Raw genomic sequence first — 56,464 nt, 5'->3', positions numbered from 1 at the left:
TCATTTTTGTAATCTGCTTTATGGTAAACTACAACTTTTTCGAGGTCTTGCCCCGGAAAGTAGTCGAAAATGCACTTTTTACATAACGCATAAAAAGCTAGGTACTATATAATACAATAATCAGTCTCATAATATAGTTATAAATTTATTAAGGATGTGTTCTATGGAACCAACCACAATGACAGCTACCGCAATTGGTAGCCTACTTTTAGTGAAAATTGGTGAAGGAGCGGCAACAGAAGTTGGGAAACAGGTTTTTGAGAAATTTAAAAAGTTACTATCACCACTACTGCATGAGAAAGCTAAAAAGCTGCTATCGCTACTTCGCATCAAACTTCCAAACGCAGCAAAGGCTATAGAACAAGCCCCTGAACTTCCATTAGATATGAACACAATTGAAGTTGAACTGCAAACGGCTATCCAGAGCGATGACGAACTTGCCAATGCTGTTTGGGAAATAGATAAGGTCGTCAAGGAAGATCCAGAGCTTACTCAGGCAGTCACAGAACTAGTGGACGATATAAAGTCTCAACCTTCGGGCAAACAAAATTTTACAAATTTCATAGAAAAAGTAGTGAACTTGGTTCAAGGAACAGGCGCTAGCATAAACATCGATAAGCAAGATATACACTTTTAGGCAATATTTCAGTTCTTGCCAAGACAACAAAATTTAGTTGTGGACAGCAGTAAATCACTTCCGTCAAGGGATTTTGGCTTGGGTATTGGGAGACCATAGCGCAGAAACATTTAAACCTTTGTGGGAGGAAAGTTTGTTGTTGGCAGTGCTATTTTTACGTCACGGATGGATGGAAAGTTTACCCAAGTTTTATCGATCCAGGAGACCATATTGTCAGTAAAACATATATAACCAGAGTAGAAGGTGAGAATACACATTTACGTCATTATCTAGGACGACTGCATCGAAAAACATTATGCTATTCCAAATCAGTAGATATGCTTAAATATTCGATTCGATTGTTACTCTATTATTTAAAGTATAGAGAAATACCTGTGTTTAGCTGATTCATCCCGCATTTATGCAACGCCATAAATACTTGCTCAGTCTAGGTTTTGAGTAAGCTAACTGTCGAATTCTCTTTTCAAAATGGTATAACTTATTTTTCCTTTGATTTTGACTTCGATTTTGGCTGGGTACCCAGATACTTTTCAATTCGCTGTAACCTCGCATTTGCATTATGTGCATAAGTACAAAAACGTTCCCATAGACACATTCCACTAATACCGTCCGAGGGCTGGTTCTCCACCCAATCTTCAATCCGGGAATGGGGTTCGCTGCGATGGGGACGACTGTTGTAATGCAGTAAAAACTTCATCAACCAAGCGTTAGCCTCGGCTTCGGTCTCCGGTTCGTGCAAGTGGTAAAGGGTTTCGTGCATTTCTTTGACGGTGCGAAATGGTCGTTCCACCTTACCTTTGGAACGAGCCGTCACCCGTCGTCCATCTTTGCCATTGGGTAAATGGGTGCGGACATCAATCCCCAAATCTGCCATCACTTTTTGAAATACCAAGCTCTTGGCAATGGGACCGTTGTCCATATAGAGCATTTTGGGAATGCCTTCAAAGGGAAAGTCGGGTTCTGCCTTTTTCGACATGGCGGCAAACATAAATCGCAGTGCTGCTTCTACGTCTTCACCGTAAACGCCGTGGTATTCCTGGTATGCAAGGCCACTGCGGTCATCGACGACGCTGTAAAGCATTAGCAAGGGATGTCCCCGTCCCGGTTCTACCCAAGCTGGTGCTTTGACGTGTTTGAGGTCGCTGGGGCTGAGGTCAAAATGCCAGCATTGATTGCTGTATTCGGCTTGAAAGCGAACGGCAGGTGGCTGTCGCATTAGGGTATTCCGGTCGTAACCCCATTTTTTCAGGTAACGATTGACGGTGGTTGGTTTTAATAGTCCTATTGGGGCTGTGACATGACCATCATTCGTATTAATCCCGTCGGATTCCAAAAGGCGGATTGCTTGCACGGTAGATAGATGGCGACCTTTGCGGTTTGAGGTACGTATCTTAATGGCAGCAATTATTTCACAGTAGCGTTCCAGTCCGGCTTTGGGAATCACACGGGGGACATCGCGGTCGGCACGACGCACTGACGAAAGTTGCATGTCATCTCGTAACGCTCGATACACCGTATCTGACGAGACACCATACAGGTGAGCTATTTCTCCAACTAGCAGCCGACGTTCTTTACTGCGCGGTGGTAGTTGGTTGAGACGACGGCGTAGGTCTACTACCGTTTCTGATGGTATTTGTTTCTTGGGCATCCTATAATTTCGCCCCAACGGACGAGCGTGAATGGAGATGCTTGCGTTCCAACCAATCGTAGAGGGTAGAGGGGGAACAATCGACCAGTTTAGCGATTGAGCGCTTGCTAATACCTTTGTTTAGATAGCTGCGAATTTCTGCTTCACGAGTGTCTAGTTTTAAATGTGTCGATTGTCGTCCTTTGGGTCGTCCTAAAGTTTTCCCTTCGGCTTTGCGTTTGGCGAGGGCTTCGGTGGTTCTCAGTACAATTAATTCCCGCTCAATTTCTGCTGCCAAACCTAAAACCGTTGCTGTAATTCGGCTTTGCATCGAGCCATCAAGCACCATACCTTGTTTGGCGATATGGACGTTGATTCCTCGACGCACGCAGCACTCCAGCATTTCTAATACTTGTAGGGTGGAGCGTGCCATTCGACTGACTTCTGAGAAAATTATGATGTCTGTTGCGATCGCAGTTTCTGTTAGTAGTAGTCCTATGCCCCGCGACTCCCATTTCTCGCGCCCAGAAACAGTATCCTCTACAAACTGAATGGGACTCAAAGAATGTACGTTGGCATATTCTAAAATGCCATGTCGTTGGTTGTGTAGGTCTTGGTGGTCGGTGGATACTCTCAAATAAGCATAAATAACCATAGCCATATTGGCTGTCGGTTTAAACAGCTTTGGGGATTTAATCGAACGTATATAGTTCAAATTAAACCACGAATAGTGTACATATGTGTCCGGTTAAAAAGTTCGTATTTTCTGGACAGTTTGGGGACTCTTTTTCTAAAAACACCTGAATATAAGGGTTACAGCTTATTTGCAAATAATCTGGTTTGTTTGCAGTTAATGTGGTTTGGTTGCAAATAATGTGGTTTCATTTGCAGATAATGTGGTTTTGAGACCCCCCTTATTTGCAGTTAATGTGGTTTCAAAATCGCCTTGTTTGCAGTTTTATCTCCGGATGTTTGCAGTTCGCTACAGTTACCGTGACAAGGGCTTCATTGTGGTGACGATTTGATTTATTTGGTAAAGTTGTCTTTGACAGTAGCTAAATAGTACCAATGCCCGTGGAAGTTGAGATAGGTAAAATCCTTGCTCCAGATTTGATTGGGTCGAGTTAGGCTTGTGGTTTTGACGAGATTAGGCAGTTAGAGTACTCCAAGTAATAAAATGCCCATTGTCATTGCGTAGCTTGCTTCTCCGTTTCGGAGTATGAAGCGAAGCGGAATGAAGCAATCACGTAATCTCCGAGTTCTTGCGATTGCTTCGTCGTTCCTCCTCGCAATGACAAATTTTGGATCATTTATTTGTTGGAATAGGGGTGAAATAAGCAGTGGTGCAGAAAGTTACGTTAAGGAATTAATCACCAGGAAGAAAAACTGTACCAATTGAAGGTTCTGAAATTTAAGAGTCTGAAACCCTTGCTATACCGTACTCGTTTGATGTACCAAACAGAGTATAGGTTAATTGACACAAGTAGCCTGGTGCTGGACATAATGGTTGAGGTGCAAAAAAAGTGATTTGCAGAACGCTTGTCCTGTAAGACTTTCAGCCTTAGCGTAATTTTCTGTACCGTTGCTCATTTACCCCCGAATACTCTTAACAAAGTTAATAAATGTTGCAATCTAAGAGTTTCTGAAGTAACTCTGGTTCTGAGGACATTGCTTTACTAATACGGGTAATCATGTAAGATGCCGTATTTTTATTGACTTGAATTTTAGCAGCTAGTTCAAGAACAGTAATATTTTTTTGAGACTTGAGAACTAAGCTAATAGCGGTAAACCACTTAGATAAATCCACATGTGTCTTGTGAAACAAGGTATTCACAGTAACACTGTAAGAATTAAAACAGTCATTACAATGATATCTGTTTTCTTTCTTGATATTGGTGGAATTAGTAGAACCGCAATAGGGACATTTTGGCACCCCACCCCAACGAATTTTTTCTAAAAGTTCAAGGCATTGCTTTTGTCTTTTATTTTGTAGCATCAGTCACAACCTGAAATCCGGCTTACGCAATTGCGTGTAACACAGATGACAAGTTTTTGCTTGATAAGAACGAGCGTACAAGACAGAAAAGCCCAAGTAACATAGAACGCGCTCTGTTTATAAAATCCGTAAGTCTTATAAGCGAGTGTTGATGGGGACGCACTTCTGGGTGCTATATTTGCCACTTCGCCCAAGTAAGCATTGCTATTACTTTCTCGACCACGCAAAGCTCGAAAAGCTTGCCAAATAAAGCTTTCAGTAAAATTTATTTTTCTTCCTAGTCTGTGGAAGTGACTTTAATACACGTAAACCATAAAATCATTTTGAAAATAATTTTTGGAGCGCTAATTATTCCTTATCAACTTTTTTAAAATCATGCAAAAGCAAAAAGAAAGGCTTGTCTAATTACACAAATTCAGTTTTATATACTGAGTAGTTAAATAGTGCGGTGAACTATAATCATAAGCGATTAAAACGAAAATAAAGCTATTTTGAAACCACATTAATTGCAAGTTAAGGTGTCTCAAAATCAATAAAAAAAGTCGAAAATACTTTTTAAAAAATAGGCTTCACTGATTAGCAATTACAAATGTGAATTTATATATTTATTATTCACAGTTAAACATTTTAAGCATGATAAATCGCAGTTTGTAATGCTAGTAAATCTGCTTCTTTTAGTTTAGCTACGTTTTACTTTCATAGTCTAAAGTTTATTAAGGTTAAAGAAATGTCAGAATCTATTTATAATCTACAACAATTAGCTAGTCTCTATAGACATGCATCAGTAGTTAATAAACAGAGGGAATATACTAATAGACAAGAAGCTCAAAAATGTGCTGATTCGGCTATAGAAAATCCGCAATATGAAAATGATTGCCGGAATCAAGAGCAAGAATATCTTCGTATGGCAGCAACATGGGAACAAATAGCTGCAATACAACTAGAATATGCATTAATATGTGAGAATCCAGTTAATGAATATCAACATATTCTAAGTGATTTAGAAATTTTACTAAATAAAATAAGGCATTGTCGAGAGGTACAATGTTCTAATGAAGCATGTAGAGAAATATTAGAATTGATACAAACATATTGTTTAAAAGATTCTTTGTTGTATGATAATTATCCACAATACTGTGGCCATATAAATTAAGTGTTTATGAATAATAGCCATAAATATAGGGCTATTGTTCATCTGGTTTTTTCTCAGATTGTGACAGTTTTAATTTTTCCATCAAAATTCTGCCTTTTTCATCTACCCTACGTTGTTCATCGAGCGCATCTTGCTCCCGCTTATCTAGCTCTTGTTTTTTAGAAGGTGCAGAATCTAAAATTTGTTGAGCCTCATAATCTAATTTTTCAATATCAGCTTTAATGGCTACTGCTTGATTTCTTAAGTCTTGTGATTCAGATGTAGTATTTGATTCTCCACCTGATTCGGAAAGAATTTCTATCAAAGCATCCAATAAAACGAATAAATCTGACGAGTTACTTTTATCCTGAAGCGGTACGAAAATTCTATTTTTTATCTGCTGAATTTTTTCATTTCTATTTTTTGTATTTTGTTCTTGTTCTTCATATCCTGTATCAGGTTTCAAATTTTCCTCTGGATAAGCGGAGCGAACATTTTCATCATATTCTGCTTTTTTGTAAGAATTGTCTTTTGCTGTACGAAGTATACCCATATCTAATGGCTTATCCTTTCCACAATCCCGACCTGTTCTAGCACCGCCAAAATAAGCGTCCGAAATATCTACTCCAGTCAAATTGACACTTTGAATATTTGCTCTTCTAAGAAAAGCTGCTTTAAAATTAGTAAATTTACTTTTGATAGTTTTATCAGGTTCAAATTTATTTTTATATTTGCCTTTATATTCACCAAGTATAGCTCCGCATAAATCCGCTTTATTCAAAGTAGTATTACTAAAATTTGTACCTTCTAAATTAGCTTCACATAAATCTACTCCCGTCAAATCTGCACCCCAAAGATTAGCACCCCTTAAATCTGCACCCCTTAAATCAGCACCTTCTAAATTAGCTTCTCTTAAATCAGCACCTTCTAAAATAGCATTTCTTAAATCGGCTTTTTTAAAACTTGCTCTTTCTAAGTCAGCGCCACTTAAACTTATTCCTCTTAAATCTGCACCATCTGCATCAAGTCCTGTAATATCAGATTTTTCTTGATATAAATCCTCAATTGCTTGTTTTCTTGCGCCACTTGTTTCAGAACCTTTGGCACCATCAATTAGCTGCCAAGCTTGACGTTCTAATTGTTTCTTCCTATCAAAAGTATCCCAGAAAAATAAAATCGCTGCGGAAAGCACACCAATATTTTGAACTTGTCCTAATAACTTGGAATCGGACAAGAAGCAAATTAACCCAGATGCATCGAATTTATACTTACATTCATTGTTTTCTTCTTTGATTTTTTCATTTTGATTATATACTTCGATGAATTCACGTATTTGAGGATTTTTAGTCGTGATTTCAGTAAGTTTTTCATCTTTCTGCTGTTTTTCATCTTTCTGCTGTTTTTCCAACCAACCTATTCCGCCAACAATGAAAACGGTTATTAACAGCGTTACTATTATTTGAAACCAGCTTTTTCTAGTGCTAGGGGATGGGAAGTGCTTAGAACTCCTTTGTGATGTAGCCATCAATCCTTGCTCCCTGTCTAAAACTATACTTATATCAAATCAAATAAGAGCTTACCACAAATACGCAGTAAAATTTATTGAATAAAATTGTTATATTAAACTAAAAGTCAATACTATTTTTATGAAATTTAATGAATATAAAATTAAGTTATTTAAAATTTAGTTGACAAGCAAGCACTAATAGTAATTCATCAATAAGCTTCAACCGCACAATGAAGCTGCGAGGCAGAGGCTCTCAGAATGCCTGTTTTATAAGGTTTTAGTAAAACCAAGTGGCTATTGCTTAACTTATTTTCTTACTAGTATATTTTTACTGTTTTTTTGTGTAACAATTATTGTTTTCTGCTTGACTTGATACTTAGATTTGTGAGAAGGTTTGTTGTTTTGGTGAAAATAAGTTGTTTAGCGGCAACAAGCTGAATTTCAAAAAACAATTCCTTGTTGTCCCCGAACCGACCAATCGCACTCAATCACAAAACTCATTTCTCCTTTGATTTCGATTTTGGCTGAGTACCCAGATGCTTTTCAATTCGCTGTAACTTCACGTTTGCATTATTAACCTGCATATATGTATCCCGAACTTGCTTACCCACAATTTCCAGGGACGTGACGGGTTGGTAGTCTGCATTCATCCTCATCACCACAGCTACGGGTACGGCAATAAATGCCAATATCATTGCCACCACCCAGATAAATTGCCAATCCAACCTACAAATCCAAGTCAAAACCGCGAAGCTTGCGCGACGACAGTCGTTCGCTCCCCTTTCCCAAATTCTTGCCAATATCCCTGGAGGGTTTATTCTCCGGTGTTTCTTCTGGGTTAACTGTTCCAACATCCCCATCATCCTTCTCTGGTTCTGGGCTAAATCCAACATCTCTCTCCCCATCGAAGTCAAATTCCGGCTCTCTATCTCCAGGGCTATTTCTCGCTTCAATTCGGCTATTTGCGATCGCGATAATTCCACCGTCAATGTTTGCGAATGGGAGAGGGTTTGGTTCAAGTTCGTCAATAATTTTTTCAGCGTCGGTATCTCCTGTGCGACGTACCTCAAACTCGGTGAGATTTCGCTCAAGGTTGTCAATTGCTGCAACTGTTGCTGCGAGGTTAAATCTAAGGCGTTCAAGGCTATCCCAAGCCTGTTGCAACTTTGAGCCAGGTTGTCGTGAGCTTCGCTTTGGTCTGCTGAATAAGCCAGTTGTTCTGCTGTTAGTTCCGTCCACTCGGATAGTTCTCCCTGGAGTTTTTTGAATAATTGTTTCCATTCGTTGGGTGCGGTTTCGGTGAGTTGGGATAAATAGCCGATATACTGCACCAATCGAAATGCTGGGTCATCTTCCTTCATCTCGGAGTCGAGGGCAAACCTCAGCACTTTGGCTTGAAACTCCGGTGGTTTGTTTTCCAGGAGCTTATCGAGATGGGATGGTTGCGGTTTATCCTGTCTTGAGTTTTTGTTATTGGTTGTTGGCATAGATAGGATGTCAGATAGAGGAATATTTGAACTTGCCCGCTCGAACTGGTATACAAGTAAAAAACCGGATGGAGTTAAAAAACGCGAAATAAAGCTACCCGATTTTTATTGCCTTCTCCCGTAAATAAAGGTTTTGACGCTTACTACTGAGTAATTTAAAAAATCAAACTTTCTCCCACTCCCCCACTCCTGCTCTCAAATATCCAATCCCAGCATCCATGCGGCTGTTTCCAATTGAGTTTCGGCTTTATCAACCCAGTCAAATATGCGCGATCGATTACTTACAGTTAAACCATCATGTTCTAAAGCTTCGCGGAAGGTTAAATCTTTGGAGTCGATAAAGTCGAAAAGGTTATCGTACAAATCGGGTAGTAGCAGTTCTATCCCACGAAGTTCGTTTAATAAAACTTGCCGTACTTTGGAATCGTTGTACCTGATAAATTTTTTATCTTCACCCCAGTAAAGATTTTTAGCCACCACATAATCCACGCGATCGCTACAAAAATCTACTAACCGTTTTAACTGGATGACGCTATCTTTGACTCTCCCTAACACAGATACCATTGTGATGCGATACCCCATAATTTCTGCATTTTTGAAAAGATGAATATCGGATGCTACTGATTCAAAATATTCGGCAGCACCCGCAGGTAAATCCACCAGGGAAACTTTGGGGGAAAAACGCTCTAAATCATCTTGTAGGGAATCTGCACCACCGCGTTGATTTAATTTTAAGGTTTGAACTCCAGGGGAAAGTTTGCTGTAATGTCGGTAAAGTTGGGGGTTGGATTGGTCGCATTCGTAGGCGATGCAGTCGATGTTTCTATGGCGGTAGATATCTAAAAGAAGTCTCGCCATCACGCTTTTACCCGTGCCTCCCTTATCCCCTGTTACTAATACTAATCTTCCATTATATTTTTGTGTTGTTTTGGTTTGTTGGGAAGATTCTTGTGGGGTATTTGGTCTGTTATTCTGTTTATTATTCGTTTGTTTATTATTCGTTTGTTTATTAGTGGTTTGTTTATTAGTGGTTTGTTTGTCGTTTGCTTGCGTATCGGTATTTGGCTTTGCTTTTACAACCATTGATAAATTCTCCTTTATTGCTGGGGGTTTACAAATTTTTGTCCGTTAAGAGGGTTTTACAGGGAGCATTCGGTTTTGGCAGATAGCCTTTTTTAGACAACCTATATAGTGGGGTTTCTGGCACTAGATAATTATGTTTCTTCCATTCATTGGATGCACCCGTTTTACAATTTATTGCCCAGAGCGAATGTTCTAAAAAGAAAGTGCAATTTATGACTCATTAATAATGCCGTACAAATTTCTTCTCATTTACGGTTTCTATAAGCTCTCTCATTTACTATTTATAGAACTTCTCCCGTTACAACACTTCCGGTAGCTATGGGGTACACAGTCAAAGCTGAAAACTCTGACTTGGAAAGGGGCAAGGAGAAAAACTGCATTGTGTAATAGCCGGAAGTGCTGTAATTATTTTGGCAATTTATTCTATTAATTATTCCTGTAACTTCTCCTATTAGTTATTTATACAAACTCTCTCCCTTTTATTGGCTATGCTCTCTCCCTTGTCTATCGATTTATTTTACAAATCCTCGTCATCTATTAATTGAGGCTGGAAGGCGAAGGAATTAGTATTGTTATCACGAGTATTATTTTGATTTTTATTTGACTTTGTGCTTAAAGTTTTCCTATTCGATTCGACGGGAGATGATTTTTGATTGTTTTCTGTAGCCGTTGGTGAGGTAGACGCGACAGATATTTCTCGTACTTCTAAGCTTTTATTAATTTCAGAACTTTCTGATATTTCTGAGCTTTGGAGAGTATCTACCTCAGCCGAATTTGTATCCGAATTTATATCGCAATTTTTATCTATATTTTTCTCCATCCCATCACCATTAGATGATTTTGTTTTTTTACGAGTTTTCTTGCGGATATCGTTCAACAGATATTTAATTCGTTCTCCATTAATATTGATATCCAACCCAGCTAATGTGGTTGACACTTCTTCGTAGGTGTAGCCCAGTCGCAACACCCGTTCGATTTGTCGGCGCATCTTTCTGATAGCATCTCGCGCCGATACGTCATCTAATTCCTTTGCACCCAAAGCCCTCAGCGCATCTAACGCCTCTGGTATTTTGGATTTAGAAATTCTATCCGACATCACCTAAAATACTCCCGGTCAAGATTATTCAATCTCCTTTTTTTGTTCTAACTTAATTAAGTATTTTTGTACTGTCTTGCAATATATTGTTACTTTATTTTTGAATCAATAGAAAAATTTATAACTATAGACGTAGTATTTTTTTTCTGATGAGTAAAACTGAAGTCTCGTAGATCGAGATTAAATGGGATTGAGATTTTTTCAAAAAATATGGCTAAAATATTTGAAAACATCCCACGAATCAAAAAATCATAAAATCAACAATCAACATCCTCAAAAAGATAAAAATCTCCAATGTTTTTCACCCTCAATAGTTATCCTAGTTCTCCCTCGCGTTTTGGGTATTCTCATTTCTCTGGTTCTCCCACAGTCCCGGTTTTTCTGGGCTTTCTCGTTCTCCCGGTGTCTTGGTGGGAAGCCAGCCATGCCCTAAAACTTACGTTTTACCATCGCTTACGCTCGGTACGGGCAGGCTGGCTCAAGGGGGATACCCCCTTAAGAAACCCCCAATGAAAACACAGTTGAGACACGTTGTTTAGATGTAAATCGAGACAGGTACCAAATGGTGTATTGTGTACTGCTCCTATGGATTAATTTAGATAGGTATCGAGGCAGAAATCGAGCGTTAAGCTTTGCACATCGCAAAATCCAAATATTCACAACACATAGACAAACGCACTTTGATTTTTGGTTTAGCTATGTCAAGTCCAATAGTTCGCACCAAAATAATGCAAATTCGAGTGTCCGAGGTGGAATTTGAAATGATTCATTCGCGAGCCTCCCAAGCGGGATTGTCATGCTCGGAATTATTTCGACGCAATGCCCTACTACGTCCTTTGCCCAAACGAACGACAAAAATAGCCGTCCAAACTTACGTCGAACTGGGAAAAATTGGGAATAACATCAACCAATTAACCAAGGCTGCTAATACTGCGATCGCATTAGGGCAAAAACCGCGAGAGTTGGCTGCTGAGTTCAAATTTTCCCGGCAGTTAAACCCGAATGTGGAACGGGCTGTTTATCATGTTTCCCTTTCCCTGGCTCCAGGAGAATATTTATCGGACGAGGAGTGGAACGAAATTAGCGATCGCTATCTTCGGGAGATGAATTTTCATAACAATCAATATGTGGTTTACCGTCACGGTGATAAAGAAAACGACCATATTCATATTGTGGCTAGTCGGATTTCTTTGGATGATGGCAGGTGCGTACACGATGGTTGGGACTACAAACGCAGCGAGGCAATTGTTCGGCAGTTGGAACGGGACTATAATTTGGAGTCGGTTAGGGGGAGTCACGAGAAATTAGAGCGCACCGCAACCACGGGACAACACCGCAGAATCGAGCGGGAACAAGGGGAGTACGATTTGGGGTTGAGGGATAATCCCCCGGAACTGCCAGTTAAGATGCAGTTGCAGGAAATTATCGATGGGCTTTGCCCGGTCTGCGACCATCGCGTCACGGCTTTAAAGGAGGATGGTTCCACAGATAACTATCTGACGATGCCAAGGTTAATCGAACGATTGCAGGGGGAAGGGGTGGAGGTTCGTCACGGGTTTACCCGTAATGGCAAGTCGAAGGGAATTAGTTATAGCTTTTTGGGACAGGCTTTTAGTGGTTCCCATTTGGGGGCAGCGTATACTTTTCCCGGTTTGCAAAAACACAAGGGTGTGAGTTACCAAGCACAAAGGGATGATATGGCGATTAAACAATTGCTGTTGAATCCGGTAAATTATGGTGTTGCAACTGGGTTTGAGCAGAGTGATGGGTTGACTCACGACGGAATTACTGGTAGTACCGATAAAGAGGACACTATTGACGTTACTGATGCTTACGCGAATTATTGTGTTGCCGATGCTAATACTTTAGATGGGGAGAAGGACGGAGCAGTCGAACAAAACGAGCAGTGGCAAGTTATATATCAACAAATTTGTTTAAAAGTTACACCATTTGTAAACGATGACGAACGGGATTATATAATTGTCAAACGGTTGTTGCAATTGGAAAGACCGTTGTCAGAAATTAGAGAAATTATCAATGCCAGTCCAATTGAGTATACGCTTTCAACTGTTAAAGAGTTGATGGTAAGGGCAAATTTGGAGTTACTTTCTGAGCATCAAAAACAAAGAAGTCAACACAAAAAGCAAAGCAAGCTTGAACTGTGATCGCAATTGGTAGAAGCTGGTATCAATTATTGAGCCAGTTTTTCAATTAGAGATAAAAGTATCGGTTCACGACCGGATTGTCGAGACGCATAAGGCATCTGTGCAGGAGCTATTTCTCTCAGCAAATTGATTTCAGATTTAAACCAATTCTTCACAAAAGTTACAACATCTATGTCAGTTTCCTGAAAATTATCTTCTAGATAAGGGCATCCATCAAGCAGTAGTATAATATCTTCCAAATCAGGGCTGCTATAGGGGTTGGTTCTTCCTCTACTGTTAAATGCTTCAATCTTTGATGCCAGAAGATAAGATACTGTAAAAATCAAAATAGATTGTCCGCTTGGAAGCTTGTGTGATATTGCTTTATTAATTCCTGGTAAATACCAACAATTTGAAAAGCCGAGTATTTCTTCATTTGTCGGCATAATATCTATTATTAAGTCTTCATAACACCACCGACAGATTACAGAACTTTTCGTGTCCTCATTAAGCCCAATTTTACGTAATTTATCTGAAAGTTTATAGTATTCAGCACGAGAAGTAATTTCAACCACACAATCAACATCTTTTGTTGTGCGGACATCTTCAACAGAAGCATCGTCAAGATAAAGCGATATTGTCGCACCACCTACAAATACTAAGTGTTCGTCCAAGGCTGACAACAATTTGCCAGCCCTTTCTAACATTTCTATTTGTTGATTCATTACATTGCCAGTCTTTTTTCAAGTTCTTGACAAGCAATTTGTTGTTCACGGGCACGCCCCGCTCTGACTGCATCAACCAAACTAAGCATTTGATACAGTTCTGGGTCATTCTTAGCAGCTTCGGGAACAGATTTATATAGAGGATTAATCGTTTGCCCTCTAGTATTCCCATTAGGAGAAGCCCATACATAAGTATTGCTGGGGTCACTAATAACCAAATCTTTTAAAGGTTCTGAAGAATGCGCTGTGGGCATACCTCTACCTATAGCTCCTGGTTGAGCAGGAAATACATATTTAATACCGTGAATTAAAAATTCCAGCACAGCAGCATTTCTAATTTTTTTTAAGTAAGAATCATACAAACCACTAACCTGACATCTCTTTAAAGCAGCATGTACCTCAGATGCACTGATACAAAGGCTATCAGCCAGCTTATTGTAAGTCCATTCTGAACTACGCAAATTGTGTAATTTAAGTAAAACAACAATATCTTGAGGCTTTAACATATTATTTTCTTCGCGATTATATTGACAGATGTAATTACATTTTATATTCGCAAATCGCAAATAGCAAATAAAAATTAGTGATAGGCATAAACGCATCTTCTGCAACACTTGTAAAATAAGGGTTTTAGCCTAATTCTTTACAAAACTTACAACGTGTCTCAATTTACACGTATCCCGGCTTACCCACTATGGCATCACCGTGCGTTCACGCCGGGGAGTGTCAATCTATTAACTCCAATAGCCAGTCACCACTGCCACCACAGATAAATTTCTCGACTTTTGATTGGGTTTTGGGGTTAAAGTAGCGAACAGTACAGCCGTTGAAATAGCCTTTTTCTTGGCGCAGTTCAACAATTTCGGCTTTCACAGTCCAATCGTTTTGCCAGTGGGTATCCGTAGGATAGCAGCGTACTTTACTACCAACTCGCAGGGGTATATTACAGCCTTTGAGATATTGCGATCGCTCTCGTTCAATTTGTCTGGGTTCCTCGCGCATCGCTCCCGGAGTCGCTTGAGTATTAGGGTGACTCGATTGGTTGGGTTGCCTTTGTTCAATTGGTTGCTGTTGTTCTTGAACTTGTTCAAGTTCTTGCCTTTGTTCAATTGGTTGCTGTTGTTCTTGAACTTGTTCAAGTTCTTGCCTTTGCTCAACTGGTTGCTGTTGTTCTTGCTCGCGCGTTCGATATGGGAACTCGTGATCAAAATTTTCTAGTTGTTTCCTTTCCAAAACCGTCAAACGGGACAATATTTGACTTTTAATACTTCCATCCAAATCACTAAGGTAAGTAGCTAATAAATCGTATTCCCCACACAACAGACATGAACGAATATTTTTCAGGTAGGAAGATACTATTACTACTTCAGTAATTTCACAGTTAACAAGAGTATTTTCATTGACCTTGGTAACATTATTGTCAATCGCAATTTCTTCCTCTTGTTGGGCGACAGCGCTGGGTTGGGCATCCAACCCCACAGATGGTTCCTCTATTAGCTGAGGAGCAACAGGTGGCTGGGTATTCAATTCCACAGATGCTTCCTCTATTAGCTGAGGAGCAACAGGTGGCTGGGTATTCAATTCCACAGATGCTTCCTCCATTGGCTGGGGAACAACAGGTGGCTGGGTATTCAATCCCACAGATGGTTCCTCTGTTGGCTGGGGAGCAACAGGCGGCTGGGGAACAACAGGTGGCTGATCTAACCCATGAGCGATGGTTGTGCCATATTGAGCGTCTGTATCATCCGGGGAAACGGGTTGTTCCGGTTGTTCCCCATCCTCCATCAATTCAGGGGCTAGGGCTGGACGACCATCTGGCAAAAGAATTAGCCCTTCTGTACGCCGCACCCAGAGAGCTATTTCCTGGAGTCGTCTTTTATTGCCTTTGTAGACCTGATCCCAGCGTTCATAAACAAAAGCAATCTTTTTAACTAATTCCGAGCGATCGATAACTGGTGGTTGTGCCGTTCCCGGTAAAACAGGCTTCTCTAAATTCGGCAGAGGCGTTATTTTCCCCCCACTAGCAGCCTCATCAAGGGACATATGCTGGCTGCTACATGGTGAAACATCCCCTGGAATCGCTACGCCTGCTCCTCGCGCTGCTACGGTAGCAATATTTTCGGCTACCTGCTCCTTGTTTTCTTGATTAACTTCTGGGTATTTAACCAAGCAACTAGGCAAAATAGCTTGAATATCTTGATTTTGCTGTTGGTGGGCGTTATTGGCAACTTGGTTAAAGAATTGTAAAAACTCTTGGTAAAGTACGTCGGTACGAACTGGATTCTTATAAAACTCGCTGTAGGCGTAACTTCTAGCTCCAGTTTCCCACTTCCCACCTTGGGGTTTGTAGTGTCGATTAGCCCACCAGTTGAGGAAAATCTCACTGGGGCGATTTAATGCGTCTTCCCATACATAAAGCAAGCGGAAAGTTTCCTCTCCCTTCAATTTTGGTTTGACAATCTCGTCAGAATTCGTTACGTTATGTTGTGCTGTTTCCGTAGTATTTGCAACACCTGTAGTATCGGAGGCTTTCGTAGTATTTGTAGAATCTGTAGCACAAGAAGGCTGAGTATTACTTGTACTGTCTGTAGTAAGATGTCTGCTTGTATTATTTGTATTACTTGTATTACAAGGCGGGGCGGAAAAATGACCTTCAGAACTTTCTTTTGGCGAAGTGGAAGAATTATTTAAATTCTTGGTTTGAATAGGATTATCTTGGGGTACTTCCTTCTTGTCAGCCCATAAGTCTTCTTGGAGATTAACACCAACTTCTTTTTCTGTTACATCTGTCTCTTGTTTTTGATTTTTGACTTCTTGAGTAGAAATAGAGTTTTCTATATATATAGATGAAAATTGCGATTGCAATTTCGCGTAATTACATTCTGAATTACCCGTAGTTCTATTTAGAATATCGTTACTGGGAAAGGATTCTAGCTTCCATACTTCTGGCAATTCAGAAGTAATACCAAAGTCAAACCCGGTCACTTCACGTATGCGTGCCGTGTCAATCGTCATAAAAGAAGTTGTTAAATACGGGTGCCAGTCTTCATGCTTTTTGGCAAGATGTTGGCGCAAAGAGGCGAAATTGGACTTCACGATAAAACCATATGTTTTCAACCACCGCACGACTTTGCCGAATTGGGATTCGGTCAAGCCAGTGATTACTCCAGTCCAATATTTATACGAACCCCAATACCATGTCACACCGTCTCGTGTCCCATATCCAAAATCGGTGTTGGTCAAAATCCAATTCAGCTGGTTTAGAAAAACTCCCGCATCACTTGGGTGAGGGCACTTTAATTTGCGGAGAGACTCGATTAAAGAAGGTTTGTAGAGGCAAATTACAGACATAACCTGATTTGTTGGTAGTCAGGTCGGATAACACCACCACAAAAATGAAACAACCCAACAAAAAAGGTGTACACTAAGACTATATATTTTAATAAACTAAGGTTGGGTGATGTTTTGGGTTGCTTCATCGTCGTCGATTTTACTCGTCGCCGTTGTGTGTAGTCGTGTTATCCTTCCTTTTTTTTAGATACTATCTATCTTAGTACATAAGCAAAAAAAATATTCTTTCTTCTCGCTTAGGTTTATGCACATATCATACATGAAATTAGGATACAACGATTGCTCTCCACTTGGGCAATTTATTTTAAAGTACCTGCGAGAAGAAGATTTAACGCTCAAAGACCTTGCTACAAAGTCTGGACTAACACGACCGGGACTGCGGTCAATGCTCGAAAAGCGCGGAAGCCCAACAGAAACAAGCCTCATCAAGTTAGCAAAGGGGATGGGTGTATCGCCTCGCTTATTGCTCCAACTAAAGCACCAAAACGAAATCGAAAATCCAATAACGCCTGACGCTATTGACTTATTTCTAAAAGCTGTAGAGGAACTTATTAAGGTTTTTACAGAAGTAACAAAAAACCTTCCTGAAGGAAAGCGACTTGACAAAGACGAAATTTTATTATTGGCAGTTAAGTCTGCAAGGTTAATTGACTATTAAAGAAATCAATTCAGGGGTTTTTTGTACAAACCCTCGAAAAGGGGGAATAGGGAAATTAGTGAGACGGGGCTTGGGTTAGCTGCTGAACAATATCATCCAGATTAATCGGGTCAGAAAATTTCCGAAACTCATAACGACCATATAAATTGATGTGCTGCCAAGCGACAGGAGAAATCTGTTTCAACTCCTCAATCCCTTGAACATCATTAGTGTTCTCCGGGGTAAATGAGCAATCGAACAGAAACTTACGCTAAGGCTAGAACCCTTATTGGATAAGGATTCTGCAAATCGACATTTTTCACAATTTTCAATGTGCGAATTAACTTATAAGTTATTTAGGGTCTGCTGAAAAAGGCTGCAAAGCGAATCTAGATGCCACACAGCTTGAATAATGGTGGTTTTGGAGCTCAGATCCAAAATTCACCCCGCGATTTTCCGCCAAAGTGCATGGTTTTTGAGCATCTAAATCCCATAACCTTGCACTTGTTTGCCTTAAAAATACTTGAAACTCATATTTGGTAAAGCTTATAGCTTTATTCAGCAAGCCCTATTTAGCACAGTGTTTTGGAACGTAGCCACAAAGGTTTCAGATCCTAAAAATTAGAGAGGTTCAAATGGTACGGCTAAAAGTAATGAATCTAGTCTGCCAAATTCTAATTTTTAGGCAAAAGTTAGTTTTTTTCTAAAACCCTGTCTGACTAATATTTTCAGACGATGCATGGCGGCAAAATGCGCCTTGGCTACTTTTACCCCAACAAAGACCTAAGAGAAGAAGATTTATGAATCTATACAGTAAAGTTTTCCCAAGTAATACGTTATAAATGCTCGCTGCACAAACAGTATAGTAATTTTTAAAATTTAACAGTTGCACAGAAATAAAGGTTGCACCTGCACTTTGCAACAAGTGAAATTCGCGCACGTCAAATACGCAATCATGAAATACCAGAACTTAAAGCGCAAAGTTTCTTTAACAAAAGAAGTATTACTTGCCATGCAAGATTTCAATCCAGCAATACCACGAATTAATCGTATAAAATCTCATTCTTTTTTCTGCCTCTGCTGATTCGTTTGTTCGACATAACCTTTCATATACTCTTCAATTATTTCGCTCATAGTCTTCCGGTTCAAAGCACAGGCTGCCTTGAACTCGTCTCGCACTGACTCTTCAATTTTCAGTCGAAGCTCAATTTTAGCCATTACTACCTAGTCTTCTCGGTGGAGAAGCATTGCAAGTCATGCAAGCATAATCCCTTAAAAAAAACACGTCGTCTATATCCATTAGTGGATATAATGGATATAATAAAGCTGTGTCTCAGGCAATTCACAAAGATGAAATCCACAGAAGTTCGCTTCTTTTACGAGTCCGTACTAGGTAGACGAATCAGCGATGTGCAGTGGTGGAGAGTTAAAAAATCCTTTACACAACAAGGGTTAGCGCTTACGACTGAAAACCTCAAGTGGGTTGGCGAGTTCAAAAAGGTGCTACCCCATGCAAACTTGTCCCACGGAATCTTAGCTGCTTACACCAACACACAAAAATTAATCGGCTCCAAAGAATTAATCCAGGGAGAATTCTTGACAGAATTATTCAACCAACAAGGTGTAAGAATTCACCCTTCAACCATTAGTCGTTGGTTTCGTCCCTTGGGTGGGTTCAGAAAATCAAAATTTTATCCTGCCGATAAATTGCAACCAATAATTCTTGCCGCATTGATTTACAAAGCAAAGCTATCAAGCAAGCAAATCACTAGAGAACTAGCAGAAAAATCAAAATGACCACCTACACCAAAAGAATCCAATCTCGGCTCAACCGCATGGGAATAAAAAAATCATTAGCAGAAATAAGAGAAGTTTATACTTCTATTGTTGATGATAAAAACAACCCAACAGAAGAAGAAATCACTGCTGTAATAGAAAGTTTTATGAAAGCGATGGCACCAGCCACTTCTGAAGTAAATATTGCAGCAATTGAAACAACAGAAATAGCCTCAGAATTAACCTCAGAATTAACAACAATCCAACCTTCATATGACGCTGTACTAGGACGAACAGATGAACAACAATCACCTATTATTGAAGAGTCTGACGTTGATGAAATACTTCAAAACAAGAGCAATCAAGGATTAGAAGCATCATCCATAGTAGTTAATACCGAACAGAAACAAGACTTAATTACAACCCAAGCATCGGTTTTAGGTATTGAACTATCATCCGTAGAAGTGTTGGATTTAGCCACCAGTATTGGGGATAGATTTGGTGACTATACTGATTTTATTCAGTCAGTAAGTTTAGCAATTAAGTCCCATGCTGACCAGCGTTACGATTCTTTAGAACAACAAATAAAAGATACAAGCGAAGATTTAAAGAATCATTTTGAATACCGAGAAAAGCAACTCAATCAAAAGTTTGCAGAAGGTTTAGGCAACGTAAAAGCAACATTAGTAGAGAGTCGAAAAAGTATCCAAAGCGCAAAAGCAGCAATCCTCTCACAATTCAAAATCAATTCAACATAATGATTATCTAATTCCGTATAAACTTTATCTATTGATATTAGGATTGGGGTTAATCTCCTTACTAATTCAATTATTGGTAGGTTTGAAACCCTTAACTCCCAAACAACAGCGACAGAAATTAGTCGAACAGGGATATATCTGTAATTACCAATGTCAGGATGATTAAAAATGAAAACATCAAAATATGTCCGCGACCACATATCGGGATATGGTAAACAAATCACCAAAGCCACCAACAAAAAATTTGGCATCAACAATTCCTTAATTATCCGTGCTGTCAACGGTGACGATAAAGCTTTAAAGCAAATTGGGGATATGGGTAATACAGGACAGAGATTAATTGCTGTGATGCCCCTTATCCGCGAAAATTTAAAGGACTACATCGAAGGAATTGGAGATTACAACGAAGCACTAGCAGATATTTATAAAACCGGAGGACGAGAAGCAGCCAAAATTGATAAAGCTGGAGGTGATGTTTCCCTAGAAAACACCCGTTACAATCACTTAATTGATGAATACAAAACTAAATTATTCGCCGATTTAGAGAAAGAATATCAGCGTCATGATGATGCAATGGATGTTATCGAATTGCAGGCATGGATCGATACTCAAATGGCGACAGTTGAGGCGAAAACAAGACTAGAAAATATCAGCAACAAGCCATTTATCGCCCAAATGAAAGCGGATAGAGACTATGAAGATAAAAAGATTAAACATTTACTCGAAAATGGCTCAGATAGCGACTTAAGCTTGATTCCTCAAAAACATTTTTCAACCAATCCAGTCGTTAGATTCTGGAACAATATTCGAGACATATTTAGATGAATTAAATACCCCAGGTTTTTACTGGGGATATACAACAGATTTAATCTAAGTGAAGCACAATTAGACAGGCAAGACTTCGGCGTGAGCGCTCAGTCGAACGCTCCCCATACAAGACTTTTAGCTTTTAAGCCTGTACCCCATCTACTTGCAAACTGCTATATCATCAACTATTGGGAGTAATGACTAGCTATGTTACAGGATTTAGAGTCTGTAAGTGAGAAGTTGCCGGGAAGAGAATCTTTCCGGCAAACTTCGGACGAAGAGAATCAAGCGAATTATCCCCGCAGCGAAGATTCATCTTTTACCCCAGATGAAATAGAAATCATCTCAGAATTTAAAGCCAATCATCAAAAAAAGATTAATAAAAATCGTAGCATCCTCAAAGGCTTAGAAGTTAGTTTCTGGGGAATAACCTCCTATTCCTTAGCCCGATTCTTGATTCTGACTAGTGGTACACAGGGTTTAACTTTAGCTATTGCCAGCACATTCTTAATTAATCAGATAACTAACCGTGATTGTTTAGATAACTTTCGAGTTAATAAAAAAGATGACCAATGGGAAATAGATGGTATGGGTAGGTTAATCAAATTCGGTTTATCTACAATAGTTTCAGTCATCGTTTTCTGGGGTGCTATTGGTGATTTTATCCAAATGGTTAATAGTTCCAAACAAACTTATAACACCCTGCAAACAACTGTAGATGAATTTAATCAACTGCCCAATGACGAACAAAACAAACTGATTGTGATTGCAGGAATATCCTTCATTGCGGGAGTGTACACCGTATCTTGTTTGAATAGGAGATGAAAATATTAGCGGGAGTGTACACCATATCTTGTTTGAATAAGAGATGAAAAAAGTAGCCGGATTTACGGTATTAGGTGTGACTATCGCCCTATCTAGTACATTTTATTTAGGGCAATCTTCACGACCATTTAATTTAATTGGAGTGAAATTTTGCCCTAAAACAGCTAATAATACCAATAATCTCAACTACACATCTGCAAGTCAAGCCCAACAACAACTAGATACTAAATATTGCCAGTTTGAACATAAACTCCTCAAGGAAGTCTGGGACAACCAGCAATTTCAAGCATCCAAACCACTCCCCGAATCGAGCTTTTTAAGCCGTGATATCCCAGCTATCCAATCCGGTGTAGCCTGGTTTTTAGTTGCACCCATTTCAATGGGAATCGCCTATTTATCCTGGGCTAAGAAATGCGAAGATGAAGAAACCTATTTTTATCAATTGTTGCAAAGCTTTAAAATCCAAGTTTCCCTAACTGGTGCATCTACAAGAGAAGAAATTGATTTTAAATCCCAGTCAATCAAAAATAATTGGGATAAACAGCGTGTAAAAGTCGGTTTTATTTCTGTTGAGGGAATGCAAGATAAGCTGAGAAGACAGCAGGAACTACAGGATAAAACCCATATTTCCACCATCAAGCAATTTGACTTAGCTGATTCAGACATGGATAAGAAAATCTCCGAGAATTTGCGAGATAAATATAAGGCTGATAAGGAATCAGATAAAATGCTCGATAAGAGAGATAGTAATAATGATCATGATGCTAACTCCAATCTCAGCGATAAGGAATTAGCTAACCAGCTAATAAATGCCCTGAAACAGCATGAGGATGGGTGGTTATGGTATTTAGTGGAGTCATTTACCCCTATTATTATTTGGGGAAAAGCCGGAAGCTATAAATCATATACAGCAGCATGTATAGCGCTTTTGAAACACTTTCTCATCGATGCTAAAATCCAAGCGATCGCCGACATTGATTTTGACCAGAATAAGGAAGATAGCTGGAAATATTTGATACCACTGGAGCCTGTAATTTACGGTACTGGCATCGATTGGGAAGATTATGAAAATGCCTATTTAGATGCGATTGAAAGGTCGAAGGTACGCACTCTCAAGGATAAGCCAATCGTGAGTATTTGGGACGAATTAACCAATGCTAACGGTAAATTTGAGAATGCGAAAAATATAGTTCCGTTTGTAATTGCCACACCTCGGAAGAGAAATGAGCATTGTATATTGTTGTCCCATAATCTTACCCAAGCTTGTTTGGGTGGTTGTGAGAGCATTTCTGAACCAATTAAAACCCAAACCTATCGCCTTAACCTCAAAACTAATCCGCAAGCTAAACCATTGTTTAAGGGTGTATTGGAGGGGCTTGTGGATGATGATGGGAACGAGTTAGAGCAGCATCAAGTATCCTTACCAAAATGGTTTCGTCCTGAGATTATTTGGGATCATTTTCATGGGAAGGAGATTAAGTTTGAAGATTGATTGTCTTTTAAACCTTGTCTATTTTGATAACCGTAGTTTGTAACTCAAGATTGTGAGTAGGCGTTTGCCTTTTGCCTTTGGTATGGCGCAGCCTTAGCCAGCCCTTTGGGCTTATGCTAGAAACGTCTACCTTACGAAGACGCAAGCTACGCAATGACAAAACTCAACTTTTCATGATGGACGAGGTTTATACCGCGAAAACATAGCTTTAAAGATTATTTTTTTTAGATTAAATTGTTTTATAAATGATTTATACTTTTTTCTATTTTTACGTCAAATAATAGGATAATATACTTTGGTTTTATTCAAATATTCGGATTATGAAATCCTGATTTTAAAAAATCAATTACTAATCGCTTGGGTATTACCAAGTAAGAATGCGAGGCTATACAAAATGATTTTAATCATCAGGTCACATGCTACTGCTGAAGAAATAGTAGAAATGTTGAAACAATGGGGAGTATTTATTAAGGTAGTTGTCGATATTGAACGTGAAATACTTGCAGGTGGAAGCGAAAAACATTCTTGTTTGCGAGCAAGAATTATTAAAAGATGGTAGCAGACAGTGCGATTTGTGGGGAGCAGACTGGACTCCTTACACGCAAACAATTGTTTTTGAATCAATAATTAATATTCGCCCCAGCCAGAATAACCGTACAATGGTTGTAGAGTCGCCGGAGTTAAGAGAAAAAATCAGCCAAATTATTGTTAGCCTACTTGGAGAAAAGTAATGCCAAATTGGGATTCCATAGAACAAAGCTTTTTAAGCTTAAGTCGCCAAAAACAGCTAGGTGAGCTTGCGTCATCTTTAGCACGCTTAAAATCTTGGTCGCTTACCGATAAGGCTAATAATCCCGTAGTTTCGGTGGTACTGGGTGAAGCGGTATTGTATACATCTTTAATGGAACGAGAAAGCGGTAGTTCCGAGTTTACCCAACTCCAAAAATTTCTCCAAGATTGGCGTATAAGTTGGTCAAATGCTGCAATTGAGTCAGCTGAATTTCTCAACATGAATACAAGTTTAGCCAAGTGGAGCGATCGCGTTTTGGAAATGTCCGGTTTATTGCAGGTTGCTAACATCCCCGATTAAGTAAGTATTTCGAGCAGGTACTTTCCATTAAGGCTGATTTAATTTCTGGCAGTGGTTTTTGGGTTTGCTTGCATCTCTATTGACTTTGTACACTGTCCATCGCACCCTCCGGTGCGATGGTTGCTGGGAAGTTGTTCACAGAGGAATTAATCGGTGGATACCAAATCGAATTTAGATGAAAAAAAAGCAGGTTTCCAAAACGAAGATATTTCCCATCGCTTGGGACATATAGCTTCTAACTTAGCGCGTGTTCGCTCTTTTTTTAATAGTGCGTTCAAAAAAGGTGTGGAAGTTGTAATAGACGAGACAGAGTGGTTTATTGAGTGGACGGCAGCAGAAATTGAACCAGAACAAGCAGAAGAACTGGTTAACATGCAAGTTCAACTTGCGCGTTGGCAGCTAAATTTAGATAATATTTTGTTAGATGATACTCGCCGAGAAGAAGTAGCAAGGGTTGCAGAAGCATATTCGCAGAAAGTCTTAAATATGTCAGGTTTACTGGATTCGGTTGCGTGATAATTTAGCAATATGCTTTGGTTTGATTATCCCGCAGACAGACCAGATTTATTACTTAATAATTAATTAGCCAAATATACCCATTCTCACGAAAATATAAATTTATTCAGCAATTTTTAAGCCTTATATTTCATGAAATACTTCTACACATTATTTATAAGTTTAGCGCGATATATAATTTGTTCGCGTACCGAACTCACGCCGCAGCGATGGCAATTTTTTCTCGATCAGAATCAGTTAAAAGTAGTTCGAGTAGGGATTGTAAAACTGTGCGATCGCTTATAAATTCTTCACCATACAAATCATCTTGTTTCAATACAGCTTCAAGGTGAGGAATTATTTCCGCCGACGGTGATGCTAACTTTTCTTTAATACAGGTTCTCGCTACCTCTTTTGCTGCATTAGTACCTATTCCTAAATCCCAACTATCAATAGTTAATCTGATTTCCCGGTTAAGCGATATGCGTAGCGTCTTTAATCGCCAATATAAACCAGGATTCAATAATAATTTAGCTTGCGTACTACCCCAATCTAATCCGGCACCAATATTTCCAACCTCTGATTCTTCTTCAATTTGTACATTATTGTCAAGGGTTCCTTTACCAAATAGTAATTCCACAGCTTCCGAACGGCTGATTAGATTATCTGGAAATAATGTATTTAAATTTTGCTGTTCTTTCATTATTTTACCGACCTTAAAGAAAGCGATCGCAAAGCAAGCAAACCTTTGACGAAGAAAACAAGAATTACTTACGACTTAAAATCAGGCAATTGTTTACCCTCAGCTTCCAAATACTCAAAATCAGGATAATCAAAAATAGGAGACTGGGAAACAATACCTTCTTCAGCTAAATCATCTTTGATTTTACCCGTCAAAGCCGCAATTAAAACATTGTGTTGGCGGATAATTCTTGCAAGTTCTTCTATATTGCGATTTTCCCAATAACCAGTTTCATCGCTAACATCGCAAGTAATCCCCAACTCGCAAGCTGCATCGAGCATTTTCACAATCAGCAAATGGCACTTAAGAAAATTCTCCAAACCTCCATATTCGGGATTACTCGCATATTGGGTTTTACAGAAACTCGTCCATGACCAATCATTAATATCTTTAATGGACGAGTGGCTAGCCAAACCAAAAATAGGAGTTTCAGAACCCTCTCCCGGAAGCGAATCAAAACCAATAATATAGGTAGGATTTTCCCAAGAAAAACCATTCATTGCAATTTCTATTGGCTTTAATGCTCGAATTTTAATAAAAGCATGGGGGTCATCAAAATTATTTTTATCAAAATGACAAGCATCCCCTTCAATTTCCACCAATTCATCAACACTTTGAAAAGGAAGCCTTAAAGCTAAATTGCGTAAAGCGACAACTTTTTCCCTTGCCTGGGTAATGGTTGCATTCTTTAAACTAAATTTATAATGAATTGTTAGTCCCATTTTCGATAAAATCTTTCTTGTTTATATACTCCAAGCGGTTAGCTATTAGCCAAAACCTGACTAATCAGCACTAATAGCGATTTGAGAAGTTCAATTTCTAACCGTTGTCAGTAAAGTTTACGTTGTAGTTGTTACATTAACTCCTTTTCTATCCCAATTAAGGATAGTTTGCTTCACATTTTCTATTTCCTCAAAATCTACCCGCACCGTCCCACTTTCAAATTCCACTCCTAAAACTGTACTGACTTCAAGGATTTCAGCAAAACTAGCACATTGGTAATTAGTTTTTTCATACTCATCAACTCGTTCGATGTCAATTCCCAACCTCGAAGCAAGTTCATCAAGACTAATTTTTGCTGCAATCCTAGCTTTAATTAAAGCGAATGGCAGTTCATTTAAACTGTTAACTTTGATTTTAATTGGTTGACTAATATCACAATTAATAAGTCTTTCGTATTCAGCAATTTCTTGGATTAATTTATCTAAATGACATTGTAAAGCGCTTCGGTTTAGTTGCCATCGCTCGTAGTCATTTATTTTTGACTCGAACGAATTATCCATAGCAGCGAGCGATTGTTTAAACTTAATAACCCATTCTTGACTAACTCGATACTCTAATTCATCTTTAATCATGGTTCCCACCTCATTAAATCTATAGCGATAATGCCTTTTTTATTGCCCCGTCTGTCACACTGAAAAAAGTTGAAAGAATTATCTCCATAACTACCTACAGGTTGATTGGATGGAAAAATTTCTCCTTTATATTTAGCTTTTTGTCCAGCACGGTCATAATGATTTAACAGTCGAGGAGCATTAATTCTCAGATTTTCAATATCTACAGTTTCGTCATCATAACAAGCATCAAAATCGCCGGGGTTTGGCTCACTTGTCACAAAGCTACCATTGATGTAAATAACTCTGCAACCTGCTGTTTTTAATTCCTGCATTGCCATTTCTAATCCTGCCATTAACAGCACGCGCCGCCTAGTTTTACCAAATCGCTCCTTAAACTCCTGCCACTCGCAAAAATACACCCCTGGTGGCAAATTGCCATTTGAGTCAAACTCCGGAATCATTAATTCACACCATAACAAATATTTTAATTATCCGCTATTCAGGGTAAAAAAGTCATAATAATATGTTTTATAAAAGTATTTTATATCCCCATTAAAAATTTAATTTCCGCTTATATAGACATGTAATCAAGTTATAAAATAGCAGTTTTTGGGGATAAAAATTATCTATAAATATCTAAATTGATATTGATGTTGAGATTAAATCACTCTTTTTGCTTTCGTTCCTTATTTCTTCCTTAATTTCATTCCAAGACACTGTACCGTTAATACGTATATCTTCCCTAGCTTCTTGAATAGCTTGTAAATCTTCTTCATCCTCCATATCATCGATTCTTTTTAAGAGCGCGTGAATGTTATCTAAAGTGCTGTCATAAGCTTGGTAAAGCAGTACGATAATATCTTGAATTAATTCTTGTCTTTCTTGGTCGGTCTTCATTGTTTTATTTTTATCAAGTAATTGGATGATACAAATTTGTTTTATCATTAAATTCCCAGCCAATACCAGAAGTATCCTTACGCTTAGACCAAGCAAAAAAAAGTGGTGCGGGTTGACTTTCCCTTTCCTTGCGTAAACTTTCTGGAGTTACCCCTAACCTTGAAGCCAAACTTTCTTCTGTAATGGGCTGAAACTTAACAGATTGCCCTTTATAATAGGAATTACTGTTGTACGACTTACTTCGCCTTGGTTGATTATTAATATTACTTTGAAGCAGCATAATTGCCTCAGCAAATTGAGTCAACCGATTATTTATCGAGTCTATTTTTTGCTCTAAATCATTGAGACGTTTAGTCGATGAAACCTCATTGTTATTTGAGGAACCCGAAAACTGGGATTCTAAATTATCCAGCCTAGAGCAAATTTCCAATATAGCTTGAGGGGCAGAATTTTTAGGACTAGCACTGCTAAATTCCAAGGTAAATATCAAATCATCCAAACCAGAAAGCACCTCACTGGTTTTTCCCTGCCGATGCAACCGAGATAATTCCCTCACCGCATCAATTAAAGGAGTGGGTACGCGCAACATTTGGCTGGGTTTGTTCTCGTCGGACATAGTGATATCGCAATTGCTAGCAATGAATCACGCTATCAAATAGATAGCATTGATATCAGAATATCAGAAATAAGAGAGAAAAAGGGTGATTTGATTAATAGTTCTTAACAGAGAGTGGGAATATAGATGAATAGACGACTGCGAATATACGTGAAAGCCACGGAGAGAAGGGCTTAGAGAGCAAACTACCCTGCGGGAACGTCTAGCCGACGGCAGCGCTCCGCTTACGACGTAGCTTGCTTCCACGTAGTGGTACGGGGGATACTCCGCAAATGTGCCGGGACAGAATATAATAGTCCGGCAACTTTGCCCGGAGGTCAAGATTTCACATAAAGTTAAATCTGAAACCAATTTTCAACCATTAAATTATTAAAAAATTCAAAATCAGAAACATTATTAGTTACCAAAATTAAATTATTACTATAAGCAATACTCGCAATTTGACCATCTACAAAAGCAGGAGTTTTACCAATCTGGGATAATCTCGCTCTTTCTTGGGCGTGCCATTGTGCAGCCTTCAAATCATAATCAAAGACTGGTAAATTTAATACAGATTCATGAATATAATTCTAAAGATACTCTCGCCGCTTAGATTCTGGCAACCGTAAACAACCATGTAAAAGTTCATGAACAACAACACTAGAAACAACAACTTCGGATGAATATCTAGTTTGTGTAAAACATTGGCATTAGGAATAGGACGTGCTGGCTCTGAGAGAATATTGGTATCAAGTAAGAATTTAAAGCTCATAAATCAATTTCTCTGCCCACACTAGTATCTCGTAAATCAGCAAAATCCTCATCAGTAAAGATTATCCCCTCATTTTGGATTACCTTTCTAAATTTTTGTAATCCCTGCCAAAAATTATCCCCTCTAGACTCCTCCTTTTTGTTACGTAGAAACTCAAATAAATAGTCTCGTTCCTCTGTGGGCAAACTGTTAATAGAATTAATGATTTCTTGTAAATTCATCATAGAATCTCTTCTCTCACTAAATCCGACTATACGCTAACTGTATTTTAATCTCTAAATGAATCGCGCTATCAACAAGATAGCAATGCTATCAGAATATCAGAAATAAGGGAGAAAAAGGATTATTTGATTAATAGTTCAAGGGCAGAGAGTAGGGAATATAGATGACCGCGAATACACATAAGGGTAGAATCAATTGTATGATTCCTGTAACTGCACTTCCAGGAAGTAATAAATAAACGTTTGAGTAACCGTTTTTTCCACATGGATGCGAACAATATTGAGGTCTTGAAGGTCGAAATTCTCCCGACGAAGGAGCAGTCAGGTGTAATTAATTACCAAAGGGGTAAAGTTACGCCGGAGATGGTGGAGGAGGTAATTCGTGAGTATTATTACGGAACTCCGGCTGTGGGTAGTGATGAGGAGATGATTTTGGCTTGGGCGGGGTCGCAAAATCGGGAGCAGACTAAGCGGAAATACTATCGATTTGGTCAGAAATTACTCGATTGGGTACGGAATCGGGGAATCGGAGATTTGCGTTTGGTGCAGCAACCATTGTTACTGGAGTTTATTCATAGTTGGGGTGAGGTTTCCCCTTATACTAAATCTAACCAGATTTTGATGTTGCGTTCTCTATGGAGTTATGGGACTGCTGAGAGTTGTGGCTATTTTTTAAGGAATATTGCTAGTAGTATCAATTACGATAACTTTAGCGATTTACCGAAGGCAGAGCGCTATCTGGAAGATTGGGAGATGGCGAAGCTGGGTAAGGCTGCGAAGGATATGGGGGGGAAGTATTGGTTGGTGTTTTCACTGCTGTTTTATAGTGGGATGCGGGTGGGGGAGGTTGGTAGGGTGACGGTTCCGGGTGATGAACCGGGGAAACCGAGGGAGGATTATCCGGGGTTATATTGGCACAATTTTCAGTGGTTTCCCGACCCGACGTTGGCGGATAGGAACCGGGGCTACTATACGATTAAGTTCCGGGGGAAGGGGGGAAAGTACCGGGAGATTGGGTTGGACCACGAGACTTCGAGGGCTTTCAAGAAGTACCGGGGGATGGCTGGTGATAGGATGCCTGTGTTTGCGAATGTGTCACGGAACCCGACGAAGAGGGGTTTGCCGTTGAGCGATAGGGCGATTAAAAGGATGATTCAGGATATTTCCGAAGCGGCGAAGGTGAAGTTTTCTTGTCACTGGTTGAGGCATTCCCATGCGACGCGGGCGATTGAGCATAAGAATGTTTTTGAGGTGCAGAATCAATTGGGGCACAGTAAGAGTGATACGACGAAGGCTTATGTGCGAGCGAAGAAGGATGCGGGGACGGGTACGGTGTTGCCCAGGTTTTGATTGGGAGGTTTTTTAATCAAATAGGTATTGAGCCAAGATACGCGACATGAAGTTGTGCGATCGCATTAATTGGACAAAAAACTTCAGTTGAGCTTTAAAAAATGCCCTTTAGCCTCTCTATTTTCCCTCAAACTCACAATTTTTAGCTTGACAGACCACTAGGACATCCAGAACAGGAACGAGAGCGGTGATGTTTTCTTGCTTCTTGTCATGAAACCTTGATTTTTTTGAGTGATATTTTTACGAAATTTTTTCAAATGCTACTGAAGTGATACTTAGTTATTTATTAACTAAGAGGTACGAAGCGATGGATGGACTATGTGCGTTTTGCGGACTCTTGTTAGTGTTGGTTCTTGTGGTTATGGGTTTTGATTTCGTGACAACCCATCAAATCCCAGTCGTTACGATTGCTGTAACCGGAGTAGGGGTGATTATAGCTATTGGAGCAGCTAGCTCTTAAGGGGGAATATTCAAGAAATAAATTGTCTCAGTGAGGGCGGGGTTTCCCGCCTCTAAGGCTGGTATCATTAATGAAGCCATACACTGTGCCATCCAAAATATAAAATAATAAAAATAAAGGGTAAACCATGCTAGAAAATCGGGACTACACACTGATTATTGACAAGAGTGGTAGCATGTCCAAAAAAGACCAAGAAGGTAATAAAAGCCGATGGAATTTAATGGAGGAGTCAACATTTGCTTTAGCTAGTAAATGTGAAGAGTTTGACCCAGATGGCATAACTATATATACTTTTTCTAGAAATTTTAAACGTTACGATAATGTTAATTCTAGTAAAGTTGAGCAGATATTTTCGGAAAATGAACCTAAAGGCAATACAGCACTAGCAGAAGTTTTACAAGATGCTCTTCAAAACTATTTGCAAAGGAAGATAAAACCAGAGAACAAACGTGATGGAGAAACTATTTTAGTTGTTACTGATGGAAAGCCAGATGATCAAGAGAAGGTTGCTAAGGTAATTATTCAAGCAACTCAAGATATAGAGAAAGAAAAAGAGTTAGCTATTTGTTTTATCCAAATTGGAAATGAAAAAGAGGCTGCTGATTTTCTAAATTTTTTAGATGATGAACTTAAGAGTATGGGTGCTAAGTATGACATTGTAACTACAGTGTCATTGTTAGATATAGAGAATGAAGAATTAACATTCAAAGAAGTTTTACTTAGAGCTATTGATCCTAATTCTTGATTATTAATAAAAATCTATTTATTAATTGCAAGAAAATTAATTGAAGCAATAACAAAATCTAGAAGCTGTTATTGCTTCATTTCGATTTTATTTCTAGCTAAATTAGGGGGTGTAAATTATGGAAAACTTGAATGAAATCAAAAATCGTATGATGTCTCAACAATCAGTTGATTCGGAGAAGAATAAGGTTGAGTCTGCAAAACGAGAATACTCGGATAGTAATACATTGAATGTTGAGTATATCGATAACCAAACTACGAATTGGATCGTTATTAGTCAATTTAAAAAGTTTTTTAATGCATACCATGATGTTGAACCTTATATAAAAATTGACGAAACGACAAAATCACACATAGAAAACAAGAATGGTTGGATTAGCAGGTTGGAGCAGGAGGAATTTCCTGTGGCTTTTTTAGGTTCTTTCTCAGCAGGTAAATCAACCATTATTAACGCAATTTTTAAAAGAGAGATTCTTCCTGAAGCCGTTAATTCTACTACAGCATTTCCAACAATTATACGCAAAGGTGAAAAAGATATAGCAAATATATACTATATAGATGAAGATGCTAAAAATCAATTGTGTAATGAACTGTGTACCCAAATAAGAAAAAAAATTGATAAAGATATTTTTAATGAAAATATTGTATTAACATCTCAAGAAATCAGAAATAAATTATTAGAAAAATTAAAAAAAGATATTTCAGAATATGAAAATAAAATTGGCAATAAGATTGAATCAAAGCCTCTTGAAACACTTCAAAAACTATTTGATGGATGGGGAAAATATCAATCGGCAACAAAAATTATTGCAATTGACGCATTAACACATTATGTTGAAGGACATGAAGAAGCTCTTTTTATAGATAGAATTGAAGTAGCAATTAAAAATATAAACATACCAGATCATGTTGTTTTAGTCGATCTTCCTGGATTAGCTGTCGCTAATGAGCGACATATCAAATTTACAAAAGAATATGTACAGCATAAAGCAAAAGCTTTTGTGGTTTGTATGAAGCCTAAGAGTTTACTTGAAGGAGAAGAAATAAAATTTCTTGAAGAAATAAATAGAGTAAATCCTACTATTTTGCAAAGGTCTTTTTGGGTAATTAATCAGTGGGAAACTTTAAACGACCATCAAAAGAAAGAAGAGGATGCAAATTTTTATAAAAAAATTAAAGACTATAGTTTTAATATAACTGACAATCGTTTTTTTAAATTCACTGCTTTGAATTACTTTTATTTAAGTTGCATGGCAGATGAAACTCTCAGTGAAACTAAAAAACTTAAGGAACAAAAAAGTAGCTACTTGAGAAGCTTGACCTCAAATGGTTTAGATGATTTATCCAAAGAAGAGATAAAAAACCTATTAAACTATGACGAAATTAAGTCATTTTTGAATTTTGTTGATTCTTTATTCAATTATCTTGGCACTGTGGCTCAAGATGAATTTATAAAAAATGCTAAAAGTGAACTTTTACAAGAAGTTTTAAGACTTCAGAAACTTTTAATACCTGACTATACGATGTACGGCAAAAAAGATAATTTTGAAATAGAAATTCAATCTGTCGAAGTAGATAAGCAGGTAAATGCTTTTATTGGAAATCTAGAAGGGAAAGTTGAACGTTTTGGAATCCAGATGCGAAATGTTGGCAAAATTGATTTTTGGAAGGAATCTAATACGATTCAGATAGAACAAGAAATTTCTAGAATTATTTTACAACTTAGTCGAGATGTAACTAATAAATTACGTTCTGGATATGATAACGACGGTCTTCTAAGTCGTCTGCCATCAGAAGTAATAGATAAATTAGAACTGACTTTTTTAATGAGAGATAAATTAGTTGTAGCTGTTGAGGAATTTTTCCTTAATAGTCTTGGCAGACTTCTCTTAGAACTTAAAGAGGTAAATAAAGATTACTTGCCTGAATCTTTGTTAAAACTTTTAGAAGATAAGCTAGGTAAACGGGATATCGAAATGCGTTTAAAGGGTTTGGCAGATGCTTTGTTTTTTCAATATGGTGATGAAATAGAGCGTATTAGTTTTAGTTTAAATGAATGCCAAGGAGCTACCTTTGAAGAGCGTGTTGGTTCTGCTTTAGAGAAGTATAAAAATGAATTAAAAAAATTTATAAGAAGCTTAGTTGATGACTTAAATAAATATGTTCGTAGAAGTGTTAAAAACCATACACAGTATGTAGAGCAAGAGTTATTAAAACTATTTGTTGACGAGCGAGAGCGTATTGTTATTCAAATTGCAAATAAAATAAACTTATCAGAGGTAACTGTTTTTGAGCAACAAAAGAAAAGTATAATTTCTAATAGCTACAATATTCTTACGGATTTAAAGAGACAATTGTAACAATATTTTTGAATTTTATTAGTTTTAGGCTAATTCCTAGACTTTGTTAGGATGCATTTGCTGGCTATACTTCTTACGGTAAAGGAATACCTACCAAGCGCAGGGCCGTAGTCAAGACAATTTTTGTAGCTTCGCTCACAGAAGTTTTACTCGCTGTATCCGCTAAAGATTACCCCCACTTTGCAAGTTTGCCCATTACTGTAGGATTGTTTTTCGCCTGATTAGCCAAGTCTTCTGAAACTTTTTGTTGAGCCACATCAACTGTGACTGGGGTTTTTTGTACAAACCCCTATATTCGTGACGAAACATATTCAAAGGCTCTAGCAGAGATAATTAATTTTCATACCAAAATTCTATTTTCTGCTTATTGGGGTGATGGGAAAACTTCTTCAAGCGATGGTCAACGATTTAAGGCTGCTGGACCGAAAAGCTTTAATGAAGAGATTAATGCTAAATATGGAACTGATAGAAGCGTGACATTCTACACGCATATTTCCGACCAGTATGGACCATTCCATACAAACGTGATTTATGCCACCGATAGGGATGCAACTCATGTTGTGGATGGTTTAATGTATCACGAAACTGACTTAAAAATAGAAGAACATTTTACTGATACTAATGGTTTTACTGACCATGTATTTGGTATATGTCATCTACTGGGGTTTCGTTTTTGTCCCCGTATGCGCGATTTAGCTTCTAAGAAGTTGCATACTTTTGATGGTGTTAATAAAAACTCTCCTTTGTCATCACTTTTGGGTGAGAAAATTAATGTCAAATTAATTGCTGCTTGCTGGGATGATGTTCTCCGACTGGCTACTTCCATTTCAATTGGAACAGTTACAGCTTCTTTGATGATGCGTAAGTTAGCGTCATATCCTCGTCAAAACAAATTAGCGATCGCGTTGCGGGAAGTAGGAAGAATTGAGAGGACATTGTTCACTCTTTATTGGTTGCAAAGTCCTCAGTTACGACGTAAAGCTACGAGCGAACTTAACAAGGGAGAATTGAAAAACTCGTTGTCGAGAGCGGTTTTCTTCCACCGTTTGGGAGAAGTGCGCGACCGTTCATTTGAAGACCAATCTTTACGTGCGAGCGGTTTGAATTTGGCTGTTGCGGCGATTGTGCTTTGGAATACGGTGTATTTGGAGAATGCGGTTAATTTGTTGAAGTCGGAGGGTGTAATTATCCCGGATGAATACTTGCAACATTTATCACCAATGGGATGGGAACATATCAATTTGACTGGCGATTATATTTGGAATCTCGCCCGCGAGTAGCATTGGAACAGGAATGTACGTTAAGCCCAAGATGCTTGCTGTCACTCAGTTTAAGCCGTTATATTAAAATCTAACTATTCCTGTGATAACAATCTTTATCACAGGAAAAATACGCTCAAAGCCTTAATTATTGATGACAATGAAGCATTGAAGAAGGTAGAAATTTTATTGTTATCGCAGGAATCAGTCGTTAGCGTACATTTTGGTTCCAATGCTACTCGCACGCGAATCTTAAGTCGGTAAGTAGCATTGATAATTTGCGTCCTTTGAGAATGAAAAAATCTAACTTTTAGTCAAGCTGAAACGATTGTCTGGCAAGGTTTTTAGGAGCTACACTAATTCCTTAGCGTACAATTTTCCCGTTTTGGGTGCGACACGAAGACGCACGAAGGGCTGGAAGCCCCTACATATAAAGCTTCCAATAGATGAGTGAGGAGCCGTCTCCTCCAACTTAGTGTCCAAGGTTGTTCCTAACCTCCCCATGCATTACTGGTAACGGTAATGTGTGAAGCGGGAAGTAAAGCCCAAGGAAGCATTTAGCCTAAAAATGTAACCGGGCAAAGGAAAGATTGGATGGGTGAATGTAAATGAACCCTTTATGAGGCATCGTTAGAAATAGTCATCGAAAAGGCTGATACGGTGATACGAGTAAATGCACTGAATGCCCCAAAAACATTCAGACAAAGGTTCAACTCCCCAATTTGGTTGAACTGGGACATCGATACTCCGGTGTAGAGAGGGCACCCAAACCAATTGAATCTCATCCGTGCGTAACGTGATAACCCCTATGAAGTCTGGGATTATACTCCCAGTAAGCGACCCGTAAGGGAAGCCTAATTATTCAGAGGGTATAGGATGCTTCCAGAAGCTAATGCCACCATACCGAAAGGTAAGGGGAATCCATAACAGTCCTGCCAACTGGCATAAGTCCTGACTTTGATTCTACAGAACCTTAGTATTCAACTGAGCTATGTTGCGCCAATTGGGAAAAGGTGGGATAAGTAAGAGGATGAAAGTTATCATAAATTATCAAGGATAATTTTCCAGCTTTTAAATAATTGTATAAAATCACTCCCTTCGTTAAAATAACCCCATCCTCTAGGATTTAATAGCGAAGTAAATCATAAAAATCGTGAGCCAAACCCACATCATTGCCTTATTTAACCAAAGTGGTGGCGTTGCCAAAACAACCCTGACCCAAAACCTCGGCTACCATCTGTCCCAAAAAAAGAACACTCGCGTCCTGCTTGTGGATATGGACCCGCAGGCATCTTTAACAATGTTTATGGGGCTAGAACCTGATGAGTTAGAGACAAGTATTTATAACGCAATTGTTAACAACAAACCACTTCCCATCTATCCTGAATCCATCAACGGTTTATCCCTCGTCCCTGCCGATATAAATTTAGCTGCTGCTGAGATGCAACTGAGTGGTGCAATGTCCCGCGAGTATCGCCTAAAAAATGCACTCGCACCCGTACTTGATGACTACGATTTTATTTTGATTGATTGTCCGCCGTCACTAGGGTTACTCAGCATTATCAGCCTGACTGCGGCAACCCATATCCTTGTCCCCATCCAGTGTCAATTTAAATCATTTAAGGGAACTGAGCTTTTATTAAATACCGTTGCCCAAGTGCGATCGCATACAAATCCAAATCTCCAGTTTGCAGGTTTTGTTCCTACCATGTACGATGGACGCACCGCGCAGGAGTCGCGCACGGTTAAAGCCGTACAGGAACAATTATCACCCCTTGCTACCGTGTTTCCTCCCGTTCCCAAAAGTATCGCATTTGCTGATGCGAGTGAGCGACGAGTACCGCTAGCATTATTAGATAAAAGTCATTCTGCCGTTGCTATTCTCAAAAAAATTGCTCTTCAACTAGAAAAATTATGAATAAACCCACGACTAGAAAAACTAATACAGCCAATTCAAAGAGTAAAGCCAGTCAAACTGATACAGATGATTCAAAGAGTAAAGCCAGTCAAACTGATACAGATAATTCAAAGAGTAAAGCCAGTCAAACTGATACAGATAATTCAAAGAGTAAAGCTAATCAAACTAATACAGATAATTCAAATAGTGAAGCCAGTCAAAGTAATATAGCTAGTTCAAACAATCAAGTCGAGCGCAGCGATACAGCCAAATCAAATAATAAAACGACTCGCACCATACCAAGCAGCCGAACCCATAAAACTAGTAAAAAAGACGAGCCTTACACTGAGATAAAAAAACCTGTCACTCTATTGTTTGGCGCACAAAATGCGATGGTCTCCGACCCACCGGAGGTCATCGCAACAAGCGAAGCATTAACACCAACCCAATTAAACTCAGTAGTCGAAGACAAATCTGCGGGTATCGGTGAGGGCGAAACTTTGCCCATCGCCAAAATTAAATTACCAGCTTCCCAACCTCGACGTTATTTTGATCCCAAAAAGCTCGAAGAATTATCGCGCTCAATTAAGCAATTTGGCGTTCTCGAACCATTGCTAGTGCGCCCCCTCAATAACGACAATTTTGAGCTTATCGCTGGGGAACGCCGTCTGAGAGCATCCGAACTTGCGGGACTTATGGAAGTGCCTGTGGTCGTCAAAGAGATGGACGACTACACCACGCAACAAGTACGCCTTGTCGAAAACCTCCAGCGTGAAGACCTTAACCCTTTAGAAGAAACCGAAGGCATCCTCGAATTGTTGGGTATACAACTGCAACAACCTATCAATGACGTGGTTTCGCTGCTTTATCGAATGCAAAACGAGGCGAAAGGAAAAATTACCCAAAACGTTTTGGGTAAACATGAAACCCTTGCTGTACAATCCGTTTTCGATGTTTTGGGTACAATAACCTGGGAATCTTTCGTTAACTCTCGCCTACCGTTGCTCAAGTTACCTGAAGATGTACTGTCCGTATTGCGGCAAGGGAAATTGGAATATACAAAGGCTGTTGCGATCGCACGAGTTAAGGACGACGAACAACGTGCGGAGTTGCTCGATAAAGCAGTTATTGAAAACCTTTCATTAAGCCAAGTTAAAGAATTAATTCAGCAACTTCAAGCCAATGGCACACAAGAGATACTACCTGAAAAAGCGTTGAGTCAAAGGTATGCAGATATTGGCAAGCAACTTAAGCAAGCTAAGGTATGGGATGATGCCAAAAAGCTGATAAAGGTGGAAAAATTGTTAAGTGATATTGAAAAAATACTGTCTGGAGGCTAAGGTATCATCTAAAAATTAGTTGTGCAAAATTTATTTTGAATAGCTTGCTAAATTTGGCTTTCACATCAAAATTGAATTCCTCAGTATTAAAATTTTGCTTGTTATTTTTGTTCGTATCGCCTTATTCTGTATCCTAATTCCATTTGATCTTTTTCTTCTGGACTCATGTTTGAACACTACCATTTTTCTTCCCTCATCGGAATATCCCTGACTTTCTTACCTAGGCAGTTACGTTTTTTTCTAAAACAAGCGTCTGAGTAAGGTTTACAGAGGACGCATGGCGGCAAAATGCGCTTTGGCTACTTTTACCCCTATGTCAAGGGTTTTGCTTGATATACGCACACAAAACTTTACAACGTGTCCCATATTGCAGGTATCCCGGCTTAACCCCTATGCTATTCGTAGGGGAAGTTTAAAGTGAAAAGCTAGTAACTTTCATTTTCTTACTTCTCCTACCCTTTTCCTAATTCACATTAGACGTAAAAATTAACTTTTATGTCCTCACATAAAGTTGGGCTTGATTTTGGTACGGCTAACTCGGTAGTTTCATACTTTGAAAACGGTACATTACATCTATTTGAATACGAGTTTAAGAATGGACAAAAACACATCCCATCCTTGATTGTGTATGATGGTGATGGCATAGTAATTGGTGATGCAGCTCGTAGTAAAATAATACGAGACCCGAATGTAGAAGGCTATGGGCGCTTTCAAAAGCAACTACTTTTTCATACCTCAAAGTATTTGAATAGTGATCAAGAGCAGCGCGCTCGCATTACTGTCACGGCAGATTTTTTACGTGAGTTGTTGTTTTCCAAAGAAGTTCAGAGTTCTAGTTTTAGTCAGCAAAAAGGTAATATTAAAAACCTGGTTATATCTATACCAGAAACTTATTATAGAGATATCGCCAATCAGGAAAAGGTATGCTTAAATCGTCTAATAATGAACGAACTAGGCATAGGAGCAAACAACTTTCAATTAATTAGTGAGTCTGTTGCTGCTGCTACATATTGGATTTGGGAAAAGCAACGCCAGAATTTAGAAACGCATGGCAACCTGTTGGTTTGCAATATGGGAAGTAGTAGTTTTAACCTGAGTTTGTGTTCTATCAGTACAACGGAAAAAGTCAAGGTTCTTTATTCAGATAACTACGGAGATGCAGGTTTTGACTTTGATCGCCAATGTGTGCAACTTGCCTATACTGAAAAACATGGGCATTTTTTAGCTGAGGAAAGCCGTGAATTCATTCGTTTGCTGAAAGATTTTGAACTAAAAAAAGTTAACTCTCATCAAGAAAGTACTAGCAGACTGATTACATATTTGAAAATGCCAGAGGCAATGGCAGAATATAACCTTTATTGCTTTGGTGGTGGTTATGCAGTCAAATGCCAACACATCAGTGAAGCATTTGCACCTATCCAAAAAGGAATTCAAGAGGTTATACAACACTTGTACATCTGGATGCAATCCCATCAACAATCATTTGATTTTCTGTTTATAATAGGCGATTTATGCCAATTTATTCTGACTCAAAATACTATCCTGCAAGCTCTTGACATTCAAGAAAGCGACCCACGTTTTGATCCTAGCTTCAACAATGCTTACAGTTCTTTTGCAATCTCCCACGGTGCGTGCTTAATAGCTAACAGCTTAATTGACCCTGTTGAAAGATGTGTATATACACTTGGCATTGTCGCAGAAAATTTGAATGCTAATGCTGAAAGAGAACGACAGCTAATTCCGATTATCCAAGGTGGTACAGATTTAGATGACTTACTAGAGACTCAATTTCTCGACCAACCTTTGCTAACAGCATTTACAGGAAATTTTTCAACTATAACTGTATGGGTAGATGCCCACTTACAAGGAGATATTTTTAGAGAGGTGAAGCTAGATGCTATAAAATTACCGAACTATTCTTGCAGAAACCATTGGCGAGTAGGAATGCGAGTCAACCATTCACATATATTTTATTTAGTTATTGAAGACTGTAAAAATAAGCAGAGATTAGAATACGAGTTGGGAATTCTTTCAAATATTGTTGCACAATTATAACAGTAAAGCGAAGTCCAGCTTAGTGTAAGGATGTAAGGAATTAAGGAAGAGAAATTATGTCGGGCAGCGAAGATCGCGGTAACTACATGAAAAACGTAGCTACCCTTAATCAAGGTAACATGACAGTTGAAAGTCAAAACTTATTTTTTGGACAAATTCCTGTAAATTCACAGCCTGTGAGTTTTCCCATTAACGTTCCCCGCAGCAACGCTACGGAGTTTATGGGTCGTGAGAAGGAATTAAAAATTGTCCATGAAAATATTATGCAATCTCATCTTCCAATTGCCCTATATGGAACTGGTGGAATAGGCAAAACTGAGCTAGCTATTCAATATTCACTCAAATACCAGAAAAGCTACGAGGGTGGTATTTGTTGGCTTTTAGCTAGAGATACAGATGTAGTGAAGGGCATTTTGGGTTTTGCTCGTTCGTTTCTTGGTATAGACCCTCCACAAGACTTAGATATCCGAAGTCAGTTAGAATTTTGTTGGTCACGTTGGCGTGAAGGAAAAGTTTTAATTATTTTCGATGACGTAAACGATTTTGACAGAATCCGGCAATACTTACCTCCAGCAAGACGTTTTAGCGTTTTAATTACTACACGTTTAACCTATGGATTTGGTGTCGATTTTGTAGAAATTCCTGTTTTGGATGAGTCTGTAGCTTTAGGTCTGTTAAGAACAAGTTTTAGAGATGGAGATAGCCGCATTGATGAAGAAATTGATTATGCACAGGAACTTTGTCAATGGCTAGATTATTTACCATTAGGTTTAGAGTTAGTAGGTCGTTATTTAGCTCGAAAACAGGATTTATCTTTATCAGAAATGCTTGAACGACTGAAAGAAGAAAAGCTTGCTCAAAAAGCTATTAGTCCTATTAGTACTGCTTTTGATCTGAGTTGGAAGGAATTGAGCGATGATGCAAAGCATCTCAGTTACTACCTGAGTTTATTTGCTCTTGCCCCTATTCCTTGGTTGATAATTGAAAATTTACAGTTCAAGCGAAAACTTGATGAAATAGAAGAACTGAGAGATGACTGGCTGCTAAAATTCAGTCTCCTGCAACGTCAAGAAACTGGCTTATACCAATTTCATCATCTTGTCCGTGAATATGTACGAAACAAGCGTGATGAGTTGGATAGCGCGAATGCTCTTAAAAAAAGCTTCTGCTCTAAGATGGTGAATTTACTGGTACCATTGCTAATTGGAAATTTTGATTCAGCAATGGCAAATATTCCACCTATGTTAATTACGCCACATATCGAAGAGATTGCAACAGCTTTCTCTCATCTGATGGACTATCAGGAACTGTATATATCTCATACGTACCTGCTGAGTATTTGTATTTATCTAGGAATTTATGCTCAAGCCGCAGAATGGGGTGAAAAATTTCTATTAGAAATAGAATCTCGTTTTAGCAGAGAAGACGAACGCTATATTGTAGCTCAATATCTACTGACTCAAGTATACTCACGACAGGGAGACTTCACAAAAGCGGAAAAATACTTAGTGGAACTTCTGGAACCTACGAAAAATTTATTTGGGAATGAAAATGCTTTTACAACTCGGGTGTTGAGTAGTTTCGGGACGCTATTAGCTACTAAAGGTCAGTTTGAAAATGCAGAGAAATATTGTAGAGAAGCTTTAGAAATTCAGGAAAGACTAGTTATTAAAAAAGACATTAATACTACTCCAAATTTGAGTCTTGACCTTATTCCCAATTTGAGCGATTTAGCATATGTCTGTCGAATTAGAGGGAACTATAAAGAGGCTGAAAGTCTTTATAAAAGATTATTTGATCTAAAATTAGAAGAAAATGTTGATAAAAATCAAGACTTTGAAAAATACTTCCTGATTAATCATGAGATGATTATTCATATTTTTATCAATAATTCTACTCTTTACCTTGAACAAAGTTTAACTCAGGATGCTGAGAATTTTTGTGAAAAAGCTAAAGAAATGGTAGAGAATATTTTTGAAAATGATCATCCCATATATGCCATATGTTTGAGTAATTTAGCACAAGTATGTCTTGCTCAAGGGCGACATCAAGAAGCAGAAGAAATTTGCCAAAAAGCCATTGAAATTAACAAATCTAAAGATAATACGGGACATCCTACTCATGCTATCAACCTCATGGTTCTCGGTACGATTTACACTGCACAAGGTCGTTATGATGATGCAGAGATTCTTTATATACAAGCATTGGAAATACAAAAACGTGTTTATGGGCAAGAACATGTAGATGTTGCAGAGTCTCTAGTGCGTTTGGCTGTGAACTATACTGAGCAAAACAATTATGAGGAAGCAAAACCATTACTGACGCGAGGACAAGAAATTTACAAATCTGTACTTGGTACAAATCACCCGAAGTATGGTGAATTGCTGTGTGTCCTTGCAAATGTTAGTTTTTCTCAAAAAGAATTCAAAAAAACTGAGGAGCTACTTAAAGAAGCTGTTGAAATTTTTGAAAATACGTTAGGAAATAACCATCCAAAATTAGTTGATAAGTTGATTATTTATGCCAATTTTTTAGTCAGTCAAGACTGCAAAGAAGATGCAGAACCTTTATACCTAAAATCGTTAGAAGTTGCAAAGAAAGTATATGGGGAAGATAACCCAAATGTTTGTGAATATATGCTGGGGATTGCAGAATTCAAACGCTCTCTTGGTCAGGAAGAAGAGGCGGAATCTATGTATGCTGAGGCAATTGGTATATATGGTAAAGACAAATCAATTAATCCTAATTTCTCAGAAGGATTGATGAGACTGATTGAACTTTATGAGTTTCAAAATCGTTATGATCAGGTAGTTGCTTTATACAACAGGTTACTAAAAGTAAGCCGAGAATTGCTGGGTAATAAACATCCCAATGTTGTTAATATTCTAAATAAATTAGCAAAATATCTCACAGAACAACGTTCTTATGAAAAAGCTGCAAGGCTTTATGAAGAATCACTAGAGATTAGAAAGTGTATTTTTAAAGAAAAACACCCCAGCATTGCTAATAACATGGTTAATCTCGCTTATGTCTATCAATCACTAGAAAAATTTGACGAAGCAGAAGAGTTATACCGTAAAGCGCTAGAAATTAATAGTCATGAATATGGTGAGTCGCATCAAAAAGTTGTTCTTATTCAGAAAGCTTTGGTTCAGTTAGATAATAAAAAACGTAGTAGAGACCCAAAAATAAAACATGATTCACACATTTATGAAGATAAGATTTCAGTCTCTAATCAATCAGAATCATTACAAAGAGAACATTTAGTTAATAATGAAAAAGAACTTACAAGCTCAGAGATTCACAAACAAGTTTCTATTCAATCAGAACCATTACAACTAGAAACCCAAGCCAACAATGAAATAGAAGTTCAAAATTCAGAGATTCACGAACCATCTGAAGCTGTGAAAAGTAAATCCTCAGAGATTGAGGATTTGAAAGAACAAAATATTAAACTTGAAAATGAATTAAAACAATTGCAAGAACAACAAGAATATTTTAAAGTAGAGATTGAAAATTTAAAGAATAAAAATTCTGTAGATGAAAATGAGCTAAAAAAATTGCAAGATCAGCAAAAGCATTTTAAAGTGGAGATTGAAAATTATAAGCATAGCAATCTAGAAGAGCAATTAAAGATAAAAGAAATTGCACAAGATTTAATTAGACTAACCCAAGAAGAATGTGCAAAGCTATATGAACCTTTACGAGTTGTTCTTAATGACTTAGAACGGGACAGACAAAATTATCAGCAAACATGGGATAAACTACAAGAAGCGATTCAACAATTCAATAAATATAAAGAAGAAACAGATGAAATAAGTTTTCATCTCCATGCTCACTATCAAGCTGATTGCACCCTGGAAAAAAATTTACTACCTCTTGACAGGCAGAAAGTAGATGAAATTATACAGAAAGTTAGTCAGTTATTAGCCGAACTGGACAAACAACTTTCTGATGCTCGTATTCAACATGAGCAATCAAAACAAAAATCTATTGTTACCTTTTAATATGTCCCTCCTCAATATTGCAGAAATTTGTACTGCTACACAAACCCTTGGTCCTGGACAACGTTTTGCTATCTGGGTTCAAGGCTGCTGTTTTAACTGCCAGAACTGCATTTCTCCGGATTGGATACCCATGATTACAGGGAATTTGATGGAGCCAAAACTTTTAGCAAATATGGTGCTTTCTACGCCTAATACAGAGGGTATAACAGTTTCAGGAGGTGAACCAATGCTTCAAGCAGAGGCTCTCTTTGAGCTATTCACTTTCCTCAGACAAGAACAAGATATATCCATTATTTGTTTTACAGGTTTTACTTTAGAGCAACTTCGGTCAAAATGCGATCGCAATATTGAACAAGTCCTCAATATGATTGATGTGTTGATAGATGGGCAATATGTATCAGAGCTTAACGACAACAAGGGTTGGCGTGGCTCTTCAAACCAGGTAGTTCATTTTTTGACCTCTAGATATTTGTCGCAAGCCAATTTATTTCTTGAGCGTGAACGTAATGTAGAGATTCATTTACGCAATGAGGCGGCTTTAATGATTGGCATACCACCGCATAATTTTCAAAGAGCTTTCGAGGAAACAATTGAAAATCTTAGAGGGTGCTTATAAGTAAAAAATAAATAGCAATCAGAAACATCAATTGAGTCAATATTGACTCAACACAAAATCTTTACCCTCAAACGTAGGGTATCGCTCTCGGTATAAACGACGTGTGTTGACCTCCCAAAGGGCTTTTGCTGCCTCTAAAACAGCACTTCTTATCTGACTTTCTAAACGTTCTAAGTCCTACCATTCTCCTTTAGAAAGTGTTACTGATTCTTCTTCTTCGGGAACTACCTCAGCGTTTATTACTTCTGACTCAGAAAAGGCGGACTCTTCGTTAGGGGAAACTTTTTTGACTTTGCTTTCTCTTGGCATGATGGTATTACTGGTTATATCTAGTCCTATTCTATAGTTTTCCATCAGTTATTAGAAAGGCGCAACGTGATTTTGTGAGAATATGTGATCGCTAAAAACAATATAAACTTTATAAGTAAACATAATTAATTACTTGTCTAAAAATACACTGGAGATTCCTATGAGTGGAGAAAAGCGTCGCTATGTGAATGTTGAAGAGCAGGAACTGCGTAGATTGCGTAAACAAGACAGTAGGCTGCGCTCTTTAAATCAAGACCTTCCAGAACGTCTTAATGCCATTCGAGAAGAAGCAAATCGAGAGTTGCAGCAACGTCTCGCGCCTATGGAGCATCGGGCACTGCAACAGGAACAGGAAGCGAAGAAGCTCAAAAGTAATTTGGCAATCCTAGAGTTGCAAACTCATCAACGGTTGCAGCAACAACGTAAAGAATTCCAAAAAGTAATTCGTGATTCTGAGAGTAAGCAGCAACAAGCACTCGAAGTTGAGGTAAAACGCCTTGAAGACGCGATGCGTGAGGGTTTTGCTGAGCAGCGCAGTCTATTTCTCCAAATTACAGCAGAACAAAGGCAGGAGTATCTGGCACTAAATCAGCATCTTGACCAGAAGTTTACAGAACTGATAGATGAAGAGCGTCAGGCACGCGAACAATTACAGCAACAACTGGAGCAAGAAAAGCAGGATAAGGCTACACTAGCACAAAATATTTTGGATGATGTGCAGACGATTTGGGAGCAGATAGACTGTAACTACCAGCACCAACGCTTTGCTCCTGGTAAGTTAAATGACCTCAAACGAGAGATAAATCTTGCTCGTGACAATATTCAAAATGGTGTACTAGAAGCAGCGATTGCCACTAGTCAACAAACCTACTTTAAACTTGCTGACTTGCGTTTGGAGCTAGAGTTAAAGCAGCAAGAGTGGGAACTCCTATATAATTCCGCTTTGGAAGATTTAAAAAGCCTAATTGCGGAAGTGCAAGCCAATCGTGAATATGAAATTGAAATTGGGCAGGGCGATGAATCGCAAAAATTTCGCCTAGAGGTAGATTATTGGACAAATGGTAGCCTCAAAAAATATGAGCAAGAACTCCAAGAAATTGAAACCAGTCTTCAAAAAAGTGAGTCGTCTTTAACGACGGAGCAAATCCGGGAAATTGTTCAGCAGATTGAAGAGCTACAGCCTTGCCTAGAAGAGATTGTAGAACAGGCGCAGCGAGAGATTTTGAGTTCGCAGTTAAGAGCAGAAATTGCCGACAAGGTGGCACATGTTTTGGCTCGCATGGGATATGTTTTAATTGACCCGAACGCAGATTCCATCTATGAAGAGGATGATCAGCGCAAGGCTTATGTATTAAAGTTGAAAGATGCCAACGGAGGTGAGGTAGTCACGATAGTTAGCCCTGATAAGGAGTTTGGTAAAAATTTGGTTTCTATTAATTCATTTGGTAGAATCTTGCGGGATGAAAATGCACAAAAAGAGAATGCTGAGGCAATTTTTGATGCTCTTGAATCTCAGGGTATAGAAACTCAAGGTTCTACAGAATGTGTAGAGCAACCAAGAGACGATATCGAGACTTTATTTGAGGATGCATTACAACAACAGGTCAAAAAAACTGAACAAGTAAATAAGACTTCACAAAAATAACGGAAATATTACAGGTATGACTGTCGAAAGAGTTACGGCAGGGTTGAATTTAGAAGCAGGCGATCGCTTCATCATTCTTTACGGCGCAAACACGAGCGACCAATTTTGCACGCCAGAGTTGCTGCTGCGTGATATTGAATGGGTGTTACATCGATACTTAAAATCCCAGGGATATCAGCGTATCCTCTTCTTTGATGGGCATCGCAAACTTTATTTTCTAGATCGGGAGTCTCGCGATCGCTGCTTACCTCGTCGCGCTTCTACAAATCCATTACCACCGAAAAACAGTGAAATGATGGTAAAACCAGGACCTTTGGGGCGCAAAAAAAGACTATTGCCAAATAGGTCTGAGCCTGTTGCTCCTACGCCTGCTGTTTCTGTCGCATCTCCTCCTCAAGCCCCTTCGCTGATGAGGGATATTACGGTTATTCCATATTTTCATACGGCGATGGTAGAAATGGAGCAACTGTCGGCGATTGTGTTTTCTTATGCTGAAGGTTTAGCCAACTTCGCTAACCAACAAGAATTATTTGGACGCATTATTGAATGGTCACGTTTACCAGCTAATAATCGCAATCGTTGTATCTTTATATTTCATTATGAAAATCGGAACGGTCTTGAAGAATTTTGCCGTCGCCATCGTTTTACATATCTTGAGAACTTACTGCTGAATCGAGAACAAGCAGGACAATCATTGAATATTTGCCGTTTGGGTGCGCCCATAGCAGATGAGATTGAGTATTTAATTCACTATTTTCGACTCGATAAAGAAAAACCTGTTGACTGGGGAACAATTCAACTTTTATCCCGATGGATTGCCGCAGAAAATCGCCAGTTGAATTACTGGTATGATTGCTTCGCTATAGCTAAGGAAATTTCTCTTGCAGAAGCGAGAAAACAGAAGTGGCTTTCAGGCAATGTCTCTTCCAAACCTGGTTTGGAGCGTCTCCAAAAAATGATAGGGTTACAGTCGGTAAAAGAAGTGGTTAAACAAAGAGCGGAGGTATTGAAAGTCGAGAATATACGTCAGCAGCAAGGACTGTTTACAGAACCTCCTCGTTTGCACCTGGTCTTTAAAGGTAATCCTGGAACGGGTAAAACTACAGTTGCTAGACTCATTGGCGAAATTTATCGAGATTTAGGATTACTGCGGCGGGGACACGTTGTTGAGGTTGCACGTCAAGATTTGGTGGCTGGGTATCTAGGACAAACTGCGATGAAAACAGATAGTGTTATCGACAGTGCTGTAGATGGGGTTCTCTTCATCGACGAAGCCTATAACCTCAACCAAGGACCGAATGACAGTTTTGGTTTAGAAACCATCAACACATTACTCAAGCGAATGGAAGATGACAAGCATCGCTTAGCCGTCATTATTGCAGGTTATCCTGACAGAATAAGTGAGTTTATCAACTCGAACCCTGGACTAGAGCGGCGTTTTCGTAAAGAAGTCTTGTTTGAGGACTATAAACCAGAAGAACTGATGGAAATATTTCATCAGCAAATCTCTCAGATACAAGGAGTAATTGCGCCTCAGCTAGAAACAGCGCTTATAAATTTGTTTACCCGACTTTATGAGGAACGAGATGACAAGTTTGGCAACGCAGGACTTGTGCAGAACCTTTTTCAATCAATGGATGAGCTACGAGCGCAACGTATCGCCCAGAATAATTTAGACTTCTTACACGAACCCCTTCAGTTAGATGATTTGCCAGCCAAGGAGCGAGAAATTAGCCAACAAGGAGTCAAAGACAAAGATAATCTACAGCAACTCCGGCAAAAACTGGATAACATGATTGGGTTGCTAAATGTAAAGCAGAGAGTCAATGAGTTAATTAATACCGAAAGAGCTAACCAACGCCTGAAAGCAGAAGGCTATGATTCATTTAGTACTTTAGAAACCAGACATTTGTTGTTTCTCGGCAATCCGGGTACAGGTAAAACAACTGTGGCTCGGATAGTTGGCGAAATATTTAAAGCTTTGGGGTTACTGAAGAAAGGGCATTTTGTGGAAGTGGGATATAGCGATCTTGTAGCAGAATATGTTGGACAAACCGCACCCAAAATCAAAAAAGTTATTGAATCTGCTCTAGATGGTGTTTTGTTTATTGATGAAGCATATTCCTTAGCTGAATCGAGTTTTGGTCTAGAAGCGATTGATACCTTAGTGCCGATGATGGAAAATCAGCGCCATCGTTTGGTAGTGATTCTCGCAGGCTATTCCCTGGAAATGGAGAATTTTCTCAACGCTAATTCTGGAATTTCCTCACGAATTAATGACCAGATTGAATTTCCCGACTATAACGGCACAGAGCTTTTTAGAATTTTCATGGAACTATGCACTCAGAATAAAATCAAGTGCCCGGACAACGTAGCTAATAAGTTGAGAGAGACTTTTAATAGAATGTATGCTACTCGAAACAGAAAATTCGGTAATGGGCGAGAAGTGCGAAATTTTTACGAAAGAATGGTTCGGCAGTGGAAGAATAGAATATCACGCGAGCATTTAACTGGAGAAGCAATGCTGACTTTTGCAATTAGTGATATTCCTAGTTTGAACTAAATTATGAACAATTGTCCTGTTTGCAATTCTGAATACACACAAGGTGAAGTAATTTGCCCAATTTGTAGCTGGGATTTAACGCCCTATCCGTTGACATTTGCGGGTCAGATACCTGATGAGTATATATCTAAAGAGAAGACAAAGTTAAATTGGGCACGAGAAATATGGATTAAACTACACCATTTACCTTCTCTTTCGCAGGCAGAAATTGTAGAATTGCAAAACGAAAAGATAAGATTAGAGAAATCTTTACAACAACTCCAATCACAATTTGCACAAGAGAAATCACACCTGGAATCACAAATTAATATCTTAAATAATGATAAAAGGGATTTAAGTACAAAAGTATTATCCCTTGAACAGGAAAAATCGCAATTCCAATCACAAGCAGAAACTATCAGTAAGGAGAAAATAAAAATTGAGCAAGAGCGATCGCATTTACAAAGTCAGGTTGCACAAATCACACAAGAAAATGAATGTCTCTTGCAGAGAATAGCCACATACGAACAAGAGCGATCGCAGTTTCAATCTAATTTAGAATCTTTAAAACAACAACAAAATAATCTTCTAGACAATATTAAAAAATTAGAAAATGAAAAATCGGAGTTACAACATCAGGCGAATCGCTTACAAATTCAACTGAAAGCAGAACTTTCTCAAGCTGAGGTAAAATTGATCAACGTTGAACAAGAACGTAATCAACTACAAGGACAGTTACAAGAGGTACAAGCAGAACTTGACAAAGCTAATGAAGACCGAGAGCGCCTTCGCCAAAGGCTATCAAGTTCAAAGCCAGGTAAAGATGATGTATGGGATTTGTAACCAGTGAAATAAAAGAAACTAATAAAATTATTAGTTTACAATTCCCAAATATCTTTTGATTGCGACGATTTTTTAGCATTAGTATCGCTATCAATTTGTTTGTTTTCCATAATTTCTTTGTCCTGAAAACCTAAATTGGGGTTTGTTTTTGCTCTCTTTTCAGTTTGCCGTGGCTGAATTGATTGGTTAGTTCTTCGAGAACGTGAATTTTCTTCAATGTCATCAAGCTCTTGTTTTAAGTCTTTTTTCTGTTTTTTGAGAGACTCAATAGACTCATTTAATTTATGCAATTCAGCTTCTCGGTTTTCTGCTATTAATGTTTCTCTCTGTTTTTGTAGTTTTTCTAGTTTCTCTATTGTTTTTTTTAGTTCTGTCACTAATTCATCTACACCTATTATCTGCTCATGCATTTTATTAACATTTTCTTTTCCATATCTAATTTCAGCTATCTTTCCAACAGTATTACGGTTAATGAAAGATAATCCATTTGCTATCCCCTCTCCAAGTGCTTTTCTAGTAAATTCATAACCTGGCTTAGAAATACTTACAATAAAAGACATTTCTTCTTTATCAGTTTGATAAATATCATCTTCTATCCCTAGATATTCACTGTCCCATTGCTCATCAGATTGACTGGATGAGTGAACTTGTTCATTAAAACGCTGAGAAGGCGATTGTGTGTACGTTGAATTCTCAAATTGAGAATTCAATTGCGTTTTTGAAACTTTCTTTACCTTCTCAACTTCTTCTCTACCTTCTTTTTCATCAATTGCAGCATTCATATACACAGAATTAATTAAATCCCGCTTGTTGAAATTTCCAAAACAAATTGATAAAGGTTCCCTGTTTGTTGAGGCAGTAAACCATATATTTCTGGTATTAGAAATATTCCAAAATATTATAGAATTTTGACCACTTGTTAACAAATTCTCAATTGAAATTTTTTTTGCTTCTAAATCTTCAGTTGCGACTTCTTCTAGATTAAATTCTCTTTCATACTGTGATTTCAGTTCCTGTGTAGCCGCTTGATTGCTGCCAAGGTCAGCATAAATTTCTTGCCATTTCTTTGGGACAAATTCTTTGTAAGGCTCGGCGAAAAGCTCCAAATTCATAGCTGGGACAGCAGTAATCATGGGGTCTTGTGAAACATAACCCACAAAGGTATACAAAGGTCGCCCAAGTTTATCTCTTGTTAAATCTTCTGGAGTATTGTCTGCTTGGAAACCTATTAAATCCCTGACCATACAAGTCACGCCAACCACACAGCGTTTTTTACCCCTTATAAATATCCAACGTGGGTTTCCTGAGAGGTTTTCTGCTTCACGGGTTGTTACTTTAATATACTGCCATAATAAATCTTTGAGATTGTCATCAAAATTATCAGGAATAACAAGAAAGCGAAAATCTACTGCATAAGTTCGCCCATATACAATGGGTGCCCATTTTGATACAGGAGTTTGTGTATCGAGAACAATATCGGAAGTTTCTTCAAACATCAACTTGTTGCTCCTTTCCGCCAAGGAATATTTGCGCGTTTGTTAATTCTTGAGCTAATAAAGCCATTCTTTGCTGAATCTCTTGCAGATGATTTTGATAATTTTCTAAAGACGACTCAGCTACACGTTGGTCGTCGCCAGTAAAAAATCTTTGAAACCAGTTTCCACTTCTTAATATATCTAATCTGATTTGTGTTTCATTAACTCTAGCTTGTTCAGTCATTGCATATTCACGAAACTTTGCATACAATGCAAACAACAGAGGTAAATGTAAGTTTTTAGGCTGTATCTCTCCAGTAACACCATCATTTTCCAGCCCTTTACCTAAAGTTACTGGACAGAGCATCACTAGCCAATCTTTATTTGGCAAGAATAACGCATTAAACATTTTTTTAATGTCATCAAATAACTTTTCCTTTGATACCTTATCTTTTGCCCGTTCGTAACATTGGTCGAACTTAGTAATTACAATCACAATGGGAAAAGGTCTTTGGCATTCCTTAAGATTTTTTGATATATCCATCAGGAATTTATTCATTCTGTCAACACCCGTTTTCTTAGCAAGAGACATTAGTTCCATGTCACTGCTTACTTCTTGCTTTAAGTACTCCCCAGAAATACATAAAAACACGCAACTTGATTCTAAAAGTCGCTTCGTTAGTATCTGAACACCTTCTTGTGTGGAGAAACCCTTCATATCTCCGCCTCGGTAATCTAACCAATCGAATTTAATCAGTGGTCTCATACCATAGCTGAAGTCAAACTCGTATTGATGGGACTCTACGCCTGTTGGAAAGGGCCACCGATTTTCTCCTTCTTCGTCAACCATTCTCTCCCATAAACTAGTTAATCTCAAGTCTTCGTCCATGTCAGTGGCTGTTAAGGTGAATCCTTGTAAGCCCATCTGCATAGTCGCATATAGTCCTAGCATATAGCAGGTTTTTCCTGATCCCTCAAGACCTAACATCGTAATCTTAGCCTCAGCTACCATAAATATCTCCTTTGTTAATCATTAGTGCGACTATTAGAGTTGATTTTTCAAGAAAAACGTAAACTCTAAATTTTTTTTGTATGGAATTAAAAAAATAAATCCAATTTCACAGATTCAGATAAGCTGAAGATTTGCTTTATAAATGAACTATTAGTTGAGAATTAAGAAATTTAAATAATCCAAATATCCGAATTGCTCACAGAATTTTCGATAACCCCACCTTGAATTTCTGAGAGCAGTCTTGCATAATCATATAAATCAAAGTCAGGTTTTATTAAGGGTAATTTTTGGACATAGTTGTATAAAGACATTGCTGGTTCGATAATTTTCTCAAATTCCCGCTGCTTCTCTACAACTTTTCTCTTCTCCTTAGCCACCATTTCTCGATAAGTTTCTTGGTTACTGATTTTGGAAATAACCCAATCTGCTACTCCTACAAACCCTCGGCTTTGTGCTTCATAGGATTTGGCACGTTCTGCATGAGACTCAACCCCTGCATAGATCGTTGCTGCTTGAAATGCAACAGTGGCGTGAAGAACGAACAGCAAAGGCATGGGTACATTACATAGCTGGTTCCCGCAGGCTATGGGAAGCAAAGCACCCAATACAAAGTCACTGGCGTTGATGGCTGAAATCAAACCATTAAAACTTTGCAGTAAGTCCACCTGAAAATCTCCTACCAAGTCAGTCTTAGTGAGGACAATAGCCAAACACATTGGACGATCTAATTCTCGTAATGCTTGACTAACAAGTGTTGTCATCCTACCGATTTGATTGCTGCGGGAATCGCCTTGGGCAAGAGCATTACAATCGCAAAACAGCATAATGCCGTCTGCTGTTTTCAAGTCTTGAAGCAAAGCTTTTGCTTGCTCACTTTCTTTAGTTTCCCGAATTGCTCCACCCCGGTAGTCAGCCCAAGCAAAATTCAAAATATTCTTGCCTTGGTAACGCAAATAGAAATTATATTCTTGTCTCTGGTCTGTTAGTGCTGGATATTTACCCTGCTGAATTTGTTCGGCAACGTCTACCCATCGCCTATGGTCTTCAAGTTCAGATGCTTTCAATCTAAATCCTTCTATACTTTGTTGCATACTCCCGTAGAGCGATGCCATATAAGTAGTTTTGCCAACTCCTGTGTGACCGAGCATGATGATTCGCATACTTATCTTTATCTCCATCCCATAAAATCATCATCTTTTGTCTCATCCTGCTCAGTTTTGTCTCTAAAACCAAACATTCTATCCTGCTTGGACAAAACACTTGATTCATTATTTTTCAGTTTCTGAGAAGAAGTTCTTTTAATCAGAAGATTAACCCCCAGTGCAATAAGCAGTAGAATCCAAGTAACGATTCCTCCAACAAAAGTATAGATTACAACTTTTGCGGCTCCCAACTTAAGTAGTCTAGCCACCAAGAAGCCAGTAATCGCTCCAATTAACAAAGCACTCACTTGCTGCAATATTAAACTTGTTTTGTCTCTTACATCACCAACGTTTCGTAACTTCGGCGTGGGTTGACTTAAAACTGCAACCGAAGTGGAATCTACCGAAGGAGCAGAGGTGCTTTCCAGTACTCTAATTATCTTTTCCTTGTGGGCTACATCAGCAATCGTGACGTTAAGGAAAGCACCATTGGTAGCACTACTCCGCATTAGACCTAAACACAGAGAGACATTATTATTAACTTCACTAATTTGCTTTGCAGCAGAAGCCCATAAATAATGCCGTTTTTCGTCATCATCACGCCATAGGTAAATTGCATCATCTTCTGCTAGATTCAAACTAAAATCCCTTTTCTCTAAGTCAGCAGGAATTACAATAGTTGGGTACGATAAAGGCTGGTACGTTGTAGCAATGGCAACACTGCTTCTTTCATCATAAGATTTAACTCGCCAATTTGGGTATACATACTGATGGTAAGGAAGGCTAAAAAGGCTTAAATCTTGACCCAAATAGTTAGGTATTTCAACTACATCTTGGTCGTTGAGTCTCGTGGCATACCCCACAAAGGTATAAAGTGGACGTTTTCTTTGGTCTCGCGTTATATCTTCATTGTTTGTATTGGCTTGACCACCAAGCTCACGCGCCATGCAGGCGACTCCAATGACACAAAGCTTATCATTCGTGAAAACAGCCCATCTTGGCTTACCTGGTAAGTCTTCTGGCAGACGAGTCATCGTTTGGATATGCATCATTGCCCAGTTTTGTTCTGCCCCATTAAAGTCATGAGGAAGAGCCAGGAAGCGAAAATCAACTTCATAAGTTCGACCGTAAACAATAGCTGCCCAACGAGACATTTGTTAATCCCCTCCCAGTTGTTTTTCACCTTGTCTTCTTACTCGCTAATAGAGAGATACTTCTTCAATGCTTCCACAGGTTCAATCAAAGGTTCTAATTCTTTGTACTTTGTAGTTGCTTTTTCTAGACTCTCTTGAGACATTTCTCTGTAAGTTGTATTACCTTGGAAAATATCCCATAACTCCTGTACAAAACCACCAAAACCATAAGTTTGTTTTTCATAGTATTCTGCCATCTGCTTATGTTCATTGATTTCTTTAGTAAGATAATTTGCTTGGATAAAAACCCCTATGTAAAGCACAAACAGTAAAGGTAATTCAACATTTATCGGTTCTGGACCACATGCAACAGGAATCATCATGCTTGCAATGTAGGTACTGGCTTTTATAGCTTTCGACAATCCTTCAAAGATTTTGAAGTCATCTTCATTTAGTTCATTAACTAAATCTGCTTTAGTCAAAACAACCGCAAGTCCAATCGGGCGTTCTATATTTTTTAACGCATTTGTAATCAGTGCCGTCATTCTACCAATCTGGTTTTTTCGGCTATCTCTTTGTACAAGAGCCTGACAATCACAAAAAATTAGAATACCATCTGCCTGCTGTAAATCTTTCTGTAACAATGTAGCTTGTTCGCTATCTTGAGTTTCTCGAATAGCTCCCCCCCTGTAGTCAGCCCATGTAAAAGGGAAAATATCTTTATTTTGATACTGTAAGTAAAATTTATACTCTTGCCTTTGATCGGTTGGGGTTGGATACTTTTTCTGTTTAATATCTGTTGAAAGTTTTATTAGCCTATTGTGATCGTTTACGTGACTTGCTCGCAAACTGAATCCTTCAATACTTTTTTGTAAAGTACCGTACATAGATGCCATGAATGTTGTTTTACCAACTCCTTCATGACCAATCTCCACAATTCTCATATTTTTAGGCTGTAAGTTTGGTTTTAGTAAAACTTAATTGAGCAACATCATAAAAGAGATGTTTAGACCTTTTCTATGGAGCATAACTCAAATTTTAAACAC

Annotated in this window: 48 protein-coding genes and 4 pseudogenes; 26 read left to right on the top strand and 26 right to left on the bottom strand. The window is 38.5% G+C overall.

Annotated features, from left to right (window positions below):
- Nucleotides 1–163: 163 nt before the first annotated feature.
- Nucleotides 164–637, top strand: coding sequence for a hypothetical protein (locus CAL6303_RS28050; RefSeq protein WP_015173987.1), 474 nt, complete (start codon nucleotides 164–166; stop codon nucleotides 635–637).
- Nucleotides 638–674: 37 nt separating this feature from the next.
- Nucleotides 675–1,023, top strand: a pseudogene (locus CAL6303_RS29595) (IS1 family transposase); the annotation flags it as partial.
- 158 nt (nucleotides 1,024–1,181) lie between these two features.
- On the opposite strand, the pseudogene CAL6303_RS28045 reads toward CAL6303_RS29595, so the two are convergent.
- The 3 genes and pseudogenes from CAL6303_RS28045 to CAL6303_RS28035 form a co-directional block, all read right to left on the bottom strand.
- Nucleotides 1,182–2,270, bottom strand: a pseudogene (locus CAL6303_RS28045) (IS481 family transposase); the annotation flags it as partial.
- A 16-nt stretch (nucleotides 2,271–2,286) separates the two neighbouring features.
- Entirely contained in the window at nucleotides 2,287–2,919 is a 633-nt protein-coding gene (locus CAL6303_RS28040; protein WP_041741272.1) for a recombinase family protein, read from the bottom strand.
- Nucleotides 2,920–3,879: 960 nt separating this feature from the next.
- Entirely contained in the window at nucleotides 3,880–4,260 is a 381-nt protein-coding gene (locus CAL6303_RS28035; RefSeq protein WP_015173984.1) for a transposase, read from the bottom strand.
- Between the two features lie 727 nt (nucleotides 4,261–4,987).
- Here CAL6303_RS28035 and CAL6303_RS28030 point away from each other — a divergent pair.
- The gene (locus CAL6303_RS28030) at nucleotides 4,988–5,413 is read left to right on the top strand and encodes a hypothetical protein (RefSeq protein ID WP_015173983.1); all 426 of its coding nucleotides are present in this window, start codon (nucleotides 4,988–4,990) and stop codon (nucleotides 5,411–5,413) included.
- A gap of 31 nt (nucleotides 5,414–5,444) precedes the next feature.
- Here CAL6303_RS28030 and CAL6303_RS28775 read toward each other — a convergent pair whose 3' ends face one another.
- The 4 genes from CAL6303_RS28775 to CAL6303_RS28010 all read right to left on the bottom strand — a co-directional run bounded on the left by CAL6303_RS28775 (nucleotide 5,445) and on the right by CAL6303_RS28010 (nucleotide 10,565).
- Nucleotides 5,445–6,917, bottom strand: a complete 1,473-nt coding sequence (locus tag CAL6303_RS28775; RefSeq protein ID WP_015173982.1) for a pentapeptide repeat-containing protein — start codon at nucleotides 6,915–6,917, stop codon at nucleotides 5,445–5,447.
- Between the two features lie 479 nt (nucleotides 6,918–7,396).
- Complete coding sequence (locus CAL6303_RS28020; RefSeq protein WP_015173981.1) at nucleotides 7,397–8,386, bottom strand: DUF6753 family protein; 990 nt, start codon at nucleotides 8,384–8,386, stop codon at nucleotides 7,397–7,399.
- 195 nt (nucleotides 8,387–8,581) lie between these two features.
- Nucleotides 8,582–9,469: an ATP-binding protein gene (locus tag CAL6303_RS28015; protein ID WP_015173980.1), complete on the bottom strand. Its 888-nt coding sequence runs from the start codon at nucleotides 9,467–9,469 to the stop codon at nucleotides 8,582–8,584.
- A 517-nt stretch (nucleotides 9,470–9,986) separates the two neighbouring features.
- Nucleotides 9,987–10,565: a hypothetical protein gene (locus tag CAL6303_RS28010; protein WP_015173979.1), complete on the bottom strand. Its 579-nt coding sequence runs from the start codon at nucleotides 10,563–10,565 to the stop codon at nucleotides 9,987–9,989.
- A 698-nt stretch (nucleotides 10,566–11,263) separates the two neighbouring features.
- On the opposite strand from CAL6303_RS28010, the gene CAL6303_RS28770 reads away from it, so the two are divergent.
- Nucleotides 11,264–12,730 carry a relaxase/mobilization nuclease domain-containing protein gene (locus tag CAL6303_RS28770; protein WP_015173977.1) on the top strand — a complete coding sequence of 489 codons (1,467 nt, stop codon included), beginning with the start codon at nucleotides 11,264–11,266 and terminating at the stop codon, nucleotides 12,728–12,730.
- 26 nt (nucleotides 12,731–12,756) lie between these two features.
- Here CAL6303_RS28770 and CAL6303_RS28000 read toward each other — a convergent pair whose 3' ends face one another.
- The 3 genes from CAL6303_RS28000 to CAL6303_RS27990 form a co-directional block, all read right to left on the bottom strand.
- Nucleotides 12,757–13,434, bottom strand: coding sequence for a nucleotidyl transferase AbiEii/AbiGii toxin family protein (locus CAL6303_RS28000; RefSeq protein ID WP_015173976.1), 678 nt, complete (start codon nucleotides 13,432–13,434; stop codon nucleotides 12,757–12,759).
- Nucleotides 13,434–13,940 carry a hypothetical protein gene (locus CAL6303_RS27995; RefSeq protein WP_041741241.1) on the bottom strand — a complete coding sequence of 169 codons (507 nt, stop codon included), beginning with the start codon at nucleotides 13,938–13,940 and terminating at the stop codon, nucleotides 13,434–13,436. Before CAL6303_RS27995 ends, CAL6303_RS28000 begins: the two co-directional genes overlap by 1 nt.
- Before the next feature lie 220 nt (nucleotides 13,941–14,160).
- On the bottom strand, nucleotides 14,161–16,677 hold the full coding sequence (locus CAL6303_RS27990) for a hypothetical protein (RefSeq protein ID WP_144051168.1): 2,517 nt from the start codon (nucleotides 16,675–16,677) through the stop codon (nucleotides 14,161–14,163).
- A 367-nt stretch (nucleotides 16,678–17,044) separates the two neighbouring features.
- Between CAL6303_RS27990 and CAL6303_RS28765 the strand changes: the two genes are divergently transcribed.
- Nucleotides 17,045–17,443: a helix-turn-helix domain-containing protein gene (locus CAL6303_RS28765; protein WP_158333196.1), complete on the top strand. Its 399-nt coding sequence runs from the start codon at nucleotides 17,045–17,047 to the stop codon at nucleotides 17,441–17,443.
- A gap of 55 nt (nucleotides 17,444–17,498) precedes the next feature.
- On the opposite strand, the gene CAL6303_RS31590 is transcribed toward CAL6303_RS28765, so the two are convergent.
- Both CAL6303_RS31590 and CAL6303_RS27980 read right to left on the bottom strand, forming a co-directional pair.
- The gene (locus tag CAL6303_RS31590; protein ID WP_255348469.1) at nucleotides 17,499–17,627 is read right to left on the bottom strand and encodes a hypothetical protein; all 129 of its coding nucleotides are present in this window, start codon (nucleotides 17,625–17,627) and stop codon (nucleotides 17,499–17,501) included.
- Between the two features lie 854 nt (nucleotides 17,628–18,481).
- Nucleotides 18,482–18,640, bottom strand: coding sequence for a hypothetical protein (locus CAL6303_RS27980; RefSeq protein ID WP_015173972.1), 159 nt, complete (start codon nucleotides 18,638–18,640; stop codon nucleotides 18,482–18,484).
- A gap of 132 nt (nucleotides 18,641–18,772) precedes the next feature.
- Between CAL6303_RS27980 and CAL6303_RS28760 the strand changes: the two genes are divergently transcribed.
- From CAL6303_RS28760 to CAL6303_RS27940, 9 genes are all read left to right on the top strand, one after another.
- The gene (locus CAL6303_RS28760) at nucleotides 18,773–19,219 is read left to right on the top strand and encodes a hypothetical protein (RefSeq protein ID WP_015173971.1); all 447 of its coding nucleotides are present in this window, start codon (nucleotides 18,773–18,775) and stop codon (nucleotides 19,217–19,219) included.
- A gap of 38 nt (nucleotides 19,220–19,257) precedes the next feature.
- Entirely contained in the window at nucleotides 19,258–19,956 is a 699-nt protein-coding gene (locus CAL6303_RS27970) for a hypothetical protein (protein ID WP_144051167.1), read from the top strand.
- 168 nt (nucleotides 19,957–20,124) lie between these two features.
- The gene (locus CAL6303_RS27965) at nucleotides 20,125–20,781 is read left to right on the top strand and encodes a hypothetical protein (protein WP_015173969.1); all 657 of its coding nucleotides are present in this window, start codon (nucleotides 20,125–20,127) and stop codon (nucleotides 20,779–20,781) included.
- A 189-nt stretch (nucleotides 20,782–20,970) separates the two neighbouring features.
- A complete protein-coding gene (locus CAL6303_RS27960; RefSeq protein WP_015173968.1) occupies nucleotides 20,971–21,588 on the top strand; it encodes a hypothetical protein in 618 nt (205 codons plus the stop codon).
- 43 nt (nucleotides 21,589–21,631) lie between these two features.
- Nucleotides 21,632–23,080, top strand: a complete 1,449-nt coding sequence (locus tag CAL6303_RS27955) for a hypothetical protein (RefSeq protein WP_015173967.1) — start codon at nucleotides 21,632–21,634, stop codon at nucleotides 23,078–23,080.
- Nucleotides 23,081–23,375: 295 nt separating this feature from the next.
- Nucleotides 23,376–23,639, top strand: coding sequence for a DUF5674 family protein (locus CAL6303_RS31660; RefSeq protein ID WP_321572314.1), 264 nt, complete (start codon nucleotides 23,376–23,378; stop codon nucleotides 23,637–23,639).
- On the top strand, nucleotides 23,572–23,811 hold the full coding sequence (locus tag CAL6303_RS27950) for a DUF5674 family protein (RefSeq protein WP_321572313.1): 240 nt from the start codon (nucleotides 23,572–23,574) through the stop codon (nucleotides 23,809–23,811). The genes CAL6303_RS31660 and CAL6303_RS27950 overlap by 68 nt, the downstream gene beginning before the upstream one ends.
- Entirely contained in the window at nucleotides 23,811–24,170 is a 360-nt protein-coding gene (locus CAL6303_RS27945; RefSeq protein ID WP_015173966.1) for a hypothetical protein, read from the top strand. Before CAL6303_RS27950 ends, CAL6303_RS27945 begins: the two co-directional genes overlap by 1 nt.
- Nucleotides 24,171–24,323: 153 nt before the next feature.
- A complete protein-coding gene (locus CAL6303_RS27940; protein ID WP_015173965.1) occupies nucleotides 24,324–24,686 on the top strand; it encodes a hypothetical protein in 363 nt (120 codons plus the stop codon).
- A gap of 196 nt (nucleotides 24,687–24,882) precedes the next feature.
- Here the strand turns inward: CAL6303_RS27940 and CAL6303_RS27935 are convergent, their stop codons facing one another.
- The 8 genes and pseudogenes from CAL6303_RS27935 to CAL6303_RS27900 form a co-directional block, all read right to left on the bottom strand.
- The gene (locus tag CAL6303_RS27935; RefSeq protein ID WP_015173964.1) at nucleotides 24,883–25,368 is read right to left on the bottom strand and encodes a hypothetical protein; all 486 of its coding nucleotides are present in this window, start codon (nucleotides 25,366–25,368) and stop codon (nucleotides 24,883–24,885) included.
- A gap of 68 nt (nucleotides 25,369–25,436) precedes the next feature.
- Nucleotides 25,437–26,129 carry a hypothetical protein gene (locus CAL6303_RS27930; protein ID WP_015173963.1) on the bottom strand — a complete coding sequence of 231 codons (693 nt, stop codon included), beginning with the start codon at nucleotides 26,127–26,129 and terminating at the stop codon, nucleotides 25,437–25,439.
- Between the two features lie 117 nt (nucleotides 26,130–26,246).
- On the bottom strand, nucleotides 26,247–26,762 hold the full coding sequence (locus CAL6303_RS27925; RefSeq protein WP_015173962.1) for a helix-turn-helix domain-containing protein: 516 nt from the start codon (nucleotides 26,760–26,762) through the stop codon (nucleotides 26,247–26,249).
- On the bottom strand, nucleotides 26,759–27,205 hold the full coding sequence (locus CAL6303_RS27920) for a DUF6932 family protein (RefSeq protein WP_015173961.1): 447 nt from the start codon (nucleotides 27,203–27,205) through the stop codon (nucleotides 26,759–26,761). Before CAL6303_RS27920 ends, CAL6303_RS27925 begins: the two co-directional genes overlap by 4 nt.
- A 175-nt stretch (nucleotides 27,206–27,380) precedes the next feature.
- Complete coding sequence (locus CAL6303_RS27915) at nucleotides 27,381–27,641, bottom strand: hypothetical protein (RefSeq protein WP_041741257.1); 261 nt, start codon at nucleotides 27,639–27,641, stop codon at nucleotides 27,381–27,383.
- Between the two features lie 13 nt (nucleotides 27,642–27,654).
- Nucleotides 27,655–28,257, bottom strand: coding sequence for a hypothetical protein (locus tag CAL6303_RS27910; protein WP_015173959.1), 603 nt, complete (start codon nucleotides 28,255–28,257; stop codon nucleotides 27,655–27,657).
- Between the two features lie 335 nt (nucleotides 28,258–28,592).
- Nucleotides 28,593–29,008: pseudogene (locus tag CAL6303_RS27905) on the bottom strand (type II toxin-antitoxin system VapC family toxin).
- Complete coding sequence (locus CAL6303_RS27900; protein ID WP_015173958.1) at nucleotides 29,005–29,232, bottom strand: hypothetical protein; 228 nt, start codon at nucleotides 29,230–29,232, stop codon at nucleotides 29,005–29,007. Before CAL6303_RS27900 ends, CAL6303_RS27905 begins: the two are co-directional and overlap by 4 nt.
- 240 nt (nucleotides 29,233–29,472) lie before the next feature.
- On the opposite strand from CAL6303_RS27900, the gene CAL6303_RS30940 reads away from it, so the two are divergent.
- The 9 genes and pseudogenes from CAL6303_RS30940 to CAL6303_RS27855 all read left to right on the top strand — a co-directional run bounded on the left by CAL6303_RS30940 (nucleotide 29,473) and on the right by CAL6303_RS27855 (nucleotide 45,317).
- A complete protein-coding gene (locus CAL6303_RS30940; RefSeq protein WP_238993850.1) occupies nucleotides 29,473–30,579 on the top strand; it encodes a tyrosine-type recombinase/integrase in 1,107 nt (368 codons plus the stop codon).
- Nucleotides 30,580–31,166: 587 nt separating this feature from the next.
- Nucleotides 31,167–31,784: a VWA domain-containing protein gene (locus tag CAL6303_RS27890; protein WP_015173955.1), complete on the top strand. Its 618-nt coding sequence runs from the start codon at nucleotides 31,167–31,169 to the stop codon at nucleotides 31,782–31,784.
- Between the two features lie 118 nt (nucleotides 31,785–31,902).
- Complete coding sequence (locus tag CAL6303_RS27885; RefSeq protein WP_015173954.1) at nucleotides 31,903–34,143, top strand: dynamin family protein; 2,241 nt, start codon at nucleotides 31,903–31,905, stop codon at nucleotides 34,141–34,143.
- Nucleotides 34,144–34,433: 290 nt separating this feature from the next.
- Nucleotides 34,434–35,423 (top strand): annotated as a pseudogene (locus tag CAL6303_RS27880) (Tn3 family transposase); the annotation flags it as partial.
- Nucleotides 35,424–36,555: 1,132 nt separating this feature from the next.
- Entirely contained in the window at nucleotides 36,556–37,320 is a 765-nt protein-coding gene (locus CAL6303_RS27875) for a ParA family protein (RefSeq protein WP_015173953.1), read from the top strand.
- A complete protein-coding gene (locus CAL6303_RS27870) occupies nucleotides 37,317–38,639 on the top strand; it encodes a ParB/RepB/Spo0J family partition protein (protein WP_015173952.1) in 1,323 nt (440 codons plus the stop codon). Before CAL6303_RS27875 ends, CAL6303_RS27870 begins: the two co-directional genes overlap by 4 nt.
- A 495-nt stretch (nucleotides 38,640–39,134) precedes the next feature.
- Nucleotides 39,135–40,694 (top strand): Hsp70 family protein, encoded by a 1,560-nt coding sequence (locus CAL6303_RS27865; RefSeq protein WP_015173951.1) that lies wholly within the window; start codon nucleotides 39,135–39,137, stop codon nucleotides 40,692–40,694.
- Between the two features lie 56 nt (nucleotides 40,695–40,750).
- Nucleotides 40,751–44,701, top strand: coding sequence for a tetratricopeptide repeat protein (locus CAL6303_RS28755; protein WP_015173950.1), 3,951 nt, complete (start codon nucleotides 40,751–40,753; stop codon nucleotides 44,699–44,701).
- A 1-nt stretch (nucleotide 44,702) separates the two neighbouring features.
- Entirely contained in the window at nucleotides 44,703–45,317 is a 615-nt protein-coding gene (locus CAL6303_RS27855) for a 4Fe-4S single cluster domain-containing protein (protein ID WP_041741245.1), read from the top strand.
- Between the two features lie 177 nt (nucleotides 45,318–45,494).
- On the opposite strand, the gene CAL6303_RS31585 is transcribed toward CAL6303_RS27855, so the two are convergent.
- Nucleotides 45,495–45,626: a hypothetical protein gene (locus CAL6303_RS31585; protein WP_255348470.1), complete on the bottom strand. Its 132-nt coding sequence runs from the start codon at nucleotides 45,624–45,626 to the stop codon at nucleotides 45,495–45,497.
- 160 nt (nucleotides 45,627–45,786) lie between these two features.
- On the opposite strand from CAL6303_RS31585, the gene CAL6303_RS27850 reads away from it, so the two are divergent.
- The 3 genes from CAL6303_RS27850 to CAL6303_RS27840 are packed head-to-tail and all read left to right on the top strand — an operon-like array spanning nucleotide 45,787 to nucleotide 50,656.
- Entirely contained in the window at nucleotides 45,787–47,271 is a 1,485-nt protein-coding gene (locus CAL6303_RS27850) for a hypothetical protein (RefSeq protein WP_015173947.1), read from the top strand.
- Nucleotides 47,272–47,287: 16 nt separating this feature from the next.
- Nucleotides 47,288–49,834 carry an AAA family ATPase gene (locus CAL6303_RS27845; RefSeq protein ID WP_015173946.1) on the top strand — a complete coding sequence of 849 codons (2,547 nt, stop codon included), beginning with the start codon at nucleotides 47,288–47,290 and terminating at the stop codon, nucleotides 49,832–49,834.
- 3 nt (nucleotides 49,835–49,837) lie between these two features.
- Complete coding sequence (locus CAL6303_RS27840; RefSeq protein ID WP_015173945.1) at nucleotides 49,838–50,656, top strand: hypothetical protein; 819 nt, start codon at nucleotides 49,838–49,840, stop codon at nucleotides 50,654–50,656.
- Nucleotides 50,657–50,691: 35 nt separating this feature from the next.
- Here CAL6303_RS27840 and CAL6303_RS27835 read toward each other — a convergent pair whose 3' ends face one another.
- The 5 genes from CAL6303_RS27835 to CAL6303_RS27815 all read right to left on the bottom strand — a co-directional run bounded on the left by CAL6303_RS27835 (nucleotide 50,692) and on the right by CAL6303_RS27815 (nucleotide 56,362).
- Nucleotides 50,692–52,152 (bottom strand): hypothetical protein, encoded by a 1,461-nt coding sequence (locus CAL6303_RS27835; protein ID WP_015173944.1) that lies wholly within the window; start codon nucleotides 52,150–52,152, stop codon nucleotides 50,692–50,694.
- Nucleotides 52,145–53,143: a hypothetical protein gene (locus tag CAL6303_RS27830; RefSeq protein WP_015173943.1), complete on the bottom strand. Its 999-nt coding sequence runs from the start codon at nucleotides 53,141–53,143 to the stop codon at nucleotides 52,145–52,147. Before CAL6303_RS27830 ends, CAL6303_RS27835 begins: the two co-directional genes overlap by 8 nt.
- A 170-nt stretch (nucleotides 53,144–53,313) precedes the next feature.
- A complete protein-coding gene (locus tag CAL6303_RS27825) occupies nucleotides 53,314–54,303 on the bottom strand; it encodes a TRAFAC clade GTPase domain-containing protein (protein WP_015173942.1) in 990 nt (329 codons plus the stop codon).
- A gap of 8 nt (nucleotides 54,304–54,311) precedes the next feature.
- Nucleotides 54,312–55,439, bottom strand: coding sequence for a hypothetical protein (locus CAL6303_RS27820; RefSeq protein WP_015173941.1), 1,128 nt, complete (start codon nucleotides 55,437–55,439; stop codon nucleotides 54,312–54,314).
- A gap of 38 nt (nucleotides 55,440–55,477) precedes the next feature.
- Nucleotides 55,478–56,362, bottom strand: coding sequence for a TRAFAC clade GTPase domain-containing protein (locus CAL6303_RS27815; protein WP_015173940.1), 885 nt, complete (start codon nucleotides 56,360–56,362; stop codon nucleotides 55,478–55,480).
- Nucleotides 56,363–56,464: the final 102 nt, after the last annotated feature.

The organism is Calothrix sp. PCC 6303 (assembly GCF_000317435.1).
Classification (GTDB): domain Bacteria; phylum Cyanobacteriota; class Cyanobacteriia; order Cyanobacteriales; family Nostocaceae; genus PCC-6303.
Note: the sequence above shows the minus strand (reverse complement) of the source record. Positions and strands in the feature narration are given on the sequence as shown.

What these genes read in the sequence shown, in the direction of transcription:
- CAL6303_RS27825 (WP_015173942.1), bottom strand. Translation starts at nt 54,303, where the DNA reads ATGCGAATCATCATGCTCGGTCACACAGGAGTTGGCAAAACTACTTAT.
- CAL6303_RS27830 (WP_015173943.1), bottom strand. Translation starts at nt 53,143, where the DNA reads ATGGTAGCTGAGGCTAAGATTACGATGTTAGGTCTTGAGGGATCAGGA.
- CAL6303_RS27900 (WP_015173958.1), bottom strand. Translation starts at nt 29,232, where the DNA reads ATGATGAATTTACAAGAAATCATTAATTCTATTAACAGTTTGCCCACA.
- CAL6303_RS27820 (WP_015173941.1), bottom strand. Translation starts at nt 55,439, where the DNA reads ATGTCTCGTTGGGCAGCTATTGTTTACGGTCGAACTTATGAAGTTGAT.
- CAL6303_RS27855 (WP_041741245.1), top strand. Translation starts at nt 44,703, where the DNA reads ATGTCCCTCCTCAATATTGCAGAAATTTGTACTGCTACACAAACCCTT.
- CAL6303_RS27890 (WP_015173955.1), top strand. Translation starts at nt 31,167, where the DNA reads ATGCTAGAAAATCGGGACTACACACTGATTATTGACAAGAGTGGTAGC.
- CAL6303_RS27915 (WP_041741257.1), bottom strand. Translation starts at nt 27,641, where the DNA reads ATGAAGACCGACCAAGAAAGACAAGAATTAATTCAAGATATTATCGTA.
- CAL6303_RS27885 (WP_015173954.1), top strand. Translation starts at nt 31,903, where the DNA reads ATGGAAAACTTGAATGAAATCAAAAATCGTATGATGTCTCAACAATCA.
- CAL6303_RS31585 (WP_255348470.1), bottom strand. Translation starts at nt 45,626, where the DNA reads ATGCCAAGAGAAAGCAAAGTCAAAAAAGTTTCCCCTAACGAAGAGTCC.
- CAL6303_RS28755 (WP_015173950.1), top strand. Translation starts at nt 40,751, where the DNA reads ATGTCGGGCAGCGAAGATCGCGGTAACTACATGAAAAACGTAGCTACC.
- CAL6303_RS27840 (WP_015173945.1), top strand. Translation starts at nt 49,838, where the DNA reads ATGAACAATTGTCCTGTTTGCAATTCTGAATACACACAAGGTGAAGTA.
- CAL6303_RS28010 (WP_015173979.1), bottom strand. Translation starts at nt 10,565, where the DNA reads ATGTCGGATAGAATTTCTAAATCCAAAATACCAGAGGCGTTAGATGCG.
- CAL6303_RS28775 (WP_015173982.1), bottom strand. Translation starts at nt 6,917, where the DNA reads ATGGCTACATCACAAAGGAGTTCTAAGCACTTCCCATCCCCTAGCACT.
- CAL6303_RS27945 (WP_015173966.1), top strand. Translation starts at nt 23,811, where the DNA reads ATGCCAAATTGGGATTCCATAGAACAAAGCTTTTTAAGCTTAAGTCGC.
- CAL6303_RS28040 (WP_041741272.1), bottom strand. Translation starts at nt 2,919, where the DNA reads ATGGTTATTTATGCTTATTTGAGAGTATCCACCGACCACCAAGACCTA.
- CAL6303_RS27920 (WP_015173961.1), bottom strand. Translation starts at nt 27,205, where the DNA reads ATGATTCCGGAGTTTGACTCAAATGGCAATTTGCCACCAGGGGTGTAT.
- CAL6303_RS27865 (WP_015173951.1), top strand. Translation starts at nt 39,135, where the DNA reads ATGTCCTCACATAAAGTTGGGCTTGATTTTGGTACGGCTAACTCGGTA.
- CAL6303_RS27815 (WP_015173940.1), bottom strand. Translation starts at nt 56,362, where the DNA reads ATGAGAATTGTGGAGATTGGTCATGAAGGAGTTGGTAAAACAACATTC.
- CAL6303_RS27955 (WP_015173967.1), top strand. Translation starts at nt 21,632, where the DNA reads ATGAAAAAAGTAGCCGGATTTACGGTATTAGGTGTGACTATCGCCCTA.
- CAL6303_RS27995 (WP_041741241.1), bottom strand. Translation starts at nt 13,940, where the DNA reads ATGTTAAAGCCTCAAGATATTGTTGTTTTACTTAAATTACACAATTTG.
- CAL6303_RS28030 (WP_015173983.1), top strand. Translation starts at nt 4,988, where the DNA reads ATGTCAGAATCTATTTATAATCTACAACAATTAGCTAGTCTCTATAGA.
- CAL6303_RS28000 (WP_015173976.1), bottom strand. Translation starts at nt 13,434, where the DNA reads ATGAATCAACAAATAGAAATGTTAGAAAGGGCTGGCAAATTGTTGTCA.
- CAL6303_RS27870 (WP_015173952.1), top strand. Translation starts at nt 37,317, where the DNA reads ATGAATAAACCCACGACTAGAAAAACTAATACAGCCAATTCAAAGAGT.
- CAL6303_RS27845 (WP_015173946.1), top strand. Translation starts at nt 47,288, where the DNA reads ATGACTGTCGAAAGAGTTACGGCAGGGTTGAATTTAGAAGCAGGCGAT.
- CAL6303_RS27930 (WP_015173963.1), bottom strand. Translation starts at nt 26,129, where the DNA reads ATGGGACTAACAATTCATTATAAATTTAGTTTAAAGAATGCAACCATT.
- CAL6303_RS27850 (WP_015173947.1), top strand. Translation starts at nt 45,787, where the DNA reads ATGAGTGGAGAAAAGCGTCGCTATGTGAATGTTGAAGAGCAGGAACTG.
- CAL6303_RS27965 (WP_015173969.1), top strand. Translation starts at nt 20,125, where the DNA reads ATGAAAACATCAAAATATGTCCGCGACCACATATCGGGATATGGTAAA.
- CAL6303_RS27835 (WP_015173944.1), bottom strand. Translation starts at nt 52,152, where the DNA reads ATGTTTGAAGAAACTTCCGATATTGTTCTCGATACACAAACTCCTGTA.
- CAL6303_RS28035 (WP_015173984.1), bottom strand. Translation starts at nt 4,260, where the DNA reads ATGCTACAAAATAAAAGACAAAAGCAATGCCTTGAACTTTTAGAAAAA.
- CAL6303_RS27980 (WP_015173972.1), bottom strand. Translation starts at nt 18,640, where the DNA reads ATGGCTAAAATTGAGCTTCGACTGAAAATTGAAGAGTCAGTGCGAGAC.
- CAL6303_RS28015 (WP_015173980.1), bottom strand. Translation starts at nt 9,469, where the DNA reads ATGGTTGTAAAAGCAAAGCCAAATACCGATACGCAAGCAAACGACAAA.
- CAL6303_RS27960 (WP_015173968.1), top strand. Translation starts at nt 20,971, where the DNA reads ATGTTACAGGATTTAGAGTCTGTAAGTGAGAAGTTGCCGGGAAGAGAA.
- CAL6303_RS27970 (WP_144051167.1), top strand. Translation starts at nt 19,258, where the DNA reads ATGGGAATAAAAAAATCATTAGCAGAAATAAGAGAAGTTTATACTTCT.
- CAL6303_RS27935 (WP_015173964.1), bottom strand. Translation starts at nt 25,368, where the DNA reads ATGAAAGAACAGCAAAATTTAAATACATTATTTCCAGATAATCTAATC.
- CAL6303_RS28765 (WP_158333196.1), top strand. Translation starts at nt 17,045, where the DNA reads ATGAAATTAGGATACAACGATTGCTCTCCACTTGGGCAATTTATTTTA.
- CAL6303_RS27910 (WP_015173959.1), bottom strand. Translation starts at nt 28,257, where the DNA reads ATGTCCGACGAGAACAAACCCAGCCAAATGTTGCGCGTACCCACTCCT.
- CAL6303_RS28770 (WP_015173977.1), top strand. Translation starts at nt 11,264, where the DNA reads ATGTCAAGTCCAATAGTTCGCACCAAAATAATGCAAATTCGAGTGTCC.
- CAL6303_RS27925 (WP_015173962.1), bottom strand. Translation starts at nt 26,762, where the DNA reads ATGATTAAAGATGAATTAGAGTATCGAGTTAGTCAAGAATGGGTTATT.
- CAL6303_RS28020 (WP_015173981.1), bottom strand. Translation starts at nt 8,386, where the DNA reads ATGCCAACAACCAATAACAAAAACTCAAGACAGGATAAACCGCAACCA.
- CAL6303_RS28760 (WP_015173971.1), top strand. Translation starts at nt 18,773, where the DNA reads ATGAAATCCACAGAAGTTCGCTTCTTTTACGAGTCCGTACTAGGTAGA.
- CAL6303_RS28050 (WP_015173987.1), top strand. Translation starts at nt 164, where the DNA reads ATGGAACCAACCACAATGACAGCTACCGCAATTGGTAGCCTACTTTTA.